This is a genomic window from Pseudomyxococcus flavus (assembly GCF_050038885.1).
Taxonomy (GTDB): Bacteria; Myxococcota; Myxococcia; order Myxococcales; family Myxococcaceae; genus Myxococcus; species Myxococcus flavus.
Window position 1 is genome coordinate 7,187,156 of the sequence record NZ_CP143624.1, and the last position, 57,671, is coordinate 7,244,826.

Sequence of the window (57,671 nt, forward strand, 5' to 3'; positions counted from 1 at the left end):
GAAGCGGTGGGCGTGCTCGTCCCTCGCGTGCAGCAACGCGCTCAGCGGCTGACACAGCCACAGCACGGCCAGCAGCGTCGCGGTGCAGCGGGCGAAGGTGTGGGCTCGCTGATTCATCGGGAGAGGGCGTCGACCGGCTGCTCTAATGACGCGGCACGGCCGGTGTCAAGGCACGGTATCACGCTCTGTTTCGCGCAGGTGGGGATGTGTCGGCGCCTCCGGCGCGTTGAGGATTCTCGAAGATGAACGGACACCTGGACGGCGGATTCATTCCTGTCGCGACGCTGGACGCACTCGACGCGCGAGGCCGCGCCGTCGTGCAGGTGGGTGGCGTCACGGTGGCCCTCTTCCAGGTGAATGGCGTGCTCCACGCGGTGGCGGACGCCTGCCCCCACCGGGGCGGCCCCCTGTCCGAGGGGGACCTGGTGGGATACGTGGTGCACTGCCCGTTGCACACCTGGCCGTTCGACGTCCGGACGGGGCTGTGCCCTCGGCACCCAGGGATACGGGTCCCCACCTATGAGGTGCGTGTGCAGGGACAGCACATCCTCGTGGCCGCATCAGGTAGCGTCCCGGCCCCCTGATTGCCGGCCCCTTCCAGGAGCGATTCCGCTGTGACCTCGTCCCGTGCCCGCCGCAAAGCGCCCACCGCCCCCGTCCCCGCCAGCGCCCCCGACACCTCGGCCATGGCGCGCGCGGTGGCGGACTTCCTGCGCGCCGCCGGCCTGAACCTCCAGGACGTCCACCTGGCGGACACGCCCACGCGCGTGGCCGAGGCCTGGACCTCCGAGTTCCTCGACGGCTATGGCCGCACGCCCGAGCAGGCGCTGGGGGAGACGTTCCCCGCGCCGCCAGGCTCGTCCGGCGAGCTGGTGGTGGTGACGGACCTGCGCTTCCACTCCATGTGTCCGCACCACCTGCTGCCGCTCACCGGCCGCGCCCATGTGGCCTACGTGCCAGGCAAGCGCGTGGTGGGCTTCGGCCGGCTGTCCGCGCTGGTGGACTGCTTCGCGCACCGGCTCATCCTCCAGGAGGACCTGGCGCGCGAGGTGGCGCGTGCCCTGGCCCAGGTGCTGGGCAGCCCCGCCACGGCCTGCATCATCGAGGCGGAGCAGGCGTGCTTGCGTCTCCGGGGCGACAAGCAGCGCGACGCCGTCACCCACGCGGAGGCCTATGAGGGCACCCTGCGCCGTGACGGGCCGCTGCGCCGCGAGCTGTGGGCCCGGCTGGGAGCCCGGCGATGAGCGGCTCGCCTCCGCGCTTCCCCCGCGTGGCGCCCGAGCGCGTGACGCGGGTGTGCGAGGCGCTGGCCGGCATGCTCGCACCGGACCAGATGCGCCGCGACGCGGCCACGCTCGCCGCCTACTCGAAGGATGAGTCGGACAGCGGGGTGTATGCGCCCGACGTCGTCGTGTTCCCGACGGATACCCGGCAGGTCTCCGAAATCTTCCGGGCGTGCGGCGCGCAGGGCGTGCCCTTCACGCCGTGCGGCGCGCGCAGCGGCAAGAGCGGCGGCTCGCTCCCCCTGCAGGGCGGCGTGGCGGTGAGCCTGGAGCGGATGAACCGCATCCTCGCCATCTCGCCAGAGGACCTCACGGCGGTGGTGCAGCCCGGCGTCATCACCGGTGAATTCATGAAGGCCGTGGAAGCGGTGGGCCTCTTCTATCCACCCGACCCGAACTCGTGGGAGTTCTGCACGCTGGGCGGCAACGTGGCGGAGAACGCGGGGGGGCCTCGCGCGCTCAAGTACGGGGTTACCCGCGACTATGTCATCGGGCTGGAATGGGTGTTGCCGGACGGCGAGGTGGTCCGCGTGGGCCGGCGCACCATCAAGGGCGTGGCGGGCTATGACCTGGTGGGCCTCTTCGTCGGCTCGGAGGGCACGCTGGGGGTCGCCACCGAAATCACCGTGCAGCTCATCCCGCTCCCGCGCGAGGTGCTCACGGCCCTGGTGGTGTTTCCGTCGGTGCTGCACGCCGCCCGCGGTGTGTCCGCCGTGCTCGCCGCGGGCATCCTGCCGCGCTGCCTGGAGCTCATCGACGATGTGGCCCTGCGAGCGGTGGGCGGCCGGGGCTTCCAGTTCCCGCCGGGCGCGGGCTCGGCCGTCATCGTCGAGGTGGACGGCAACGGACGTGAGGGCTTGCTGACGGAATTGTCCCAGTTGGGTGACATCTGTGCCCGGCAGGGCGCCACCGAGACGCTGGTGGCCCAGGACGCGTCCCAGCGCGAGAAGCTCTGGGCCGCGCGCCGGGTGATTTCCCCAGCCCTCCGGGCCCTCAAGCCTCACAAGATTTCCGAGGACATTGTCGTCCCGCGCTCACGCATTCCCGAGGTCATCGAGCGCTTGAAGGCCATGGGCCAGGAGCTGGGCCTCACCGTGGCCACATATGGCCATGCGGGCGACGGCAACCTGCATGCGAACATTCTCTATGAAGGTCCGCATCAACGGCCGCTCGTGGACGAGGCCTTGCGGCGCATGCTCGAGCTGACTGTGTCGCTGGGTGGCACCATCACAGGCGAGCATGGTGTGGGCCACGCGAAGCGGGAATATCTGTCGCTCGAGCAATCAGACGCGCTCATCGACTTGCAGCGCCGCCTCAAAGCCTTCTTCGATCCATCAGGGTTGCTCAATCCCGCGAAAATCTTCCCGGCGCCCAAGCGTTCTTGATTCGTGGCCGACGCGGGCTCTTTTTCGTCCCGGCGTCGAGCGGCTTACCGTCCAAGTCACGGGAAGGGCTGGGAATGCCGCTCGAAATGCTCATTCGGGACTGGAATGAGAAACCCTTTCGCTCGTTGCGCGTCTTAGTTCCAGGTGGACGCGAGGCGGCGGGGGGAGAGCGCGTCCGGCATCGAACGGAGGACGGGAAATCATGGCCAATACGACGAAGTACGCTGCGGAAGGCCTGTCGCACTACCTTCGGAATCTGGGCGGGCACCAGCAGCTGACGCGCGAGCAGGAGTACGAGCTTGCGCGCCGCGCCCGCAAGGGTGACGAGTCCGCGCGGCAGACGCTTGCCAGCTCCAATCTGGCCTTCGTTGTCGCTGTCGCGAAGAAGTTCGCCAATCGCGGCGCGCGCCTGGATGACCTCATCCAGGAAGGCAACGTGGGTCTCATGAAGGCGATCGAGCACTTCGACCCCAAGAAGAACGTGCGCTTCGCCACCTACGCGGTGTGGTGGATTCGCGCCTACATCACCCGGTATCTGAAGGACAACCGCAGCCAGGTGCGCGGCGGTGAGGCGGAGCGCGGCAGCATGGTGGACTTCTCACTGGACGCCACCATCGACGAGGACGGCGAGACGACGTTCCTCGACCGGCTCGAGGACACCAGCCCCTCGCCGCAGCAGGTGTTCCTGTCGCACGAGCAGGACGCCGAGATTCAGGAGGCGCTCGCCAAGGTGCGCAAGCGCATTGGCGACCTGGGCTGGGACATCCTCACGGAGCGCCTCACCCAGGACAAGCCGCTGACGCTGGAGGAGCTGGGCCAGCGCTGGGGCGTGTCGCGCGAGCGCGTGCGCCAGGTGGAGCTGAAGACGAAGAACTTCCTGGAGCGCTACCTCTCCGCGTTCAACGAGAACGAGGAGCACCTGGGCGACCACACGGCCGACGCCGCGTGAGCGCCCCACAGAGAGCCTCCCCACCTGGGACGGCGCGCCACCGAGGCGGGACGGTACGGGTTATCCCGGACCGCTCCCGCCTCTTGTCTTTTGGTGGATGTTTGGGGCCCGTTGGTTTGCTAGCGAGCAAACGTGCGTGCTAAGCCCCGCGCTTATGCGCCTGATTTCATTTGCTTTGTGCCTGCTCCTGAGCCTGCCTGCCTGGGGGGCGGAGCCGGCGCTGCTCACCCAGCTTGACGACCTCTACGCGAAGCGGGGCGAGCCGGGTGGGGAGAAGGCCTACGAGGCCGCGCTCAAGGCGGCGCTGGACGCGGCGCCGGAGGACTACGAGCTGGTGTGGCGCAAGGCGCGCATCCTCCAGTGGCAGGCGGACGGGGCGGGGAACGAGAAGCTCAAGAAGGTGCTGGGCCGGCAGACGTGGGACTGGGGTGACAAGGCGGTGAAGCTCGCGCCCGGCCGGGTCGAGGGCCACTACTACGCGGCCGCCGGCATCGGGGCGTACTCCCAGGCAGTGGGCGTCATGAAGGCGCTGGGGGAGGGGCTGGAGGGCAAGTTCAACGAGCGCCTCGACAAGGCCATCCAACTGGACCCGGACTATGACCGGGGCGCGCCGCTGCTGGCCAAGGGCCGCTACTACTACGAGCTGCCCTGGCCCAAGCGCGACCTGGGCAAGTCCGCGAGCCTCTACCAGAAGGCCGCCGCGAAGCATCCGCAGATGCTGCGCGCCTACTACTTCCTGGCCGAGACGCTCCTCAAGGACGGCAAGGCGGAGCAGGCGCGCGAGGCCATTCTCAAGGTGAAGCAAGGCAGCGTCGCGTACGACCCCGCGGAGGGGCGGCGCGTGAAGGAGTGGTCCAAGAAAGTCGAAGCCGACATCGAGAAGGAGCTCAGATGAGGGCAGAGAATCAGGTGGCGGCTTCCGCTACCGCGGGGGGAGCCCAGGAAGGGACGCTGGTACAGCTGCTCATCCAGCGCGCGAGGAACGCGTCGACGGTGGGCGCGTCTCACAAGAAGGACGGCCGCTGGCAGGACGTCACCTTCGCCCAGTTCCTGGAGGACGTGAAGGCGCTGTCCGCGGGCCTGGTGGCGCAAGGCGTGAAGCCCGGAGACCGGGTGGCCATCTTCGCCAACACCAGCCTGCAGTGGCTCGTCTGTGACGTGGCCATCAGCGCCGCGCAGGCCATCACCGTTCCCATCTACGCCTCCAACACGCCAGACGAGTGCCGGTACATCCTCAACCACTCCGAGACGACGCTCGTCTTCGTCGACAACGACGAGAAGGACGCCCGGCAGCCCGGCCGCCTCACGCGCCTGCGACAGACGCTCTCCGAGTGTCCCACCGTGAGCAGGGTCGTCGCCTTCGACGGCCCGGTCGCCGGCGGCGCCGAGCTGTCGCTCGCGGACCTCATGGCCCAGGGCCGCGAAGCGCACGCCGCCCGGCCGGAGGCCTTCGACGAGCGCGTGGCGAACGTGTCCATGGAGGACACCGCCTCGCTCATCTACACGTCCGGCACCACGGGGGACCCCAAGGGCGTCATCCTCACCCACCAGAACTGGGCCTATGAGGCGAGGGCCGCCCAGTCGGTGGGGATGATGGTGCCCGGCGACTCGGTGATGCTGTTCCTGCCGCTGGCGCACGTCTTCGCGCAGGTGGTGAAGGCCTCCTGGCTGAGCATGGGCTACCGGCTCATCGTCGCCGAGTCGGTGGACAAGCTGCTGGCCAACCTGGTGGAGACGCGCCCGACCGCGCTGCCGTCGGTGCCGCGCGTCTTCGAGAAGGTCTACAACAACGTGGTGGCCAACGGCTCGGCGGCCCCGGGCCTCAAGGGCCGGCTCTTCCGCTGGGCCTTCAAGCTCTTCGACGAGTACGTCGAGGCCCGCAGCCAGGGCCGCGAGTACAACTCGCTGGGCTTCGCGCTGGCGAAGAAGCTGGTGTTCTCCAAGGTGCACGCGGCCATCAGCGAGAAGCTGGGCGGCAATATGCGGGTGTTCATCTCCGGCGGGGCGCCCCTGTCCCCGAAGATTGGCTACTTCTTCGACCTGCTGGGCCTCAAGGTGCTGGAGGGCTACGGCCTGACGGAGACGGCCGCTGGCACCACCGTCAACCGCGAGCACAAAATCAAGATTGGCACCGTGGGCGCGCCCATGCCCGGCCTGGAGGTCAAGATTGCCTCCGACGGTGAAATCCTCGTCCGCGGGCTCTCGGTGATGAAGGGGTACTACAAGAATCCCCAGGCCACGGCGGACGCCATCGACGCGGAGGGCTGGTTCCACACCGGCGACATCGGCGAGCTGGACGCGGACAACTACCTGCGCATCACCGACCGCAAGAAGGACATCATCGTCACCGCGGGCGGAAAGAACGTGGCGCCGCAGAACCTGGAGAACGCCCTCAAGACGCACGCCATCGTCAGCCAGGCCATGGTGTTCGGCGACAAGCGGCCCTACCTGGTGGTGCTCATCACCGTGTCGGACGAGGCCGCGCGCAAGCTCCTCCAGGAGAAGGGCGCGCCCGTGGGCACCTACGCGGAGAACGCCCGGCACCCGGAGGTGCACGCGGCGGTGAAGGCCGCGGTGGATCAGGTCAACTCGCAGCAGCCGCCCTACGCCACGCTGAAGCGCTTCGCGGTGCTGGAGAACGACTTCAGCCAGGAGACGGGGGAGCTGACGCCCAAGCTGAGCGTCAAGCGCAAGGTCTGCAGCCAGAAGTACAAGGCCCAGCTCGACCGGCTGTACGAGGGAAGCGCCGTCGTCGACTGAACGCTCCGGGCCGGAAAGCGCGAACGCCCGGCCACTCCAGGTTCCTGGGGTGGTGCGGGCGTCGTGCATTCCAGGTCAGGGGAGGCCCCCTGACGGCGGCTCAGGCGTGGCCGCTGGGCGTCTGGCTCTTGGAGACGTTGTTCTCCACGCTGGTGCTGCTGGACAGCGTGGCGGCGGGCTTGTTGTCCCCCTGCGCGGGGGCCTCGTCGCCCTCGCCGCCGAAGCCGCGCTTGAAGTTACGGATCGCACTTCCCAGCGACGAGCCGAGCTGCGGCAGGCGCGACGCTCCGAACAGGAGCAGCAGCACCGCCATGATCAGCAGGATTTCCATTCCCTTCAAACCCATCACTCGGCTCCTTCGTGAAGACGCAGGGAGCATACCGATGGGCGCCCCCGACCGCCAGCAAGACCGGCGGACGACTCAAGCCTGCATGCTCGCTGGCGAACCGAGCGTCGCCGCGGGGGCTTGCGGGAGGGTGAGGAACAGGGTGCTACCGGCCCGGTCGGACTCCACGCCCACGCCGCCGCCGTGGGCCTCCACCTCCTGGCGGGCCAGGTAGACGCGCAGGGGGTCCTCCAGCTTCTTCTCCCGGAAGGCCCGCTCCTCGCGCTGGAACACGGCCGAGGCGTCCTCGTCCGTCAGGGGGGCGCCCTCCCGCCGGACCTCCACCCGGACCCGGGGCGAGAGGGCGCGGACGCGGAGGTGGATGACCTCGCCCGCCTGGGCGCGCGCCAGCTGGTACTGGATGAACGACTCCACGGCGTGCTGGATGCGGGCTCCGTCCACGATGACGTCCGGCGCCGCGTCCCCGGGGCCCAGGTCCAGGACGAGGGCGACCTGGGCCGCCGTGGCCGCGGCGCGCTGCCGCTCCACCGCGGCGTCCAGGATGGGGAGCAGGGACTGGCGCTCCGGATCGCAGGGCAGGGAGCCCAGGTCCGCCCGGCTGGCGTCGAAGAAGTCCTGGGAGAAGGCGAGCGAGCGGTCCGCGTTGCGGAGGATGGTCTCCAGCCCGCGCTGCACCTTGGGCTCCAGGGGCACCCGGCCGTTGAGCAGCAGGGCCGCGTAGGAGCGGACGTTGGCCAGCGAGCCGCGCAGGTCATGCGACGCCATGGACAGGTAGCGCACCCGACGGCGCACCTCCGCCTCGTCCCAGGCCAGGGGAGAGGTCCACAGCAGCAGGCCGCCGTCCTCCAGCCGCTCCTCGCCCGCCATCACCACCCGGCCGTCACGCTCCCACAGGCTGCCGCTGCCGGGGCGCCGCTGGAAGCCCGCCGCCTCCAGCAGCTCCGTCAGCGAGCCCACGCGCGGGGGGAGGGCATCCAGGCCCAGCTGCTCCAGCAAGGAGCGTCCGAGCAGACGGGGACCGCCCTCGCGGGGGAGCAGCAGAAGCCCGGGTGCCGCCATGCCGCCTGCCGTCAGCTCCCCCACGCTCGCCACGTTCCTCGCCTCCAGTCCATCAGGTCACGGAAAGGGTGGGCAGTGACTGTCGGTTTTGCAACGTGGGCCCATGGCCAGCGGCATGGGCGCATTTTCTTGCGTGGCCGTGTGGGAGGATGGTTGAAGAATCCCTGCGTCGCACCTCGGGAGACTGCTCTGACCTTGCACAATGCACAGCATGCGGGTGCCCCGGTCGTCCTGGTCGTCGATGACGACCCGGACATCCTGGAGGCCCTTTCAGAGATTCTGGAAGCCGAAGGCTTCGAGATCCGCCGGGCGCGGAATGGGAAGGAGGCGCTGGAGCGGCTCGAGCCCGAGCCGCCGAACCTCATCCTGCTCGACCTCATGATGCCGGTGATGGACGGCTGGGAGTTCGCCCAGCGCATGCGGCAGAAGCCGCCGGAGGTGGCGCGCATCCCCCTCATCGTCCTCAGCGCGGACCGGAACGTGGGGAGCAAGGCCGCCGACATTGGCGCGGTGGGCCACCTGGCCAAGCCCTTCGAGCTCAACGACTTGTTGGACATGGTTCGCCGCTCGCTGAACCCCGCCGCCGCGTCCACCAGCGCGTGACAGATGCCGCATCCGTGGCTTGACCTGCCAAGGGGGCGCCATTACGGTCCCCCTGTCTTTGATTTTCAAATCAACGATCAGGCCACAAGGAGTGTGTCATGAGCGCGAAGGACATCATCGAGAACCAGATTCCGGAGACCCTCAAGGCGAAGCCGGAGCTGGCGAAGGACATCAACGCGGTCATCGTGTTCGACGTCTCGGGTGAGGGCGGCGGCAAGTGGACGCTGGACACCACCAAGTCGGAGGGCTGGGTGACCGAGGGTGCCGCGGACAACGCGAAGATGACCATCAGCGTGAGCAACGACGACTTCGTGAAGATCCGCGAGAAGAAGCTCAACGCGCAGATGGCGGCCATGCAGGGCAAGCTGAAGTTCAAGCCCATGGACATGGGCCTCGCGATGAAGCTCGCGAAGCTGCTCTAATCCGGGCCGGGTCTTCCGACTCCCGCGGCGCGTCTCCTCTCCGGGGCCGCGCCGCTGTCGTTTCCACACCCCTGAATTTCTTCGTCGAGGAGTGCCCATGTCGTCGCTTCCGCTCACCGGTCTGCGCGTGCTGGACTTGTCGCGCCTGCTGCCGGGCCCCTACGCCACCCTGGTGCTGGCCGACCTGGGGGCCACCGTGGACAAGCTGGAGGAGCCGGAGGGCGGAGACTACGTCCGGCAGATGCCGCCCATCCGCGACGAGGTCAGCGGGTTGTTCTACGGCCTCAACCGGAACAAGCGCTCGCTGACGCTGAACCTGAAGCAGCCCGAGGGCCGCGAGGCCCTGAAGCGGCTGGTGCGCCACTACGACGTGCTGGTGGAGAGCTTTCGGCCCGGCGTGCTGGACAAGCTGGGCGTGGGGGAGGCCGTGCTGCGCGCGGAGAACCCGCGGCTCATCGTCTGCTCCATCTCCGGCTATGGCCAGACGGGGCCGGACCGGCTGAAGGCCGGACATGACCTGAACTACGTGGCCCGCGCCGGGCTGCTGGGCTACGGCGGCGAGCCGGGCGGCGCGCCCGCGTTTCCCGGCGTGCAGATGGCCGACATCGGCGGCGGCAGCCTCTTCGCGCTGGTGGGCATCCTCGCGGCGCTGCACGAGCGCGAGCGCACCGGGAAGGGGCGCTTCGTGGACGTGTCCATGACGGACGGAGCGCTGGCCTTCCTGCACATGCACCTGGCGTCGCGGCTCTTCCTGGGCGCGGAGGGGGCGCCGCTCCAGCGGGGGACCGAGGCGCTCAACGGCGGCTATGCGTGCTACGGCCTCTATCGCACGGCGGATGACCGGTGGCTGGCGGTGGGCGCGCTGGAGCCGAAGTTCTTCGCCGGCGTCTGCGAGCGCCTGGGGCGGCCGGACCTGATGGAGGACGCCTACGCCCCGGGCGAGGCGGGCGCGCGCGTGAAGGCGGAGCTGACGCGCCTGATTGCCGAGCACCCGCTGGCCTACTGGCAGGAGCGCTTCGCGGGCTCGGACCTGTGCATCGAGGCGGTGGCGGAGGGCGACGACGTGCTGAAGGACGCGCAGCTCCGGGCGCGGGGCCTCTTCGTGGAGGCGGAGGACGCGACGCTGGGCCGCCAGGTGACGCACCTGCTCACGCCGCTGCGCATGGGGGACACGCCGCTGCGGGCCCCACCCACGCTGGGGCAGCACTCGACGGAGATTCTCGAGGAGGCGGGCTTCAGCGCCGAGGAGCGGGCGCGGCTGGGGCACTGAGCCACAGGGCCTCGCCGCGCGCGGCGTGGCAGGTGTCGCCCACGAGGTCCAGCGCGAGCTGCGGCTGCCGTTTCGCCAGGGCCGGCACGTCGTCGAAGGCGCCCGCCGCGTCCAGCCGGCGCACCGTGCTTTCCAGCGCCGTGCGCGCGCGCTCCACGGTCCGCCGCTGGGCCTTCGTCGGCTGCCAGCCCGTGTCGTCGCGGTAGCGGCCGAGCGTCTCCAGCAGGTGGCCCTGGAACTTCAGCATCTGCACCAGCACGAGGAGCCGGTACTCGGGAGGGACGGAGGCCAGGGCCGCCTCGTACTGGCGTCCCTCCGAGTCCAGCCGGTACAGGAGCACGTCCCGCTGCGCGTCCAGCCGCTTGCGCCACGCCTTGCGCACGGTGGCGTGCCGGGCCCAGCCGGCCACGGCCTGGAAGTAGTGGAGCCCTCCGCACGGGTGGGCATAGATGCCCTGCTTGCGCTTGGGGACCTGGGCGAGCCCGGCCCGCATTCCGGCGGTGAGCTCGGCCTGGGCCGCCTCGAGGGTGGTGAGCGCCTCCTGCATCACCGCGTCGATGCGCACCGTGACGCCAGCGCCGTCCCGGAAGCTGTCGCCGGGTTCGTGCGCCAGGGACAGCGCGTCCAGGGCCCACGCACCTTCCGGGCTGGCGATGAGCGCCGGGCGGTAGTCCCGCTGCAACTGGTCCACGAGCGCCTGCACGGTGACGGGGCCCCAGGCCGCGTCGAAGCGGTGCGACAGGGGATGGCCGGAGCGCAGCAGCGTCTTCAGCTGGAGGGCGGGGTGGGGCTCCACCGGCGTGCCGTCGGCGGTCCGGGCCTCGAAGTAGAGCCGCTCGTGGGAGGCTCCGCTGTCGAGAGGAGTCGCCTCCACCTGGGGGGCCCGGACACTTCCCCCGGTCGAGGGCGTCCGTCTCAGGTATCGCGCGATGATGGCGTCCGCCGCGGGTTGGCCGTCACGGGTGCGGAAGCTCCGCCCGTCGAGCACCATGCCATGCGCCAGGGCCCAGGGATTGTCGGGCGCTGACGCCCACTGCCTGCACCGGCTGGCCAGCAGCGAAGCCATGTCGCCTGTCCCCATCGTCCGGGAGGCGGTACGCGAGGGCTCGACCGGGAAGCGCGGTGGGCTGGAGAGCCGCTGGGCCGGCGGCGACGCAACATGCCTCGGATGCGGCGCATCCGACGCCGCGCGCGAGGCGTCGGCCGTAGAGGGCGGGGCGCTGGAGGTCGGCTGTGCCGGGGAGGCGGCGCGGAGGGCCGCGGGCGTCTCGGCGACATCCGCCCTCGCGGGGAGCGACGGAGCCCCCAGGCTCAGGGCGAATCCAATCTGGAGCAAGGCGGTCGTCTTCATGCGCGGCGCGCCCGCCAGTGTCGCAGCTGGAGGCCGTGCCTGCACGCCGCCGCTCAAATACGAATGCGCGCCGGCCCGGGAACGGACCGACGCGCATCGTGGGGGAACCGCAGCGTCAGCTGGCCTGCGTATCGCCGCTGGTGGACGCCGCCTCGGCCGTGAGGCGAGCCAGCATGCGCTCCAGGATTCCGAACACGGCGTCCCGGTCCTCGGGGCTCATCAGGTCCAGGACGCGGCGCAGGCTCTCGTCCAGGCCCCGGTCGATGCGGGCGAAGACGCGACTGCCTTCCTCGGTGAGGCGCACGACGACGGCGCGCCGGTCCTCCACGTCCCGCGTCCGCTCCACCAGGCCCATGCTCTCCAGCCGATCGACGACCCCGGTGATGGTCTTCCGGGTGATGCCGACGCGCAGCGCCAGGACGCCCACCTGCACCGGACCGTCGTTCCCCAGCCACGACAACGCATGCATCTGCGTCGGCGTGAGCTGGAGGTCCTCGCAGATGCCCGCCAGCGGGTTCTTCAGCGAGCGGTAGCGACTGAACTCGATCAACAGCTCGTGGAGGCGCCGCGACTCGGGCGTGGAGGCTTCGACCTCGTGCTCCAGACCGTGGCTCTCGTCGGGGCCACCGTCTTCGTTGAGGTCATGTCCCTCCGCGCCCGTGTCGCCTCGCGGGTTCGCGACGACGGCCGGTTTATGATCCGGCCGCCGCATCAGGCCGTCTCCACCCGGGCCGCGGCGGCCACGGAAGGAGACTCGTCGCCGTGCTTCGGACCCACCGCGTGGGGCGTGCCCGAGGTCGCGTCCGGGCCCTTGCGCCGCTTGAACTTCTCGGTGAGCTGGTCCATCAGCGAGTACACCACCGGCACCACGCCCAGCGTGAGGAACGTGGACGTCACCAGGCCACCGATGATGGTGATGGCCATGGGCGCGCGCGTCTCCGCGCCGTCGCCCTTGGCGACCGCCACCGGAACCATGCCGGCGATCATCGCGATGGTCGTCATCAGGATGGGACGCAGACGCACGGGGGCCGCCTGGAGCAGGGCCTCGGTGGCCGTCTTGCCTTCCTCACGCAGCTGCAGCGTGAAGTCCACCAGGAGGATGCCGTTCTTCACCACCAGACCCATGAGCATGATGATGCCGATGAGGGCGAACATCGACATGGCCTGACCGGTGATGAGCAGACCGCCAATGGCGCCGATGAGGGCGAAGGGCAGCGACATCATGATGGTGAACGGGTGGATGAGGCTCTCGAACTGCGCCGCGAGAATCATGTAGATGAGGACGATGCCCAGCAGCAGGGCGGAGCCGAACGCAGCCACCGACTTGCCCATCTCCTTCGCGTTACCCTCGAAGTCGTAGATGATGCTCTTGGGCAGGTTCTTCGCCGCGTAGTCGTTGAGGAAGTTCATACCGTCGCTCAGCGCGTAGTTGCTGGCGAGGTTGGCGAGCAGGGTGATCTGCCGCTTCTGCGCCTCGCGGTCGATCTGCACCGGGCCATCCGCCGGGGTGATGGCCGCGATGTTGCGCAGCTCCACCAGCTGTCCCGTCGTGCTGCGCACGGTCAGCTTGCCCAGCGCGTCGGCGGACGCCAGCGTCGCCGGCGGGAGCGCCAGCTTGATCTCATACGTCTCGCCGCCCTCGCGGTAGTCGCCGAACTTGTCCTTGCCCAGGAAGGCGCGCAGCGTGGTGCCCAGGGACGCGGCCGGCACGCCCAGGGCGGCCGCGCGCTCGCGGTCCACCTTCACGTCGTACTGGGGCTTGCCGGAGCGGAACGTCATGTCCACGTCCACCAGGCCCGGGTTCTTCCGCATCTCGGCCTGGACCTTCTCCGCCGCCGCGATCAGCTCCTCCCAGTTGTCACCGCGCAGGTTGAACTGGATCTGCTGCGTGCGGGCGCCGCTGCCGCCGCCCACGGGCGAGATGTCCTGCACCGTGACGATGACGCCGGCGCGGGGCTTGATGGCGCTGCGCAGGTACGTCTTCAGCTCGCCCTGGTTGAAGGCGCGCTCCTTCAGCGGCACCAGGTTGATGAGGAGCTCGCCCTTGTGCACTTCCTCCTGCACGCCGCCACCGGCGGTGGCGAAGGTGGAGTCGATGCCCGGCAGGGCGCGAACCTGCGCGTCCAGCGCGTCCAGCTCCGCCTGCGTCTCCTGCAGCGTGGAGCCGATGGGCAGCTCCACCGCCAGCTTGATGTTGCCGTTGTCCTGCTCCGGGATGAACGTGAACTTCAGGAAGCCGGCCATGAAGAAGGTGAGGAAGAGCACGCCCACGGCGACCACCAGGGTGATGGCCCGGTGCCGCAGGATGCTCGCCAGGATGTTCCGGTAGCCCGTCTCCGTCGCGACCAGCACCTTCTCCACCGCCGCGGAGAGGCCCTTGGGGCTGCCATGGTGGCTCAGCATGCGCGACGACAGCATGGGCGTGAGCGTCATGGACACGGCGTAGGAGATGAGCACGGCCACGGCCACTGTGACGCCGAACTGGTAGAAGAACATGCCCATCGTTCCGTCCATGAAGGCCACGGGGATGAACACGGCGACGATGGCCAGCGTCACGGCGAACACCGCGAGCGCGATCTGCCCGGCGCCCTCGAGCGCCGCCTGCATGGGCGTCTTTCCCTCTTCCAGGTGACGGACGATGTTCTCGATGACCACGATGGCGTCGTCGATGAGCAGACCGATGGACAGCGTCAGCGCCAGCATCGTGACGACGTTGAACGTGAAGTCCAGGGCCGCCATGACGGCGAAGGTACCGACGACGGACACGGGCAGCGCGATGGCGGCCACCAGCGTGGAGTTCAGGTTGCGCAGGAACACCAGCACGATGAGCACGGCCAGGATGCCACCGAGCACCAGGTCGAACTGCACCGCGGCGATGGACGAGCGGATGAACCGCGAGTTGTCCGTCACCATCTCCGTGCGCACGCCCTCGGGCAGCAGGCTGTTCACCTCGCCCAGGGACTCCTTGATGGACTCGGCCACCTGCACCGTGTTGGAGCCGGACTGCTTGCGCACCACCAGCGCCACGGCGCTGCGGTCACCGCTCTTGGCGCTCGAGCGCGCCTCCTCCGGACCGTCCACCACGTCGGCCACGTCACGCACGCGCACCGGCGCGCCGTTGGGGCTGGCGATGATGATGTTGCGCACCTCGTCCACGCTCTTCGCCTCGGACGTCAGGCGGACCACGCGCTCACGGCCGTTGTCCATGGTGCGGCCGCCCGGGACGTCCAGGTTCTGCGCCTGCACCGCCTGGCTCACGTCGCTGACGGCCAGCCCGAAGCCCCGCATCCGCTCCGGGTCCACGACAATCTGGATCTCACGCTCGCGGCCACCGACCACGTCGATGCTGCCCACGCCCGGCTGACGCTGGAGCGCCGGCTTCACCACGTCCTCGGCGACGCGCGTCATCTCCTCGATGGGGAGCGCGCCGGCCAGTGACAGCGTCATGATGGGCGCCGCGCCGATGTCGAACTTCTCCACCACCGGCGTCTCGATTTCTTCCGGCAGCTTGCTCAGGGTGGCCTGGACGCGGTCACGCACGTCCTGGGACGCCACGTCCACCTGGGTGTCCAGGGTGAAGCGGACGATGATCTGCGACACGCTCTCCAGGTTGACCGAGCGCAGCTGCTCCACGCCGTTGAGGGTGTTGAGCGCCTCCTCCAGCGGGTCGCTGATGTTCTTCTCGACCGACTCGGGGTCCGCGCCGGGCAGCACCGTGGTCACGGTGACGACGGGGAACTCGACGTCGGGGAACTGGTCCACGCCGATGCGTGGGTAGGCATTGATGCCAAACACGACCACCGCGAGCATCAGCATCGCGGTGAAGACGGGGCGGGAAATGAATGTCTTGAGCATTCAGGGACTCCGAACTTGAAAGGGGAGGGCAGGCGTCACTGCACCACGCGGACGGCCGTGCCCTCCTTCACGTCCAGGGAGGAGTCGGCGAGCACGCGCTCGTCGGCACCCAGACCCTGGAGGACACGGACGTAACCAGGCAGCACTCGCTCGACGCGCACATCCCGCTTGCGCACCGTGCCGTCCTGCACCACCCACACGAAGCCCTCCTGACCCCGGGCGCTGACGGCCTGGGAGGGGAGGAAGAGGCCCTTGTCGTCGGTCTCTCCCGTGCTCGAGAAATCCACTTCCACCAGGGCGCCCGGGCGCAGCGCCGAGGAAGGCTCACCCACCACGTCCGCCAGCACCTCCACCGTCCGGTTGGTGGTGTCCACCACCGCGCCCACGACGGCCACCTGCACGTCGAAGCGCGCGCCGCTGGGGCTCACGGTGCCCTGCGTCTTGGCGCCCACGCGGACCTTGTCCACCACGGACTCGGGGACCTGCGCGCGGACCTCCAGGCTGGCGGTGTCGACGATGGTGAAGATGGGCGTGGAGGGCGTCATCGCCACCGAGTCACCGACGTTCTTCGTCCGCGAGGTGATGATGCCGTCGAAGGGGGCGACGATGGAGTGGTCGCGCAGGTTCTCCTCCGCCAGGCGCAGCGCGGCGGCGGCCTGGGCGGCCTGGGCGGCGGCCTGCTTCTGGCCAATCACGGCCTGGTCCAGGCCCGCGGCGGCCACGCCACCGGACTCGGCCACCTTGCGGGTGCGCTCCAGGGTGGACGTGGCCAGCTCCAGCGCCGCGTCCGCCGCCTGCTTCACCGCCCGCGCCTGCTCCACGCCGATGACGACGTTCGAGGCGTCCAGCGTGGCCAGGACCTGGCCCTTCTTCACCTTGTCACCCACCCGCACGTTCATCTTGGCGATGGTGCCGGTGGCCTGGGGGCCGAGGACCGCCTCGTGCTTCGAGCGGATCTGCCCCGTCACGCGGGTGACGTCCGCGCTCAGCTCCGTGGAAGGCGTGATGGCCCGCACGCCCATTGCCGCGGGCCCCGTCTCCGCGGGAAGCGCCGGCTTGTCGCCCGCCTTGCCACAGCCCGTCGTCACCACCGCTGCCATTGCCGCGGCCATCCACATGCGTCGAATCACGGTCGTCCTGCTCCTGCCGGTCACGGGGTGCTTGTCCCCTGGGAGACACTTCCGGGCCGGCTTCTACATGGAAAATCTGCGCCCCGGAAACTACAGACTCTGAACTGTCTGTCAAGGGGATACTCCGCAATGCGGATTATCTCCTGTCCGGGACGTTTAACGCCTGGCCGCTGAGCGGGCAGGGAAAAAATGACACAGCGCGTGTTGGGCGTCCCTTGGTCCCTGGACGGGGGCGGGTGTGCCACGGAGGCTCTGCTTGTGGCACCTAGAGGCCCCTGTTATTGACTCCAGAATCAATCCTTTCGCGTCGAGGACACCCCATGCCCCACCCGTTCACCGAGGAACACGAGGCCTTTCGCAACACGGTCCGCAGCTTCGTGGAGAAGGAGATGACGCCCCACAGCCTCGAGTGGGACCGGGCGGGCATCTTCCCCAAGGAGCTCTTCCGCAAGGCGGGTGAGCTGGGCTTCCTGGGCATCAACCACGACCCGAAGTACGGTGGCAGCGGGCTGGACTACTGGTACGTCACCGTCTTCGCGGAGGAGCTGAGCCGCAGCCTCAACGCGGGCGTGAACATGGCGTTGCTGGTGCAGAGCCAGATGGCCACGCCCATCATCAACGAGATTGGGACGGACGAGCAGAAGCGCGAGTTCCTCGAGCCGGCGCTCAAGGGCGAGAAGATCGCCGCGCTGGGGGTGAGCGAGCCGGGCTGCGGCTCGGACGTGGCGAGCATCAAGACGACGGCGCGCCGTGACGGGGACGACTACGTCATCAACGGCTCGAAGATGTGGATCACCAACGGCACGCGGGCGGACTTCATCACGCTGGCGGTGCGCACGGGCGGCGAGGGCTACTCGGGCATCTCCCTGGTGACCTTCCCCACGGACGTGAAGGGCTTCGGCGTCTCCAAGAAGCTGGACAAGGTGGGCAACCTGTCCTCGGACACGGCCGTCCTCTACTTCGAGGATTGCCGCATCCCCGCGCGCTACGTGCTGGGCGAGGAAAACCAGGGCTTCTACCACATCATGACCAACTTCCAGGGTGAGCGCCTGGTGGGCGCCATCACCACGGTGGCGGGCATGGAGCGGATGGTGGAGGACTCCATCCGCTACGGCAACGAGCGCGAGGCCTTCGGCCGGCCGCTGATGAAGTTCCAGGTGTGGCGCCACAAGTTCGTGGAGCACCTGACGGCCATCGAGGCGGCCAAGCGGCTGACGTACCACGCGGTGGACCTCTTCGACCGGAAGGAGAACCCGGTGAAGGAGATCTCCATGGCGAAGCTGTTCGCGGGCGACCTGGCCCAGCGCGTGGCCTACGACTGCCAGCAGTTCTACGGCGGCATGGGCTACGTCGAGGAGACGGCCATCGCCCGCATGTGGCGCGACGTGCGCCTCATCACCATCGGCGGCGGCACCTCCGAGGTGATGAAGGAGATCATCTCCAAGCTGTCCGGCTTCTGAGCCGCGCTCAGGTGCCGTGGCCCAGGTGCACTCCCTCGAGCGGCTTGGGCCCGCTGGCCAGCTCGGCGTGCATGACGTCGTCGTCGCGCACGCCTTCCCACTTGGAGACCACCAACGTCGCCACGGCGTTGCCGATGACGTTGGTGATGGCGCGGGCCTCGGACATGAAGCGGTCCACGCCCAGCAGCAGGGCCACGCCCTCCACCGGCACCTTGCCGTTGAGCGCCGCCAGGGTGGCCATCAGGGTGATGAAGCCGGAGCCCGTGACGCCCGCCGCGCCCTTCGACGTCAGCAGGAGCACGCCCAGCAGGGTGAGCTCCTCGCCCAGCGTCAGGTCCACGTTCACCGCCTGGGCGATGAAGATGGCGGCCATCGTCAGGTAGATGCACGTCCCATCCAGGTTGAACGAGTACCCCGTGGGCAGCACCAGGCCCACCGCGCCCCGGTCACACCCCAGCGTCTCCAAGCGCTTGAGCAGCCGCGGCAGCGCGGACTCGGACGAGGACGTGCCCAGCACGAGCAGCAGCTCGCTGCGCATGTAGCGCAAGAGCTTCCAGAGCGAGAAGCCGGACAGCCGCGCCACCAACCCCAGCACCAGGAACACGAACAGGCCGCAGGTGACGTAGACGGCGATGAGCAGGCGGCCCAGCGAGCTGAGCGACTCGACGCCGAACTTGCCCACGGTGAAGGCCATGGCGCCGAAGGCGCCCACCGGGGCGAGCTTCATGATCATCCCGACGATGCCGAAGAAGACCTGGGCCAGGTCGTCCGACAGGTCCAGCACGCGCTGTCCCATGGGCCCCAGGCGCGTGAGCGCCACGCCCGTCAGCACCGCGACGAGGAGCACCTGGAGCAGCTTCCCCTCGGTGAAGGCGGACAGGAAGTCATGCGGGATGATGTCCAGCAGGAAGGGGATGGTGCCCTGCTGGGACGCGGACTCGCGGTACTGGGTGATGCCGGAGGTGTCGATCTGCGACGGGTCGATGTTCATCCCCGTGCCGGGCTCGAGCGAGTTCACCACGACCAGGCCGACGACGAGCGCCAGCGTCGTCAGCACCTCGAAGTAGATGAGCGCCTTGAGGCCGATGCGGCCCACGTGCTTGAGGTCGCCCATCTTCGCGATGCCCGCGACGATGGTGAGGAAGATGACCGGGGCGATGATCATCTTCACCAGCTTGATGAAGCCGTCGCCCAGGGGCTTCATCGACGCGCCCAGGTCCGGCCGCAGCCAGCCGAGGATGACGCCCACGGCGATGGCGAGCAGCACCTGGACGTAGAGATTCTTCAACCACCGCATCCGCACCCCTCTCTGGAAGGCCGCGGACTATAGCGCGCCACGTTCCGGTGCTCCTGGGGGGCACGGACCTGGGGCGGGCGAGGGCCTCGCGTGGTGGGGCGGCCTCGGGCTGGTGGGGCGGGCTGGCTCCGCGTCACTTCTTCCGGAACAGCGCCTCCGCGGCGCTCAGCAGGGCGTCGCGGCTCTCCTTTGCGTGGAGGCCGCCCTCTCCAATCTGGAACAGCTCGCAGAAGTTGGCGCCGTCCTTGTCCTTGGGCACCTCGGCGAAGGGCTCCTTGCACTCCTTCGCCACACCCGGGTCGAAGTGGCGGCAGTTGCGGCACGAGCGGATGTCCTCGCCGCAGTGCGGGCAGGCGTCACGCCGTCCCACCTGGTTCGCGATGATGTCGAGGCTGTGTCCACAGTGCGCGCAGCCGGGCATGGCCTCCTCCAATCCGACGGGGGCCTTCATTGTGCCAGCGTGCCGCCGCGCGCGGCGAGCGTTCAGCGCAGGGGGCTGGGCGCCAGGGCCTGGACGTGCTCCGAGGGAGCGGGCTCCCGCTCCGCGTGTGCGTCCGCGTGGCTGCCCGTGGCGTCGAGCAGCTGGTCATTCAGCCGCTTGAGCAGGAACAGCAGGTACGCGCACACTGCGGCTAGCGCGGAGGCCAGCACGCCCAGCAGCATGCCGCGCTGCCACACGTGGGCCTTCTCCAGCACGGCGCGGCGCTCGGCGAACGTCTTGAGCTGGGCGTCCGCCGCGGTGCCATCGAGCCGCTCCGCGTAGTCCTCCGCTTGGGCGGTGCCGCGCTCCATCAGCCACTGGCCCTGGACCTGGAGGGCGTCGGCTCGGACGTAGCAGTAGGCCGCGCCTCCCGCCGTCAGCAGGGAGATGCAAAGCGCCGTCATCACGCTCCGGGTGGTGCCCATCCAACGTCCTCCGGACTGGCCGTTGCACGGGTCGTGACACCCGTGACTGCTCCGGCTTCCCGAAGACAGTAGCGGATGCTAGGGAGCCCCCCTGACATGGGCAAGCCCTACCGTCCTAAAGACCACTATTTCCAGAAGGCCAAGCAAGAGGGCCTGCGGGCACGCTCGGCCTTCAAGGTCGACGAGCTCATCAAGCGTTTCCCCATGGTGAAGAAGGGGCACGTCGTGCTCGACCTGGGCGCCGCGCCGGGTGGCTTCCTCCAGATCCTGGCCGACGCCGTGGGTCCGAAGGGGCGCGTCATCGGCGTGGACATCGTCCCCATCCGTCCCTTCAGCCAGCCCTTCGTGCAGACGACGGTGCTGGACGTGCTCGCGGATGACTTCGACGCGAAGCTGGCCGCGATGTACGACGGGCCCTTCGACGCGGTCATCTCCGACATGGCGCCCAAGACGAGCGGCATCAAGGCCACCGACGAGGCGCGCAGCCTGCGGCTGGCGGGCAAGGCGCTGGAGGTGGCCGTGGCACGGGGCCGGCCCGGCTCGTCCTTCGTGGCCAAGGTCTTCATGGGCGGCGACTTCGAGGACTTCCGCAACCAGGTGCGCACCCACTTCGAGGAGGTGAAGGTGGTCCGCCCGGAAGCAACGCGCGGCGCCAGCATGGAGGTCTACCTGGTGGGTCTCCGCCGCCGCGCGCCAGAGGCCTCCGGGGAAAGCTGACGTTCATTGTGGAACGTTCGCGGGACCGGCTGTGTCTAGAGTGCCACCATGCACCGGACCTCCTGGACCCGCGCGCCTTTCGTTCGTTTCTGGCTGTTGTCCCTCCTCCTCCTGGCCTCGCCCGTATTGGGGCAGGGCAAGGCACCGCCGTCGTGGAAGGCCATCGAGGCGATGGTCGACGAGCAGAAGGTGGAGGCCGCCGCCCAGGCCGCGGAGGCCCGCCTGACGCAGGCGAAGGTCCAGGGCGACGAGGCCGAGTGGACGCGCGCCCTGGTGCGCACGGTGCAGTTGCGCACCGCGTTGCATGGCTACGAGACGGCGGTGCGCTTCCTGCGCGAAGCGCCCTGGCCCAAGGGCGTGCTGCCCCGCGCGACGCTGAACCTCTTCTACGCGAATGCGCTCGTCACGTATGCGCAGGCCTACGGCTGGGAGGTGCGCCAGCGCGAGTCCGTGGCGTCCTCCGGGTCGGTGGACCTCAAGCTGTGGACGTACGAGGAGATCCTCACCGAGGCGCAGCGGGCCTATGAGGACGTGTGGAAGCAGCGGCAGCAGCTCGGCGGCGAGCCGCTGAAGGCGCTGGCCGAGTACGTGAAGCCCAACACCTACCCGGTGGGGCTTCGCTCCACGCTGCGGGATGCCGTGTCCTATCTGCGCGCGGACCTGCTGGCGGACAGCTCGCACTGGCGGCCGGAGCAGGCCAATGAGGTGTACCGCCTGGACCTGGGAGCGCTCCTGGAGGGGACGCCCAAGGCGGCGCTGACGGACCCCGGCGTCCATCCGCTGGTGAAGGTCGCCGCGGTGCTGGGGGACCTGGAGGCGTGGCACCAGGGCGCGGGGCGGCGCGAGTCGGCGCTGGAGGCCCGGCTGCAGCGCTACGCGGTGCTGCACCGGCACTTCACGGACGCGTCGGACCGGACCCGCATCCGCCAGCACCTGGCCGCCTTCCTGCCCGCGTTCCGCGACCTGTCCTGGTCGACCATGGGGCAGGCCCAGCTCGCGGAGATGGAGAACGCGGCGGACCACGCGGTGCGTGCCCATGCGCTGGCGAAGGCGTGCTCGGCCACGTTCCCCGAGTCCAAGGGCGCGCAGCGTTGCCGGGCGCTCCTGAGCGCCATCGAGGCGCCCGAGTTCAGCATGGGCTCCCAGTTTTCGGACGGGCCGCGGCGCCGCTCTGTGCAGGTCACCCACCGCAACGTCTCCATGCTGCACTTCCGCGCGTATTCCATCGACCTGGAGAAGCGGCTGGCCCAGGCGGATGACTACATCCTCATGCCGGAAGGCGCGGCGCTGAAAGCCCTGGTGAAGAGCCAGCGCCCGGTGGCCACGTGGAGCGTGCCGCTGCCGAAGACGGAGGACTTCCGGGAGCACCGCACCTTCGTCACGCCGCCGCTCACGGCCCGGGGGACGTACGTCATCACGGCTTCCGCCCATGAGGACTTCCGCGAGAAGAACAACCGCATCGTCGCGGTGAACCTGACGGTGACGCCCTGGGTGCTCGTCACGCGCAACGTGGGCGGGAAGGTCCTGGAGGTGCGCGTGGTGGACGGCGACACCGGCGAGCCCGTGCCGAAGGTGCCCCTGCGCCTCATCCAGATGGACTACCGCCGCGGCTTCCGCGAGGTGTCGCGCGCCACCTCGGACGCGGACGGCGCGGCCACCTTCGAGGCGGCCCCAGGCGAGGGCTACCGCAGCTTCGTCCTGGTGGCCGGCCGCGGGCGGGACGCCCTGCTGCACCCGGGCCATCACCCGTTCTACACGCGGCATGAGCGAGGCGAGGTCCATTCCTCGCTCGTCTTCACCGACCGCGCGGTGTACCGGCCCCAGCAGAAGGTGCAGTGGAAGGCCGTGGCCTACAGCGGCCAGGGAGCGCAGGCGCGTTACCAGACGCTGGCGAACCATCCGCTCCAGGTGGCGCTGGTCGACCCGAACCATCAGGTGGTGGAGTCGCGGGAGGTCCGCACCAACGACTTCGGCTCCGCCGCGGGCGAATTCACCATTCCCACCGGCCGCATGCTGGGCGCGTGGTCCGTGCGTGTGAGCGCGGGCGGCAGCGCGGCGATTCGCGTGGAGGAGTACAAGCGGCCCACCTTCGAGGTGACGCTGAAGGACGCGAAGGCGCCGCTGCGCCTCAACCGGCCCGCGACGTTCCAAGGCGAGGCCCGCTACTACTTCGGCATGCCGGTGACGTCCGGCACCGTGCGGTGGCGTGCGTTCCGCGAGCCCGTGCTCCCCTGGTGGTGGTGGGGCGGCTCGCGGCCCGGGGCCAGGGAGCGCCAGGTGGTAGCGACGGGGACGTCGTCGCTGGGCGCGGATGGTGGCTTCACCATCGGCTTCACGCCCGAGGCGGATGAGCGGTCCGCGGCCACGCCGGGGCTGACGTGGAGCTACCGCATCGAGGCGGACGCGACGGACGAGGGCGGGGAGACGCGCTCGGCCAGCCGGTCCTTCCGGCTGGGCTTCGTCGCCGTGGAGACGCGCGTGGACCTGGACACGGGGTTCATCCCGGAAGGTACCGCGGCTGAGGTCCGGCTGACGCGCGCCACGTTGGACGGCGCGCCACAGCCGGGCCCGGGCAAGTGGCGGCTGGTGTCGCTGAATCAGCCCGCGCAGCCCCTCCTGCCCGCCGAGGAGCCCTACGACCTGCCGGAGTACAAGGACCCCGAGGCGGTCTTCACCCCCACGCCTGGAGATGCGCAGCGTCCCCGGTGGTTCGAGTCGTATTCGCCGGACGCCACCATCCGACGCTGGGCGGATGGGGCCGAGCAGGCGGCGGGCGCGGTGGCGCACGACGCGCAAGGGCTGGCCGTGCTGAAGCTGCCGCCGCTCAAGGCAGGGGCGTATCGCCTGCACTACGAGACGACGGACGCGTTCGGTCAGACGTACACCGTGGGGCGCGACCTGCTGGTGGCCGGGAAGACGACGCCCGTCGCGGTGCCCGCGGCGCTGGTGGCCGAGAAGGAGACGGTGCGGGTGGGAGAGGTGGCGCGGCTGATGGCCGTCTCCGGGTTCAAGGGGCAGCCGCTGGTGCTCGACATCTACCAGGGAGAGCGGCGCGTCTCCCGGCGCAAGCTCACCGCGGGCCAGTCTTCCGGCGTGGTGGAGGTGCCGGTGACGGCGGAGCTGCGCGGCGGCTTCACCGTGGTGCTGTCCACGGTGCGGGACTACCAGTACCTGAGCTTCTCGAAGGCCCTCTTCGTGCCCTGGGACGACAAGGAGCTGCAGCTGGAGTTCGCCACGTTCCGCGACACGCTGCGCCCGGGCGGGAAGGAGACGTGGCGGGTGACGGTGCGTGGCCCGAAGGGCGCGAAGGTGGAGGCGGGCACGGCCGAGCTGCTCGCGTACATGTATGACCAGTCCCTGGACCTGTTCGCGAAGCAGACGCCTCCCAGCGTGGCGTCACTGTACCCCCAGCGGCATGCCTACATGGACATGCAGCCGTCGGTGGGCCTGAGTGACACACAGTGGTTGGTGAACGACCGTTATGGCGAGGTGGCGAGCTGGTCCCAGCCCGAGCCGGACGCCCTGCGTTTCGAGGAGGGCGCGGGGCTGGGAGGCCCGGGGCGGCGGCGGATCCGGCCGATGATGCGCGGGGGCAGGCAGGAGTCAATGCCGCAGGCCGCCATGGCCCTGGCCGCGGCCCCGGCTCCTGGCGCGCCGCCGCCCCCGCCGGCCTCCAAGGCGCCTGCCCGCGCGGAGGCGAAGATGGCGGCGGACACGGAAGCTGGCTTTGGCAGCGGAAGTCCGAGCGCGGAGGCTCCGCAGTCCCTGCGCTCCAACTTCGCGGAGACGGCGTTCTGGTTGCCCCAGGTGCTCACCGGAGCGGATGGCTCGGCGACGCTGGAGTTCACCGTGCCTGATTCGGTGACGGCGTGGAGCGTCTGGGTCCATGCCCTCACCCGGGACTTGAAGGGCGGCGCGTTGCAGCGGACCTCCCGCAGCGTGAAGGAGCTGATGGTGCGCCCCTACGTGCCGCGCTTCCTGCGGGAAGGGGACCGCGCGGTGCTGGAGGTGATGGTGAACAACGCGGCGTCGCGCCCGATGCAGGGCACGCTCACGCTGGACATCCTGGACGTGGAGACGCAGCAGAGCGTGCTGCCGGACTTCGGCGTCCGGAAGGCCTCACAGGCCTTCACCGTGGCGGCGGGGAAGGGGACACGCCTCCGATTCCCGCTCACCACGCCCACGCGGGTGGGGAGCGTGGCGTTCCGCGTGGAGGCCCGCGCGGAGAATCACAGCGATGGGGAGCTGCGCCCGCTGCCGCTGCTGCCGGGCCGGATGCACCTGGCGCAGTCGCGCTTCGTGACGCTGAAGGGCAAGGACGCCAAGACGATGCGGTTCGAGGACCTGCGCGCGGGCGGCGACCCGACGCGGGTGAACGAGCAGCTGGTCGTCACCGTGGATACGCAGCTGTTCTACTCGGCGCTCCAGGCGCTGCCGTACCTGGTGAACTATCCCTACGAGTGCACGGAGCAGACGCTCAACCGCTTCGTGTCCACGGGCATCCTGGCCAGCCTGTACGGGCAGTACCCGTCGGTGGCGCGGATGGCCAAGCAATTGAGCGAGCGCCCCAGCCAGCTGGAGACGTGGGACGCGGTGGACCCCAACCGGAAGATGGCGCTGGAGGAGACGCCCTGGCTGGAGCTGGCGAAGGGCGGCGCGGGGCCGGAGGCCGGGCTGGTGAAGGTGTTGGACCCGAAGGTCGCGGCCGCCGAGCGCACGGCCGCGCTGGCGAAGCTCCGCAAGGCGCAGACGTCCAGCGGCGGCTTCCCCTGGTGGCCAGGCGGTCCGCCGTCGCCGTACATGACGCTCTACATCGTGCATGGCCTCTCCCGCGCGATGGAGTTCGGCGTGGAAGTCCCGCCGGAAATCACCCGCGGCGCCTGGGGCTACCTGGCGAGGCACTTCCGCGAGGAGTACGCGACGAAGCTGATGAAGGAGGACCGAGGTTGGGAGTTCCTCACCTTCCTCAACTACACGGCCTCCGCGTATCCGAACGAGCGGTACACCGGGGAGGCCCTCACCGCGGCGGAGCGCGAGCGCATGCTCGCGTTCAGCTACAAGCACTGGAAGCAGCACTCGCCCTACCTCAAGGGCTACCTGGCGCTGACGCTGAAGCGCGCGGGGCGCGGCGCGGACGCAAGCCGTGTCTGGGAGAGCGTCATGGACTCGGCGAAGACGAGCCCCGAGCTGGGCACCTACTGGGCGCAGGAGGACCGGAGCTGGCTCTGGTACAACGACACCACGGAGACGCATGCCTTCGCGCTGCGCACGCTGACGGAGCTGAGTCCGAAGGACGCCCGCCGCGAGGGCCTGGTCCAGTGGCTGCTGCTGGACAAGAAGCTCAACCACTGGAAGTCCACCCGCGCGACGGCGGAGGCGCTCTACGCGCTGGTGAAGTACCTCCAGGCGGAAGGCGCGCTGGGCGTGCGCGAGGACGCGCAGGTGACGGTGGGGCCACGCGTGGTGCGCATGTCCTTCGCGCCGGACGAGTACACGGGCAAGAAGAACCAGGTCGTCGTGCCCGGGCCGGAGCTGAACCCGGAGACGATGAGCTCGGTGGTGGTGGAGAAGACGACGCCGGGCTTCGCCTTCGCGTCCGCGACGTGGCACTTCTCCACGGAGAAGCTGCCGGACAGCGAGCGCGGCGACTTCTTCCAGGTGTCGCGGCGCTACTTCCTGCGCGAGCGCCAGGGCCGCGAGGCGCTGCTGGTCCCGCTGGCCGAGGGCGCCGTCGTGCTGCCCGGTGACGAGGTGGAGGTGCAGCTGTCCCTGCGCGCGAAGCACGCGGCGGAGTACGTGCACTTGAGGGACCCGCGCGCCGCGGGCCTGGAGCCGGAGAACGTGCAGTCCCGCCACCGGTGGGACTTGGGCATCGCCTGGTACGAGGAGACGCGGGACTCCGGCACCAACTTCTTCTTCGAGCACCTGCCCGCCGGTGAGTACACCTTCAAGTACCGGCTGCGCGCCAACATGGCCGGCCAGTTCAAGGTGGGCCCCGCCACCGTGCAGTCCATGTACGCGCCGGAGTTCACCGCGTACTCGAGCGGGGCGGTGCTCACGGTGGGCGCGGCGCAGTAGCGCGGTCCACCGAGGGGAGTGGGCGCTTCAGCCCGGGCTCACTCCCCGCACGTGGCCTTGTCGTCCGTGGGGTGGAGGGTGGCGATGCCGTAGGTGCCATTGCGCGTGCCGCACCAGATGCGCCAGTTCGTCCCGCCCAGGTCCGGCGCCGAGTACACGCCGCCTTCCTTCTTCGCGCCGCCGCGCGCACAGCACCGGGCGAATGCCCGTGTGCCGATGGACACCAGGCCCACCGCGTCTGGCGAGCGCGAGAATCCGCCGATGCGCTTCTCGCCACAGGACCAGGGCGCCACGCCCTTGAACCGGATGAGGTACGCGTCGCCCTTCAAGGCCGCTTTGCCGCGCGCCGGGCCCTGGTAGCAGATGCGGCCCTCTGCCTCGAGCTGGGCGTAGCGCGGGAGGAAGTGCAGCCCGCCAATGGGGCCTCGCTGCCAGTCGTCGCCACAGAAGACGTGGGTGAAGGCGTTGCGTGGCCCGGTGCTCACCCACAGGCCCGTGAGCCAGTCGATGTTGGCCTGCCGCGCGCCGGGCCGGCCCGCCACGGACAGTGCCCGCTGGAGGCGCGGGTCGTCATAGTGGCGGGTGATGAAGCGGCGGACGTCGCCTTCGCTCACGCTGACATCCGGGCGCGCGGGGCACAGGTCCAGCACCTCGCGGTCCATGGCCGACAGGGGCGGCGGCTTCGCGAACAACGGCGCGCTGTCACACGTCGTCGCGCAGCCGGTGGCGGGCTTCCAGCTCACGGCCCGTGCGCTCGCCGGGCCCGCCTGCTCCTCGTCCAGGTCATGGCGCGACCGGTCCGCGGCCACCAGCGCCGCCGCGCTCGGAGCGGCGGGAGCGGTGGACTCCGGCGCGCCTTCACACAGCACCCAGCCTTCGGCGGACGCACCCTGCAGCTTGCACCAGGCGCGGTTGGGACCGCCCTTCTTCAGCAGGGGGTAGGGCCTCCCGGGCTCCACGTTGAAGACGACCTTGCGGGACTCGGGCTGCTCGACGGCGTCCACCGCGACGTCGGACATGAAGACGCCACGGGCCGCAAGGGCCGGGAGCGAAACGCTCAGCAGCAGGGCAAGACAGGGGAGGGGAAGACGCATGGCGCACGGGAGTCTACAGCAGTCCCCGCCGTGCCCCTCCGAGGAGGGGCAGGGGGGCTCGTCCTGCGCCTGCGACGGCCGTCACCGGCCCGGGATTCAACCGAGCTTCACGCGGGCCGCCTTCAGCTTGCCCACCTGCACCGTGTACTCACCGGCGCCCAGCTCCGCCTTGGCGTCCATCACCTTCTCGCCGTTGACGCGCACGCCGCCCTGCGCCATCAGCTTGCGCGCCTCGGTGGCGGACGCCACCAGCTTCGTCTCCGGCAGCAGCTTCGTCACCGGCAGCTTCTCCCCGCCCCCCAGCGACACCTCCACCAGGGGGAGCTCGTCCGCGGACAGCTCCTTCTTCGCGAAGCGCTTCTCGAAGTCCTCGGCGGCCTTCTTCCCGGCCTCCTCGCCATGGAAGCGCGTGGTCATCTCCTGCGCGAAGGCGACCTTCGCGGCCTTGGGGTGCAGCGCACCGGACTCCACCTGGGCGCGCATCTCCGCCAGCTCCTTGCGCGTCTTCGCGGAGAGCAGCTCGTAGTACCGCCACATCAGGTCGTCCGTGATGCTCATCAACTTGCCGAAGATGATGTTCGCCGGCTCGTCGATGCCCACGTAGTTGTCCAGGCTCTTGGACATCTTCGCGCCGGAGATCTTCCCCTCCACCAGCTTCGCGTCGAGGCCCTCGAGGATGGGGCCGGTCATGATGACCTGGGGCGCCATGCCCTCTTCCTTCATGAGCTGGCGGCCCACCAGCAGGTTGAAGAGCTGATCCGTGGCGCCCAGCTCCACGTCCGCCTTGAGCACCACCGAGTCGTAGCCCTGCAGGAGCGGGTAGAGGAACTCGTGGATGGAGATGGAGACCTCACTGCGGAAGCGCTTCTTGAAGTCGTCGCGCTCCAGCATGCGCTGCACCGAGTAGCGCGAGGCCAGGCGGATCATCCCCTCCGTCCCCAGCGTGTCCAGCCAGGTGGAGTTGAAGCGCACCTGCGTCTTCGCCTCGTCCAACACCTTGAAGACCTGCTTCTTGTAGGTCTCCGCGTTGGCCTTCACCTCGTCGCGCGTCAGCGCCGGGCGCGTGGCGTTGCGGCCCGTCGGGTCGCCAATCAACCCCGTGAAGTCGCCGATGAGGAACACCACCGTGTGGCCGAACTCCTGGAAGCGCCGCATGCGCGTGAGCAGCAGCGAGTGGCCCAGGTGCAGGTCCGGACGGCTTGGATCGAAGCCCGCCTTGATGATGAGCGGCTTGCCCGTGTCATACGAGTGCCGGAGCTTCTTCTTCAGGTCCTCGGGCGAGTGGAGGTCCACCGTGCCACGGGTCACTTCGTCGAACTGTTCCTCGGGGGTCGCCTTGCGCAGCGCGTCCGGATTCATGACGCCGCAAGCTACCCGAAGTGCGCCAGCCGTGGACGCACTTCCTCCACCGGGTTTCAGGTGCCTGGCAGGTGCGCACGCACGCGCTGGATGCTCCGCGCCCGGCCCGTGGTGTCATCGATGTCCACCACCACCCCCTGGAGGTACACCAGCCGCTCCGCCACCTCGTAGGGCGCCGTCTTGCCCAGGAAGCGTGCCAGGGAGGACTCCTTCTTCATCCCGATGACCGAGTCCAGCGGTCCGCACATGCCCACGTCGGTGATGAAGGCCGTCCCGCCGGGGAGCACGCGCTCGTCCGCCGTCTGCACGTGCGTGTGCGTGCCCACCACCACCGAGACACGGCCGTCCAGGTGGACGCCCATGGCGTTCTTCTCGCTGGAGGCCTCGCAGTGCATGTCCACCAGGATGCAGGGCGTCTGCTGGCGCAGCTCCTCCACCAGTCCCTCCACCACCTCGAAGGGGCTGGCCTCGGTGCGCATGAAGACGCGCCCCTCCAGGTTGATGACGCCCAGCGCGCGGCCGTCCGGCAGCTTCACCACGCCGTGGCCCTTGCCCGGCGTACCCTTGGGGTAGTTGGCCGGACGCAGCAGCAGGTCCGGATGCTCCTTCACCCAGGGGAGGATGGCCTTCTTGGAGTAGAAATGATTACCGCTCGTCAGCAGCTGGACGCCGCTGTCGAGCAGGTAGTGGGCCGTCTCTGAGGTGATGCCCGAGCCCTGGTCGCTGTTCTCCGCGTTGGCGACCACCACGTCCACGCCGTGCTCGGCGCGGACCCTCGGGAGGAGCGTGCGGACCGCCTGGAGTCCCGGGCGGCCCACCACGTCTCCCATGAAGAGGACTTTCACGTATCGAGGAAGTCCCAGTCGCGGTACAGGCCGCGCAGGGACTCGGACTCCGTTACGACCAGGTCCATGTCGACGTCATCCCCAGTCGTGGGCAGCACCGGGACGACCTGGTCATTGAAGGCCAGGCCCACCCGACGACTGCGCTGGCTGGCCGCGCGGAGGGTGGCGTCGTAGTAACCGCCCCCGCGCCCCAGCCGCTTGCCATCCCGGGTGAAGCCCAGGCCCGGCACCACGAAGAGGTCAATCTGATCCACCGCGATGAGGTCCGAGGAGTTGCTGGGCTCCCGAACCCCCAGCCGCCCCGGCTCCAGCTCGCTTTCCGACTTGATGGCCCGGAACGAGAGTATCCGCCCGTGAACATGTGAGAGCGGGTAGCAGACAATCTTGCCGTCTTGCAGCGCCGCAATCAGGATATCCCGGGTTGGCACCTCTCCCCGAATGGGAGCGTAGAGCGCCACCGTCCGCGCCTTCTGATAGTAGGGCGCCGCCAGGAACCGAGACTGAACCTTGAGACCCCGCGTATCGATGAGGTCCGGCGTCATCGCCTTCCGGCGCGCCGTGAGTTCCTCGCGAAGGGTCTGCTTCCTCGCCGCCGCCTCTTCCACCACCGTCTCGCTCACCGACGCCGCTCCGCAAAAAAAGTCCCCCGCAGCATGGCCGTGTGCCCGGCGTCCATTGAACCCTCTAAAAGCCAGGTGGGGACCGAAGTCATGTCTCCGCAGGCTTCCCTCATCCCCCGTGAGAGGGGAGGGCTTGCACATGGAGACCGAAACGGACCCCGGAATGGACGTATCGGTTCGAATTTCTGCCGGGCATCACGCGCCCCGCAGGGGACAGCCCTTGAACAAAGCTACAGTGCTACCAAGTCCTCGAATCTATTGGGAAATCCCGCCAGAGTCTTTGGAAATGATAAGGATGGGGGGCGGCGGGGTCAAGGCATCCTCGCGCGTTTACAAGGCAGGCACGGGACCTCTATGATGGAAAGAGCCCGAATCCACCCACATATGCCGCCCTCGCTATTGAACAAGGGTCTCGCGACGGTTCTTTCCGTTGCCTCCGGCCTCGCGTGGGCGGGACCCCCCACGGTGTCAAGCTCCTATCAAGGGGACTTCTATGGCGCCGTGTCCATGCGAATGCAGGGAGACCGGCTGGTTGGTACCGCGACCGGTGGTCCCTGCGCCTTCGAACCGGATACGGAAGTGCTCTCTGGCGAGTTCCAGGACAACGTCCTGGTGGGCCAGGTGTTGCTCTGCCAAACGGGGCCGCATTGTGAGCCGCAGGTCCGTCAGCCAGCGCTCGTCGTGTTCAACCCGGAAGACGGGGTGATGACGGCGCTCTTCCGGTTGAAGGAGGGGTGCCGGTCGCCGGTGTTGAAGAACGACACATTGCTGCTCCTGCGGCCCCTGTCCCGTGAGGCGGAGGCCCTGGAGCCGGCGCGCCCCGCGGCGGCCACGGCCGTGGCCTCCTCGGATGGCGCGGGCTCCTCGGCGGCGCTGGTGGCGGCGGGACTGGGGCGGCAGGCGGAGGTCTCGTCCCTGGAGGAGGGGCAGCGGCAGCTCCTGGCGGGGAACGCGGCGGTGGCGCTGCGGCACTTCGAGCTGGCGCTGCAGAAGGACCCGCGCAATGCCTCCGCGGTGGTGGGGCTGGGCGCCAGCCAGCTCGCGCTGAATGACGTGGCCCGGGCGGTGAAGACGCTGGAGGCGGGCCGCGCGCTGGGCCGCGCGGACGTCCACCTGTGGCTGGCCTACGCGTACCAGCGCGAGGGCAGCCGCGCGCGCTCCCGCGAGGCGTTGCGCAAGGCGTTCGAGATGGGGTGGACGCCGGCGGGCCGCACGTCGGAGGCCGTGGCGGAGCAGGCGCTGCGGGAGGAACTGAAGGACATCGAGGCGCTCATCCAGCAGCAGCGGGCCCGGAAGCGGGGGCCGGTTCGCGCCCCGGCGGGGGCCGGAAACACCACGCCGTGAGTCAGTCGCCTCCGCCGCAGAAGGCCACCCGGGTCTTCGGCAACTATGAAGTCCTGTCCGTGCTCGGCAAAGGCGGCATGGCGGAGGTGTATCGGGCGCGCGTGCTGTCCGGCCCGCGCGAGGGTTGGACGGTGGCGCTCAAGCGGCTGCTGCCCGCGCTGACGCGAGACCCGGAGTCGGTGGCGCTCTTCGCCCGCGAGGCGCAGCTGTCCAAGCAGCTCCACCACCCGAACATCGTCACGGTGCTCGATGCCGGCGCGCTGGAGGGCATCTACTTCATCGTGATGGAGCTGGTGGACGGCCGCGACCTGGGGCAGATCCTCCGGCGCTGCAAGGTGCGCGGGATTCCGCTGCCGCTCGACTTCGCGGTGTACCTGGGCAAGGTGCTGCTGGAGGCGCTCGCCTACGCGCACTCGGCCACGGGGCCTCAGGGGGAACGGCTGGGCATCGTCCACTGCGACGTGTCGCCGTCCAACCTCTTCATCTCCCGGGTGGGCGAAATCAAGCTGGGCGACTTCGGCGTGTCCCGCGTACTGGTGGACGGCAAGCTCCAGGGCGGGGACGTGCTGGGAAAGCCGTACTACCTGTCCCCGGAGTCGTTGCTCGGCGAGGTGAGCCCGGAGGCCGACCTGTGGGCGGCCACCGTGGTCCTCTACGAGCTGCTGACGCTGGAGCGGCCCTTCACCGGCGCCACGCCGGATGCCGTCTTCGGCGCCATCCGCGCCCGGCAGTACCGGCCCCTGCGCGAGCTGCGGCCCGACGTCCCGGAGGCGCTGGAGGCGGTGGTGGCGCGGGCCTTCGCGGAGCGACCCGAGGACCGGTTCCCATCGGCCGAGGCCTTCGCCCAGGCGCTGACGCCGCACTATGACGAGCGCGTGGGGACCCCGCTGGCGATTGCCGCCGTGGTGCGCGGGCTCTTCGGTGCCAGCGACGAGACGCCCACCGTGTCCCCGGCGAATGGCGCCCCGCCGACGCCGGGCTCGCGCGCGGGGTAGGGGAGCGAGCGCGGCACCGCCCCATCTGTCGCGCCCTGCCCGCGGGCCATCGCGATGACGACCTTTCCTTCCGACGCGCGCCGTCGCGCGGGGGAGGAATGCAGATGGCGACCGAGCCCAAGCAACCGAAGACAGAGAAGGACGCGTCCGAGCGCACGGGAGAGGCGTCCGAGCGCAAGCGGATGTCCAAGGCCGAAGAGGCCCGGGAGGATGGGATGCCCGGCTACGGCCAGCCGGATGAGGATGTGCGCGAGCAGTCGCTGCCCGAGCAGGAGTGGTGAGCCAGCGGCGCGCACCGCGCGCTCCTTCACGGCCGACAGGAAATCGAGAGTGTCCTGTACCCGCGAACGCCCATCGCGCGGGGCGCCGCTGATGCGAGCGACTGGTCAGCCGCGAGGAGCTGACGGCTCGGTGCGCTTCCACGCATCGAGTGCCTGCACGCGTTCGCGCCAGGCCTGGATGTTGGCGTAGCCACCGAGCGGCAGGCGCGCCGGGCCAGCAAGAGCGAACGCCGCGGCCAGGGAAAAGTCCGCGAGGGTCAGACGCTCCTGGGCGACCCAGGTCCTGCTCGCAAGGTGCGCGTCCAGCAGCGGCGCATGCTGCGCGAAGAGTGCCTCCCCCCGCGCGACTTCGGCGGCGTCCGTCTGGCCGCCCGTCAGTGGCTTTACGAAGTTCTCGAAGACGATGATGGATGCCGCCGGGGCCATGTGCATGGCGCACCAGAAGAGCCAACGGTTCACATCCGCGCGGCCTTGGGCGTCCGTGGGAAGCAGGGTCTGCCCCGGCGTCTTGTCGGCCAGGTACGCCATGATGGCGCGCGACTCCCACAGGATGAAGCCGTCGTCATCGAGGACCGGGACCTTCCCATTGGGGTTGCGGCCCAGGTGCGCCTCCCCGCGCTGCTCGCCCCGGGGCAGATCGACGAGGACGCGCTCGAGGGGCACGTCGAGGTGGGTGGCCACGAGCAGCACGCGGCGCGAGTTTCCAGACATGGGATGGAAGTAGAGCTTCATGAAAGTCCTCCTGGACCGGCTCGGGTAGACAGGAGGACCCTGCACGTCCGCCGTGACAGCGGACTGTCAGGAATCGTCAGAGCGCGCGCACGTTCGGCACATGCTCGCGGAGCGCGGAGACCACGCGCTCCACGTCCGCCTCCGTCGTGCCGGGCCCCAGGCTGAAGCGCAGGCTGCCACGGGCCTCGGCCGCGGTGAGGCCCATGGCCCGCAGCACGTGTGAGGGCGTCAGCGTTCCCGACGCGCACGCGGCGCCGGACGACACGCAGATACCGTCCAGGTCCAGCGCGATGAGCAGCGCCTCACCCTCGACGCCTTCGAAGCGCAGGTTGCTGGTGTTGGGCACGCGCGGCGCGCCGTCGCCATTCACGTGCACGCCCGGCAGGGCGCTGCGCACCTCACGCTCGAAGGCGTCTCGCAGCGCCGTCAGCCGCGCCGCCGTCTCCGGCTGCTCGGCCGTTGCCAGCTCCAGGGCCAGGGCCAGGGCCTCCGCGAAGGGCACGTTCTGCGTCCCGCCACGGCGGCCACCTTCCTGGTGCCCTGGCGTCAGCGCGCGCACGTCCACGCTCTTGCGCACCACCAGCAGGCCCACGCCCGGAGGCCCGCCGAACTTGTGCGCGGCGAGCGATAGGAGGTCGGCGTCCACCTCGCGCAACGACAGGGGCACCTTGCCCGCCGCCTGCACCGCGTCCGTGTGGAACAGCACGCCGCGCTGCCGGCAGGCGCGCGCGATGTCCCTCGCGGGTTGCAGCACGCCCGTCTCGTTGTTGGCCCACATCAACGAGCACAGCGCCGTGTCTGGCGTCAGGGCCTCGAGCACGTCCGCCTCGCGCACGCGTCCATCCGGGCCCGGCGCCACGCGCACGACGTCCGCGCCGTCGCGCTCCAGCTGCGCCGCCGCGGCCAGCAGGGCGGGGTGCTCGATGGCGGACGTCACCACGCGCCGCCGCTCGGGATGCGGCCGTGCATGCCAGGCGCCCATCAGCGCCAGCGCGTTCGCCTCGCTGCCGGAGCCGGTGAAGCTGACCTCCTTGGGCTCGCAGCCGAGCAGCCGGGCCACCTTCGCTCGCGCCGCGTCCAGCCGCGCCCGGGCCGCGCGGCCCTCCTGGTGCACGCTGGAGGCATTGCCGAAGCCGCCCGAGGCGAAGGCCCGCGCCAGCAGCGACGCCACCTCCGGGCGCACCGGCGCGGTCGCGTTGTAGTCCCAGTACGTCACGAGTCCTGGGCGTACAGCAGCGACACCGGACGCTCGTCCTCGACGCCGAAGGCCTCGAGGAACTTCGACACCAGCTCGCGCTTGAGCGCCTTGCGCTGCGCCAGCTTGCCCGACAGGGGGAGCCGCGCGCCGGCCATGCTGCCGTGGCCACCGGACGAGCCGCCGTAGCCCTCGCAGATTTCGCGGATGAGGCGCCCCGCGTTCATCCGCCGGTCCTTCACCCGCAGGCTGAGGAAGAGCTGGTTGCGGTAGGTGCCGAAGGCCAGCGACCACTTCATGCCCTCGAGGAACATCAGCCGCTCGGCCACCTCCGCCACCATGTCCGGGGAGTAGACCTCCTCCAGGTCGGTGACGATGGCGGTGCCGTACACCTTCGCCCGCTCGTAGGCCGTGTGGTACAGCTGGAAGTACCGCGCCGGCAGCTCGGGGTGTTCAATCTGCGCCAGCAGCGTCTTGTCCATGCGCGGGAACAGCCACAGGTAGCTGTCCACGTCGACGGGCGTCGTCTCGCGGCCCAGGTCGCGGGTGTCCGCCTTGATGCCGTAGAAGAGGGCGGTGGCCACCTCCACCGAGGGCTCCATCCGCGCGGCGCGCAGGTACTCCACCAGCATGGTGGACGTGGCGCCGAAGTCGCCGCCCACGTCCGCGAAGGGGGCCTCCAGGCTCTCCTGTCGCAGCGGGTGGTGGTCCACCACCAGGTGCGCCTCCAGCCGCGCGGGCAGCGAGTGGTTGCCTACCTTGGGCTGCGTGTCCACGAGCCCGAAGAGGTCGTACTCGTCGAAGTCGAGCTCCGACACGTGGGAGATGGGCAGGCGCAGCACCCTCACGAAGGCGATGTTCTCCGCCCGGCCGATGATGCCGCCGTAGCCGACGTGCGCCTCCACGCCCGCCTTCCGCTCGAGCAGGTGGGCGAGCGCCACCGCCGCCGCCAGCGAGTCCGGATCCGGGTTGTCGTGCGTGAGGATGAGGGCCTTCTCATGGCCACCCGCCACACGCAGGAGCCGGTCCAGCTTGTCGCGCGCAGGCAGATGCGCCAGTCGCGCTGGCGGGGGCTCCGTCAGCTCGCCTCCCGAGTTTCCGGTTCCGCGGCGGCTGTTGAAGGACTGTGTCACGGGCATGGGTATTCTTCTTACTTCCTCCCGTCGTGGGATTCGAGAATCCGGGGTCTGTTGCCAACACATCAATGGTGTCGACGGACCCTGCATCCTTCACGAGGTACGGGAGGGGCGTGAGCCCGCGTGCTCCCTCGCCGGGCCAGCACGGGCGCACAGGGGGTTACGGGACGCCGCGCATGCCCACGCACGCACGGCCCCCGCGAAGGGGGCGCCATGCATGGGCCGGAGGCATGCCGGTGGGACCTAGCCGTTCAGGGCCTTGTACTTGCGGCCCAGGTCCCGGAAGTACTTCACGCCGTTGTCGAGCGAGTTCTCCATCGCGTCCATCAGCACCGTGCGGAACGCGGACGCCGGGCCCCGGAAGGACTCGTAGTAGCGCTGCCGGTCGATGGAGTGGATGACGGCGGGCATGTAGCCGTTGCGCAGCAGGATGAGGTTGCTGCACATGCGCCCCACCTTCCCGCTGTGCTCGGTGAAGGGGAAGATCTGCACGAACTTGTGCTGGACCGTGGCCGCCTGCTTGATGGGATGGAACTCGCGGAACTCGGCGCTGGCCGTGTAGTCCACGAGCTTCTCCAGCTCCGCCTGGATCTTCGACGGCTGGGCGATGTCGTGGAAGTACGTGCGGTGCAGCGGCATGTCCTTGCGCAGGCCGGACCGCTCGCGCTCCTTGGCCAGCTCCTTCTCGGTGCGCTCGCGGCGCTCCATGCGCGCGCGCTCCGACTGGGCCTCGGGCGTGTTGCCCAGGAAGAGGTCGTGCATCCGCTTGATGGTGGTCAGCGTGATCTGCGCCTGCTTCTTGGCGCCCGCCGCCTCCTCGCGGATGTAGTCGCAGACGGCCTTGTGATTCCGGATCTCGAGGACCACGGGAATCATCGAGGCCTCCGCGCTGGTCTTATGCGGGAAGAGCGCCGCCATCAGCTCCTGATGGGTGTAGACGACTCCTTCCAGCGCGGCATCGTGGTAGATCCACGACATCTCGAGCTTGTCGACGAACTCGCGCCCGTCTGGCTTGTCCTTGTAGATGTCGAGGTACCCGCGCAGCGTCTCGTTCTTCTCGTCGATGTCCTGGTAGCGTTCCTTCACGGACTGCGGCTCCTTCTCGCTGCGGGTCCGCCGCGGGCGGTACTCGAAGCATGCGGCCGAGCGGTACAACGGCGCGTGGATTCTAGAAATTCCGCGCAGTTGTAACAACGAAATCATCACAGATTGACGAGGAACACCTCGCACGCCTGGTCGAGCAGGTCCTTGGAGAGCGCCGGAGGTATCTGCCGGTAGCGGGCGGCGTCCCGGATGAGGCTCACCAGGTCCCGGGGGTGGCACGAGCGCAGCTCCATGCTTCGGGGCTTGTAGTAGTGCTCGATGAGGTACGTCACGGCCTGGTCAACGTACGGGATTCCCGCTGCCTCGCAGACGCGGCTGAAGATTTCCCGGTAAGCCTCTTCGTCGGGATTTCCGACCTCAATCTTGTACTTGATGCGGCGCAGGAAGGCCTCGTCCACCAGCTCCTTGGGGTCCAGGTTGGTGGAGAAGACGAGGAGCTGGTCGAAGGGGATTTCGAACTTCTTGCCGGTGTGGAGGGTGAGGAAGTCCACCCGCTTCTCCAGGGGGACGATCCACCGGTTGAGCAGGTCCGTGGGGTGGACCTTCTGGCGGCCGAAGTCGTCGATGAGGAGCATGCCGCCGTTGGCCTTCACCTGGAACGGGGCCTCGTAGAAGCGGGTGCTCTCCGAGTAGATGAGGTCCAGCATGGCCAGCGTCAGCTCGCCGCCCACGACGACGGAGGGCCGGCGGCAGAGCATCCACCGGTTGTCCATCTCGAAGGTCTGCCGTCGCCCGGTGGCGTCGCGGCCGACCTCCAGGGCCACCGGGGTGTGGATGAGCCGGTCGTAGACCTGGATGATCTGGTTGCCAATCTCCAGGCAGTGGGGGACGAACACCTCGCCGCCGAACATGTTCGACACCGCCTCGGCCAGGCTCGTCTTGCCGTTGCCGGGGGCGCCATAGAGGAACAGGGAGCGGCCGGAGTTCACCGCGGGGCCCAGCTTGTCCATCAGCTCGGCGGGGACGGTGAGGTGGCTGAGCGCCATCACCAGCTCCTCCTGGCTGACGACGGGCGTCTCCTCCGTCTGGCTGGTGATGAGGGCGTTGTACTGCTCGATGGGCACCGGGGCGGGGCCTACGTACGTGTTGCGGCTGAGCGCGTCGCGCGCGTACTCGCGGCCCTTCTCCGACAGGATGAACTCCACCGACGCGCGGCCGAAGCCCTTGCCGCCGCGCAGGTCCACGAGCTTCTCGGTGGCGATGAAGTCCACCACGTGCTCGATGACGCCCGGCCAGGGCAGGCGCATCTCGTCCGCGATGCCCATGCCCGTGCCCGTCCCCGTGTAATAGAGGTACTTCAGGGCGATGTCGGACAGGATGCCCATCTTGAGCCCCGTGTCCTCCACGGACTTCGGCTCCGGCGGAGCGATGTCGAGGATGGATGGGTTCTCGAGCTTGAACGGATTGTCGTCGTAGGCGTAGCCAGCGGGAGGAGCCATCAAGCCCCGTTCTAGCCCATCCAGCGGTGGGCAGGGCACGGGACGTGGCGTCTTCTGCGGGCGGCCCGGGGGGCGGGCGGGAGACCACCCGGGCCGGGCCCCCCTCCCACGAGGCGGAAGAGGGGGGCGGACGGCGGCTCAGACGTAGGTGAGCCACTCCGCGTAGCGCGGCTCCTGGCCGCGCACGATGCGGAAGTACATGTCCTGCACGTACCGGGTGATGGGGCCGGGCTTGCCGTCGCCCACCTGGCGGTTGTCCACCTCGCGCACGGGGGTGATTTCCGCCGCCGTGCCGCAGAAGAAGACCTCGTTGGTGATGTAGAGCGCGTCGCGGGTGAAGGTGACCTCCTCCACGGCGCGGCCGCTGTCGCGGAGGATGCGCAGCACCGTGTCGCGGGTGATGCCGTCCAGGATGGGGCAGGACAGCGGGGGCGTCTTGATGATGCCCTTCTTGTTCACCTGGAAGATGTTCTCGCCGGAGGCCTCGGCGACGAAGCCGCTGATGTCCAGGAGGATGGCCTCGTCGTAGCCCGCCAGCACCGCCTCCCGCTTGGCGAGGATGGAGTTGACGTACTGGCCGGTAATCTTGCCGCGCACCATGTTCACGTTCACGTGCATGCGCGTGTACGAGCTGACCTTGGCGCGGATGCCTTCCTTGATGCCCTTGTCACCCAGGTACGCGCCCCAGTCCCAGGCCGTCACGGCCGTGCGGGTGGGGTTCACCGCGCCCAGGCCCATGGCGCCGTCGCCCATGAAGGCCACGGGCCGCAGGTACGCGCCGTTGGCGAACAGGTCCTTCTGCGCGCGGAGCAGATTCACGCACGCGTCGAAGAGCTCGTCCTCGGTGTACGGAATCTTCAGCATGATGATGTGGGCCGAGTCGAGCAGCCGGCGGATGTGCTCGCGCAGCCGGAAGATGGCCAGACGTCCGTCATGCGTCTTGTACGCGCGGATGCCCTCGAAGACGCCGAGACCGTAGTGCAGCGCGTGCGTCATCAGATGCACGTGGCCCTCGTCCCACTTCATCAGTCGGCCGTCGAGCCAGATTTGCTCGGCGCGCACTCCATTACTCGAGGTCGAGCTCATTCGATGTTCCTTCGCCTGGATGGTTGAGGTGTGGGACAGCCCGGGCCTTCTATCCACCGAACCCTATGAGGTCAAAGCGTGTTTCTCGCTCCGGCCACCGGGTCACAGCACCGATGGCAGGGGGGCGAGCATCCTGCGCAGGAAGGGGATGTCCTCTGCCAGGGCCTTTCTTCCAAAGTGTAGCGCCTTCGAAGCCAGTTCCACTGAAGGGACGACCTCGAGCGGCGACAATGTTCGGGGGAAGCGTTTGACGTGGTGCGTATAGGGGAGGTTGGGCGCCACCGTCATCGCGGCCAGCCGCTGGAGGGGGAGCCAGAAGGGCGTGGTCAGCTTGGGGGCGAAGCCGTCGAGCGCGAGGATGAAGGCGTTGCGCGTGCCGATGCGGCCGCGGGCCACCGCCTTCCACGCCGCCTTCGCGGGCAGGTTGTCCACCAGGCCTCCGTCGATGAGTCGCGCCACGCCGTGCTGGGCCATCAGTCCTTCCACCAGGGTGTGCATGCCCGGGTCGTCGCGCAGCACGTCGTAGTGGATGACGCCGGGCAGCGCGGACGAGAAGCCCGCGGCGTCGAGCGCGTCGAAGTCACCGCTGGCATCGTCGGCTCCCAGGTAGAGGCGGGCGGTGATTTCGGGGCGGGTGAACAGCTCGGCCATGGCGCCCATGGCGGCCTGGATGCGGCGCGCCACGCCGGCGGGGTTGAGCAGCCCCAGCGGGCTGGTGCCCAGCAGGCGCTCGTAATACTCCAGCGGGCGGGGAAGCATGCCGCGGCGGATGCCGCCCACGGCGATGAGGGTGGGCACCGGCAGGTCCTTCAGCCGCATGCCGCTGCTCTCCGGCCCCGCGCCGAAGAAGCGTCCCAGCCCCGCGCGCAGGAAGAGCCGCAGCGCGGCGGGCAGGCCGTAGCGGCTCTCCGTGGAGATGAAGCGGAAGAGCTTCCGGAAGGACAGGCCCCGGACGATGTTGATCATGTCCGTGGGGTCGAAGCGCGCCAGGCGCGAGCGCATGAGGGTGAGGATGGCGCCCATGGACGTCCCGGCGAGCAGGCGCGGCTCCAGGCCGTGCTCGTCCAGCAGGCTCATCACCCCCAGGTAAACATACGCCGTGCCGCCGCCACCGCCGGCGACGAGCACCAGCGCCTTCTGGCGAATCTCCAGGTCCAGCGCCTCCAGCGGAACGCGCCCGCGCAGCCGCTGCGCCACCGCGTCGCGGGCCTTCGCCGCGTGCTGGCGCAGGTCCTTCACGTGCGGCATCAGCCGGTCCCGCGTGGGCGGGTGGGGGCCGCGGAGGACGGGGCCCAGGCGTCGCTCCACCTCTTCCCGGAAGGGGGTGAGCAGCGCGCCCACGCCGACGTCGAGCCCGCCGTGCTGCACCTTGTACAGGCGCGCCAGGGACAGGGCGGTGCGCAGGATGGCTTCCTCCCGCGCGTCCACCAGCGCGGGGTTGGCCATGGCCGCGCGCACGAGGACGAGCTCCATCTCCTCGAGCGGGCGGGTGATTTGAAAGCGTTCCTTCAGTAGCACGGACTTCGTAGGCCCGTCAGGCCTGGGCGATCTGCGAGAGGTTCGCCTTCGCCTTCTCGATGTCGCCTTCGTATTTGAGGACCAGGTTGAGCGTGGAGGCCACCACGTCCGCGGTGAGCTGCTCCGCGTTCAGCAGCGCCAGGCTCTGCGCCCAGTCCAGTGTCTCGCTGATGGAGGGCGCCTTCTTCAGGTCGAGCGAGCGGATGGCGGCCACCGCCTCCACCACCTGTTCGGCCAGCACCTGGGGGACCTCGGGCAGGCGCGCGCGGACGATGCGCAGCTCGCGCTCGCGGTCCGGGAAGTCGATGTGCAGGTGCAGGCAGCGGCGCTTGAGCGCGTCGGACAGCTCGCGGGCGGCGTTGGAGGTGAGCAGCACGCGGGGGATGTGCTTCGCGCGGAAGGTGCCCAGCTCGGGGATGGTGACGGCGTTGTCGGACAGCACCTCCAGCAGGAAGGCCTCGAACTCCGGGTCCGCCTTGTCGATTTCGTCCACCAGCAGCAGGGCAGGGCGCTCGGAGAGCTGGGCGCGCAGCACCGGGCGCGGCAGCAGGAAGCGCTCGGAGAAGAACACCGCGTCGCTGGAGGCCAGCCGGTCCGCCGCCTGCGCCAGCGTGGTGGTGCCCTGCACCATGTCCCCGATCTTGTCCTTGAGGAGCTGGGTGTAGAGCAGCTGCTTGGCGTACTCCCACTCGTAGAGGGCCTTCGCCTCGTCCAGGCCCTCGTAGCACTGGAGCCGGATGAACTCGCGGCCCAGGGCCTGGGCCAGCGCCTTGGCCAGCTCCGTCTTGCCGACGCCGGCCGGGCCCTCCACCAGGATGGGCTTGTTCATCCGGTCCGCCAGGAAGGCGGCCGTGGCGATTTCCGGCGAGGACAGGTAGCCCACCTGCTCCAGGCGCTGCTCCGCGTCCTCCACGCTGGTGAAGGCGTGGCTCTCAACCGTCGAAGGGGTGCTCACCCTGTGAACTTAACCGACGGCCTCCGGGCGACTGCGGCAAAAATGCCAGGGTTCCGGCGTCGCCATCGTGGCCAGTCCGCCTCGCTGCCGGGCAACCCTGCGTAACTCCAGTGGGAAATATTCTGCGCATCGTGGGCATGCACCGTGCATCTCTTGTCCGCAACTCAAGGACTCAGTGAGGTCAGCGGTCATGGTGTGGGCGTGGTTGAGGATGGTGATGATGGTGGCGGTCGTCCTGCTTCCGGGCGGGTTCCCGCTGCTGTTGGCCTATGTCTCCCTGCGAACGCTCCGCAACAGCTGGCGCCGTGCCCAGGCCGAGGCCCTCAATGGCGGCCGCGACGTGTCCTTCCGGGACGTCGTCTCCACGCTCCACTTCAAGGAGCTGGTTCGCGAGGCGCGCGCCGCGCTCTGAGCGCGGCAGGTTCCGTCAAAATCATGACGTGAAGGCACCCGCCGCGGGCCTGACACGCGTGCCCTGCTAGGGCGCGGATGTCAGGGGTCCTCGCGCGGGTCGCGTGCTTTTTGAGGCAGGGGACCGCCGGGATTCCGGCGGGGATGCCGGAATCCCGGTCGCAGGCGCCGGAGCTCGCCCGGCGCATGGACTTGGCTACTTGTCCAGCTCGTCCACCAGGGCCGTCCAGTCGTCGTCTTCCTTGGCCGTGGGGAGCTGGATGAGCAGGGTCCGGTCGGTGGGCTCGGAGTCCTCCCCCAGCGCGGCGGTTGGGGCGGGCGCCGGGGCTGGCGCAGGAGCCTTCTTCGCGGCGGGGGCGGCGGCCTTGGCCGCGGGCTTCTTCGCCGCGGCCGCTGGCGCCTGGGCCGCCGCCGGCGGGATGACCTGATTGAGCTGGGTCCTCACGGCCAGGTCGTCCTCCTCGGCCGGGGCGGGTTTGGGCGCCGCGGCCTTGGCGGACGCGGCGGGCGCGGTGGCGGACTTGCTCTTGTAGCGCGCCAGCTCCAGCTCGGCGACCTTGAGGGCCTTGCTCTTCTCCTGCACCGACTGCTGGAGGCGGGCGACCTCCTGGGCCTTGATGGCGTCGCGGCGCTCCAGCTCCGCCTTCTGCTTGGCGACCAGGTCCTCCTGCTCCTTGAGGTGCCGCGCCTCCAGGTCCTTGCGCTCCTTCTGCGCGGCGGCCAGGCGGGTGGCGGCCTCGTGGGCCTTGCTCTCGGCGGCGGTCACCTTCGCGTTGAGCTCCTTCTCCGCCCGGGCCTTGGCGCCCTGCGCGTTCTCCAGCGCCAGCTCCAGGTCCTGGATCTTCTTCGCCCGCGCGCTCAGCTGACCCTGCAGCTCCTTGGACCTGGCGTCGGCCTCGGCGGCGTGGGTCTGGGCCTCCTGGGTGAGCTGGGCGATGCGCTGCTCGGCCTTGGCCAGCTTCGCCGCCAGCTCGTCCGCGGCGCGCTTGGCGTCGGCGCGCTCCTGCGAGGCCTGCTGGGCCTGCTGCTGGAGCCGGGCCTCGGCCTGCTGGAGCTGGCCGGCGAGTCCGTCCCGCTCGGCGGTGAGCTTCTGCTGCGCGGTGCCCGCGGCACGGAGCTGCTCCTCGCGCCCGGCCAGTGCCTTGCGGCCCTGCTCAAGCTGCTCGTTGAGGCCGGCAATCTGCTGGCCCAGGCCGTCGGCCTGGCGCCGGGCCTCGTCGGCCTGGGCGTGGAGCTTGGCCTCCATGGCCTTGAGCTGCTCGGTGCGGTTGGCCACCTCGCGGTTGAGCACCTCGGCCTGACGCATCTTCTCCTGCGTCACGTGGGTGAGCTTGCGGAGCGTGTCCGACAGCTCCGTGCCCTTCTGCGTCAGGTCGTTCTGGAGGAGCTCCTCGCGCCGCTGCGACTCCACGGTGAGGGTGTGCAGCCGCTCCTCCAGGCTGGCCCGGGCGTTCTCCGTCTGCGCCAGCGTGGCGGTGAGCTGCGTCACCTCGGCGACGCGCGTGCCCAGCTCGTGCTTGGTGAGGGTGAGGTGCTCGCCCAGGTCCTCGCCATGGGCCCGCGCCTCGGCGAGCTGTCCTTCCAGCGCGGCCTGGGCGTTGGCGGCGGCCTGGCGGCTTTCCTGGTGCGCGTGCTGCTCGCGTGCCAGGGCCTCGCGGGTGGCCGTGAGCTGGCTCTGCGTCTGCCCCAGCGTCGCGCTGGTGGCCTCCAGCTCGGAGCGCAGTCCATCGCGCTCGCTGGTGAGGTCACCAATGTGCGCGCTCGTCTCGGCGGCCAGCTTCTCGTGCGCGGCGCGCTCCGCCTCGTAGTTCCCCTGCGTCTCGGACAGCTCGCTGCGGAGCTGGCCAATCTGGCCGGTGAGCTCCTGCTCCAGCGCGTCCTTCGCCGCGCCCAGGTCCGCCAGCTCCGCGATGCGCTGGTCGCGCTCGTGGGTCGTCTGGGCCAGCGCGGCCTCGGTATCCGCGAGGCGCACCTGCGTATCCGACAGCGTCTGGCTGGTGGCTTCCAGCTCGCCGCGCGTCTCCGCCAGCGTGCCCTCGGTGCGGGTGAGGGTGTTCTGCGTGTCCGCGAGCTGCTGCTCCGTCTGCGCCAACGCCTGCTGCGTCTGGGTCAGCGTCTGGCTGGTGGCGTCGAGCTCGCCGCGCGTCTGCGCCAGCGTGTCCTCGGTCTGCGCCAGGGCCTGCTGCGTCTGCGCCAGCGTCTGGCTGGTGGCGTCGAGCTCCCCTCGCGTCTCCGCCAGCGTGCCCTCGGTGCTGGCGAGGGTGTTCTGCGTATCGGCGAGCTGCTGCTCGGTCTGGGACAGGGTCTGCTGCGTCTGCGTCAGCGTCTGGCTGGTGGCCTCCAGCTCGCCGCGCGTCTGCGCCAGCGTGTCCTCGGTCTGGGCCAGCGTCTGCTGCGTCTGCGCCAGCGTCTGGCTGGTGGCCTCCAGCTCGCCCCGCGTCTCCGCCAGCGTCCCCTCGGTGCTGGCGAGGGTGTTCTGGGTGTCGGCGAGCTGCTGCTCGGTTTGCGCCAGCGTCTGCTGCGTCTGCGCCAGCGTCTGGGTGGTGGCCTCCAGGTCACCGCTCAGCTCGGAGATGCGCTGGTCGCGCGCGGCCACGTCCCCTTGCAGGGACTCGATGGTGGCGTCGCGCTGGGTGACGGTGTCCTCCAGCATCGCGACGCGCGCGGAGAGCTGCTCGCCGGTCCGCTGCGAGTCGTCGAGCTGCCGCTGCGTCTCCTCAAGCTGCGAGGTGAGTGCCTGGATCTGCCCGGTGAGGTCCGCTTCCAGCTCGGCCTTGGCGGCGCGCAGCTCCTCCAACTGGCGGCTGAGGTCCGCCTCCAGCGCATCCTTCGCCTGGGAGAGCGCCTGGAGCCGGTCGTTGAGGTCCGTCTCCAGCTCGTCCTTGGCCTGACCGAGCGCCTGGAGCTCCGCGGTCAGCTCTGCCTCGCGGTCCTCCAGGTGCGTCTTGACGGCCTCGACCTCGCCCTCGAGCTCACCGATGCGCTCCAACTGCTGCTGGATGTTGGCGTTGAGCTCCGCCTCGGTGTGCTCGTTCCGGGCGATGGTCTCCGCCAGCTCCCGCTCGAGCGTGCCAATCTTCGCGTCGCGCTCCTCGACGCGCTGGGTGAGCTCGGCCTCCTGGGCGTCCTTGTCCAGGCGGAGCTGGTCGCGCTCGCCCGTGGTGCGCGCGAGGTCGGTCTCCAGGTCCGAAATCTGCTGACTGAGCTTCGCCTCCAGGGCGTCGCGCTCGGCGTTCAGCCGGTGGATCTCCGCGTCCGCATGGGCGCCGTGCTGCTCGGCGCGGGTGGCGCGGGCCTCCAGGCCCCGCACGGTGGCGTCGCGCTCCTGCTCCGTCTGCTGCAGCCGCTCCTGGAGCGCCTGGATTTCACCGTCCAACTCGGCGAAGCGCTGGTCGCGCTCGCTGATGGTGCGGCTCAGCTCGGCCTCGAAGTCGTCGCCGCGCTTCGTCAGCCGGGCGATTTCTCCCTCGTTCGCGAGGAGGGTGTCCTGGAGCTTCTGCTCCTTGACCTCGAACTCGAGCGTGACGACGCCGAGGTGCTTCTCCAGCTTGTCGTACTCGTTGCGGCCGTGCTCCAGCTCGGCGGCGCGGCGGGCCAGCTCCTCCTCGGCGCGGGAGACTTCCCGGCGCAGGAGGTTGATGTCCTTCTCCTTGGAGGCGACGACCTCGATGAGGTCCTTCTCCGCGGAGAACTTCTGGAGCAGCAGGTCATCGACGGTGGCGCCGTGCTCGCGCTCCTTCTGGATGGTGGCCTGCTGGGCCTCGTTGAAGCGGCGGAGCAGGTCGTCCACCTGCATCTTCAGGCCCTGGAGCTCCACGTCCTTCTCGTGGAGTCGGTCCTCGCCGGAGAGCAGCTCGCGCTCGCGCACGCTCCAGATTTCGGAGAGGCGGGCGAGCTGGGCCTCGCGCGTCTTCAGCTCGTCGCGGAGGATTTGAATCTTGCCCTCGGGCGTGCCCATCAGCTCGCGCCGCGGGGGCGGGCGCTTGAGCTGACGGGACTCGGCGAGCAGCTCCGCCTTGCGGTCCGCGATGGACTGGAAGGTGCGGTCGAGGAACGCGCGGTCCTCTTCCGTCATCGCGCTGCGGCGCTCGCGCTTGGGCAGCTTCGGCGGCCCACCGGCGGCGGCCTTGGGCGACACGGGCATGGGCGGCGGTGCCTCGCGCGGACCACTGGCCGCATCGGCCGGCGCACCTGCGTCCTCCGTGCCGGGCGGAACGATGCCGTGGCTCATGGCGGCCAGCTCGCCCATTTCGAAGGGAATGACGAGGTAGCCGTCCGCGGCCTGTGGCGACTGGCGATGCTGCGCCAGGCCATCCACGCCGCTTTCGGAGGAAAGCAGGAGCACCTTGAGGTTCTGGCCCCACTTGCCCTTCTTGATGTTGCCGCAGAGCACGAAACCGGACTGATCCTTCAGCTCGGCGCGGAGGACGACCAGGTCTGGCCGTCGCTTCTCCAACTCACGCTGCGCGTCAGCGGCCGTCTCAGCCAAGGCCGTCTGGTAGCCCGCGCCCTTCAGCACGGTGGCCATGCTGAGCGCTAAATCATGCTCGCTTTCGACGATGAGGACCCGACGCTCCATGAAGCCCTTTGTCCCGGAAAAAGTGCTGTGAAAACCGGAACATCCTATCGGGCGCCTGCGACCCTTGGAAAGTTTCCAGGATCAGCTCGGTTGGTTGCCTCACGAGCTCTTGCCGCGGGCGACGACTTCCGAACGGACCGAGGGGCTCGGGTGGGAGGGGTTCGTCGTTTCGTCCCGGCCCGGGAAGGTCGTGGGGGGCGTGTGACGGTCGAAGCGGATGCCGTCGGGGGGACAGTAGCCGTGGGCGAGCTGGGCAAACCACGGATTCAGCGTCGAAGGGACGGGCTCCGGGGCGGGACCTTCGTCCTCGGGCTCCGGGGCGGATTCGGCCTCGGCGTCCTCGATGGCGTCATCCGCGTCGATGAGCTGCGCTGCACCCGTGGCGGAAATCTCCGCCTCCTCTACCTCGTCGCTGCTGATTTCGTCCGGCTCTTCAGGCTGGGGCCGGGCGCGCGACGGGGTGTCGTTGTCGGCGTCGTCGATGGACTCGGCCTCGTCCTCGGAGATCTCCTCGGGCTCGTCGTCGTGGCCGCTGGGCGTGGTCGCTGAGGCCTTGAGGGCCGGTGGGCCCACGGGCTCGAGGCGAGGAGGGCCGTCCACGGACTGGAGCCTGGGCGGACGCTGTCGCGGCACCGGCGGCGGTGTCGCCGCTCGCGGCGGGAGGGCCGGTGGGCGTTCGGTGTCCGAAGTCGTGGAGCTCGGACGGAGCGTGGGCGGCGTGCGCTCCCGCTCCGAGGACGACGCAGCCATTCCTCCCCGGATGGGCGGAAGCCGGTCTGCCTCCGACGCGCCGGTGCTGGGCCGGAGGACCGGCGGGGGACGCTCGGCGTCGGAGGCAGACGAGGTCCGCGCCTGCGTGGGCAGGGACGCGATGCGCCCCACGGGCGTCTCCATGCGTGACGAGATGCTCCGGCTCGCGAGCGGCGAGGGAGCGGGCACGATGGGGGTGGGAGTGGGGAACTCCTCCGGGCGGCTCGGGGTGCTGGCGCCGCGGCTGCTGGAGGAGCGCGTGGGGAGCAGCTCCCGCAGCAGCTCCGTCGGCACGCGGATGATGGGCGTTGGCGCGGGGGGCTCGGGCGTCTCGTCGGTGTCCAGGGCACGTTCGCGCGTGCTGGTCCGGCTCGATGGCGAGGGAGCCTTGACGACGGGCGTGGGCGCGGGCGGCTCGTCGGCATCGTCGCCAAGGGACCGGGTCGACAGCGCCGGTGCCTTCACGATGGGCGTTGCGGACGAGGCGTCGCTCGCGTCGGCGCTCGAAGCCGAGTTGCCTCGGTCCAATGACGCGGGCGCCTTGACGATGGGCGTTGCAGACGAGGCGTCGCTGGAATCCGAGCCCGACGTCGAGGTCCCCCGATTCAGTGATGCAGGGGCCTTGACGATGGGCGTTGTCGACGAGGCGTCACTCGCGTCCGTACTCGATGCCGAGGCGCCCCGGTGTAGTGGGGCGGGTGCCTTGACGACCGGCGTCGTGGACGAGGCGTCATCCAGGTCCACGCTTGCTTCGGATGCGCTTCGGCTCAGCACCGTGGACGCTTTGACGACAGGCGTCGACGACGCGTCGCTTGCGTCCGTGCTCGACGTCGCCGGATTCCGGCCCGGAGGAGGCGGCACCCGGACCACGGGCATGGAGGAGGCGGCATTGCTTGCGTCCGCTCCCGTCACCGGCGCGTTCCGGCCCGGAGGCGGGGGAACCCGGACCACGGGCGTCGGTAACGGAGCCTCCTCGGGCTCGACCTCCGTCGCCTGGACGATGGGGAGCGACGCCTCGCCGTCCTCGTCGGTGGTTTCTGGCTCGGCTGTCGACGATGTCTCTGCGTCCTTCCGTCCATCCCAAGCGAAAGCCTCGCGCTCAGGGGCGGACCCGGCGCCAGAGGTGGCCGCCGAAGGCGCCTCCCGCAGCGGCGCGCCCATCACCACCGGAGGTCCAATGGGATTCGACTCCAGCTCCGTCTTGACGAGCCGCGTGTCGATTCCCTCGTCGAGCACCTGCCCCATGACCAGCGGCAGCTCCTCACGCGACGGCGCCTTGGGCCCGGCCTCCTTCTTCGCCTCCGTTCCCTTCGCCTTGGACACGGGCGCCGCCGTGGGCGCGGGCTCGGGAGGGAGCAGCGCCGCCAGGCGATTCGTGGGCGTCCCCGTCACCGTGGTCGGCATGGGGAGGTCGTCCTCGCTCGTGGTCGAGACCGGCTCCGACCGCTTCTCCAGGAGCGAGTCGTACAGGTCCAGGAGCTTGCCGCGGATGAGCCCCGCATCGAGGACGTCCTCCGCATGGGCCCGGGCCGCGCGACCCAGCGCCAGGCGGCGCGGAACGTTGCGCGCCAGCTCGATGATTCGGTCCGCCAGCACCTCACTGTTTCCGGGCGGGAAGAACACCGCGGCGCTTTCGGGGACCAGCTCGCGCGTCACCGGCAGGTCCGCCGCGATGATGGGGCGCCCGGCGGCGCAGTATTCGGACACCTTCGCCAGGGGGCCCCCCTGGACGCGATTGCGCTCCACGTCATCCAGCGGGAGCACGCCCACGTCCGCGAGCGCGAGGACCTTGGCCAGGTCGTCATGGAGCACGGGGGGCTGGAACTCGACCCGGTCTCCCAGTCCCAGCTCCTTCACCAGGTCATCCAGGTGCGGCTGCCAGTCCGGGTGCCGCGCGCCCACCACCGTGAGGCGCACTTCCTCCTGCCGGGCCGCCAGCGCCACGGCGCGCAGCAGCGTGGACAGGCCCTGCCATCCCACCTGGCTTCCCAGGTACATCATCCGCAAGGGCTCGCCATCGGGAACGCCGAGCACGTCGGGCGTGTAGGGCGCGAGGTCCACCGGCGCCGGGAACACCCGGACCTGGTCCTCGCTCGCGCCGAGCGACTGGATGTACGCTCGCGTCGTCTGCGAACCGGTGACGACGAGGTCCGCGTTCATCAGGCAGAAGAGCTCCTGCCGGCGGATCTTGGCCAGGAAGCGCCGGTCCCCCTCCGTCTGGGGATGCGTGTAGCGCAGCTCTTGTGAAGGGAAGGTCTGGGCCTCATAGATGAGGCGATACCCGTAGTCGCCCTTCAGCTCACACAGTGCGTAGCCGCCGAAGGGGTCCGTGAAGTGGGCGAGCGCGTAGTCCTCGCTCTCGAGCTGCCGCCGCACGGCCCGCTCGAAGGCCTGGATGCGGGAGGCCAGGTCACCCGAGCCTACCGGGACGCGCAGCAGCCGAGCGCCCTGGTACTTCTCGATATGGGAGTGGTCAGGCGTCTTCGCCGACAGCACCACCACGGAGAAGCGGTCCGGCAACGCCTTCAGGTATTCGGACAGACGTCGGGAGGAACCCGACGGACCGGGGATGACGTCGAAACTGCACAGGAGCAGTCTGGGCAGGTCGCTCAAGCGTGGGCAGGATACCTAGCCGCCCCCGGAGTGTCATCGGGTGATGGAAGAGAAGCGGGGTCGGGCGAAGAACACATGAAATGCTGGCACGTTGACCCTCTACGACCAGCGACCTAAAGGCCTGCTTGCCTATGGAAGACCTCAAGAGCGTGACGGTCGGCTACCTCAGGGAGTTGGCCCGGAAGCACCTGGGGACCGGCTACAGCCGGATGAAGAAGGAGGAGCTGCTCGCCGCCCTGGCCGCCTACGTCCCCGCCCTGGCGAAGCTCGCCCGGCTCGCGGGCATCCGAGTGGCTCGCAAGCGCCCTTCCGCGAAGCCTGCATCCGCATCGGCCAAGGGGGCCACTTCCAAGGCACCCCGCGCGGGGCGCGCTGCTCCCGCGAAGACCGTGAAGCCGCCCAAGGACGCGGCCGCCAGCAAGGCGAGCGAGGCAGGTGCGACAGGGAAGGGGCGGGTGTCCGCGCCCAAGCGGGTGGCCGCCAAGCGTGCGTCCGAGAAGGCTGGAAGCAAGCCCTCCTCCAGGCCGGCGACGGTGGTGACCTTCCCTCCGAAGCCCCGTGTGGAGCGCGCGAGAGAGCCGGTGACCCCGGTGGTCTCCTCCTACACGAGCCCCGCCCCTCGGAAGCCCGTGAGCGAAGCGGCGCCCGCCGCGCTGCCCACGCCGGCTCAGCAGCCCGCGGAGCCCGTGGTGGAGGGCTTCTTCGTCGCCCGCGTGGCTGGCGAGGAGGAGGCGAGGCACCACCACCTGGTGGAGCGTCCGCCCGCGCCAGAGCAGCCCCCCGCGGTCGACGACGCCGAGCACCTCGGTGCGCTGCCGGCTGGCTATGGGGACGACACGGTGCTGCTGTTGCCGCGAGACCCCTACACGCTCTTCGTGTCGTGGGATTTCAGCCTGGGCGCCCGTCTTCGGGCGGAGGAGGGCCTGGAGGCACCACGGCCCGTGCTGCGCGTGTTCGATGGTGAACAGGTCGTGCGGGAGCTGGGCTTCGTGCTGGAGGCGAACGGCTTCTACCTCCAGGGGATGGCACCGGGCCGGACGTATCGCGTCGAGGCCCATTTCGTTGGGCGCGACGGGCGGAGCCGCCGCATCGGCGCATCGAGCAACCGCGTGGCATTGCCGCCGGCAGGCGTCTCCACGGACCTGACGGTGCGATTCCTGCGGGTGCCGCCGGTCGAGCTGCCGTCCCCCATTGCCGATGTACACGCGATGCCGGACGAGGAGCGTGAGTACATCTCCTGGCGCCGGGTGAACCTGCCAGGGAGCGGAGGCGCGTTCGACGTGCCCGAGGTCCACCGCAAGCGCAGGGGTGGCGGGACGGCCGAACCTCATCTGGAGGGTGTCGAGCGCGCTCCGGGGGCGTCGGACCAGCGCTATGTCGCAGGAGCGGCGCGCGCGCCTGGGGCCTCCGACCAGCGCTATGTGGAAGCGGCGGAGCGCATGCGTGGCGCGTCGGACGAGCGGTACCTGTCGGGGGCGGCTCCGTGGAGCGCGCGCGTGGCGCACGGGCCCGGAGCGGCTCAGGTCCCACGTTACCTGGAGACGCTGAGCCGGGCTCCGGGGGCGTCCGACCAGCGGTACACGGGAGTTGGCGTGCGCTCGGTGGGGAGTGGCGACTCGGCGCGTGCGTACCTGGACGTGCGCGGCATGCCGGGCGCGTCGGACCTCCGCTACGCCGAAGGCCCCGCGCATCCCAGTGGGAGCGGCTCCGCGTCTCGCGTGTACCTGGACGTGCGCGGCGTGCCGGGCGCGTCGGACCTCCGCTACACCGAAGGTGCTGCACGCCCCGGCGGGAGTGGCTCCGCGTCGCGCGTGTACCTGGACGTCCGCGGCATGCCCGGTGCCTCGGACCTCCGCTATGCGGAAGGTGCCACGCGTGCCGGGGGGAGTGCTCCGTCGTCGCATGCGTACCTGGACGTGCGTGGCGTGCCCGGCGCGTCCGACCTCCGTTACATGGAAGGTGGCGCGCGGCCGGCTGGGGCAGCCCCGTCGTCACATGCGTACCTGGACGTGCGTGGTGTGCCCGGTGCGTCCGACCTCCGTTACATGGAAGGTGGCGCGAGGCCGGCTGGGGCAGCCCCGTCGTCGCATGCGTACCTGGACGTGCGTGGCATCCCGGGCGCCTCGGACCTGCGCTACCTCTCGGAGCCGCCGCGCGCGACAGGGACTGCGGATTCGCACTACCTGGGGCCCGTGCCGCGCGCACCGGGCGCGTCGGAGCAGCGCTACCTCGACGTGCCGGCAGGGGCATCCGACCTGCGTTACCTGCAGAAGCATGGACACGCGCCGGGCGCCTCGGAGCCGCGCTCCCCGGAGTCGGCCACAGAGGCCGTCGCCCGCCCGACACACGGAGGGAGCGCTTCGCCCCACGGTCAACACGACCCTCGAGCGCAGGGGCTCGACACACCGGCTTCGAGGCATGCTGAAGCGCCACGCCAGCCCGCAGGCTCCGAGCCGCAACAGCGGTCCTTCGAGTCCTCCGCACCTCCTTACGGCGCGGTCGCCCCGACGCCTGCGAGCGCGCCGCCAGAGGTCCCGGAGCCCGTGGAGAACCACCGCTATTTCGAAGTGCCAACACGTCCGCAAGGCGGCGCCGCTCCACCGTCCACGGGAGCCCCGGCCCACGCCACCGATGACGTGGAGAATCATCGGTACTTCGAGGCGCCTTCGGCCGCGTCTCTTCCCCGGAAGCCGCCTTCGGGCGACGGCCGTTCATGAACCCGCACGGAGACTTAGAACGACCATGAGCCTGGGCTCCCTCGCGTTGGTTCTCCACGCGCATCTCCCCTTCGTTCGGCACCCGGAGCACGAGGATTTCCTCGAGGAGGACTGGCTCTATGAAGCCATCTCCGAGACGTACCTCCCGCTGCTCCAGGTCTTCGACGGGCTGGCGGAGGACGGCGTCCCGTTCCGCCTGTCGATGACGCTGTCCCCGACGCTCGTCTCCATGCTGCGCGACGAGCTGCTGATGAGCCGTTACGCGCGGCGCCTGGACCTGCTCTGTGAGCTGGGCGCGCGAGAGGTGCACCGAACGCGTCACGACGCCACCTTCGGGCCCATTGCCCACTTCTACCGGGACCACTTCGAGTCGCTGCGTCACGTGTTCCACGAGCGCTACCGGCGCGACCTGGTCTCCGCGTTCCGACGTCTCCAGGACGCCGGCTACCTGGACATCCTCACGTGCAACGCCACGCACGGCTTCCTGCCGTTGATGCAGCCGGTGCCCGAGGCCGTCAGGGCCCAGGTGACGGTGGCGGCCAACCACTACCGCCAGCACTTCGGCAGGGACCCCGCGGGCATCTGGCTCGCCGAATGCGGCTACTACCCGGGCCTGGAGCGACTGCTGGCCAACGAGCGCATCCGCTACTTCTTCGTGGACACGCACGGCTTGACGGACGCCGTCCCCCGGCCGCTGCACGGGCCCTATGCGCCCGTCTTCACCGAGAAGGGCGTGGCCGCGTACGCGCGCGACCCGGAGAGCAGTCAGCAGGTCTGGAGCACCGAGTACGGCTACCCGGGCGACCCGGACTACCGTGAGTTCTACCGGGACATCGGCTGGGACCTGGACCTGGACTACATCCGCCCGTTCATCCAGCCCACCGGCGAGCGCAAGAACACCGGCTTCAAGTACTACCGCATCACCGGGAAGACGAACGAGAAGCGCCCCTATGACCCGCGGGCCGCACGCGAGCGCGCCGCGGTGCATGCGGGCAACTTCATGTTCAACCGCGAGCGGCAGATTGAGGACCTCGCCGCGCGGCTGGGAGGGCGGTCGCCCGTGGTGGTCGCGCCCTACGACGCGGAGCTCTTCGGCCACTGGTGGTTCGAAGGGCCCCAGTTCCTCGACTTCTTCATCCGCAAGGCCGCGTACGACCAGAAGACGTTCCGGCTGGTGACGCCATCCGATGACCTGCGGGAGAACCCGGAGAACCAGGTGGCGACGCCGCCGCTGTCCTCGTGGGGCGCGGGGGGCTACGCGGGCATGTGGCTCGACGGGAGCAACGACTGGATCTACCGCCACCTCAACCACTGCGCGAAGCAGATGGTGGCGCTGGCGCGGGATTTCCCGGACGCGGGGGTGTTGCAACGCCGCGCGCTCAACCAGGCCGCGAGGGAGTTGATGCTCGCGCAGTCCTCCGACTGGGCCTTCATCATGAAGACGGGCACCATGGTGGAGTACGCCCAGCGCCGCACGCGCGAGCACATCCTCCGTTTCCAGCGCCTGCACGAGCAGCTGCGTGGGGGCGGCGTGGACGAGGAGTGGCTGTCCCACGTCGAGGCGCGCGACAACATCTATCCGGAGCTGGACTACCGCCTCTATCTGCCCGCCTGAGGGCGCTGGGAAGGAGGGTGGGGCGGTGTGTCTTCTTGCCGCCACGAGAGGCGGTTGGGCTTGCGGGGCGGGTTTTCATATCTAGCTTGGAGTGCATATGAACCGTTCGTCCGTGTCCTTCCGGAAGGCGCTCGTCGCCGCGCTTCTGGTCGCGTTGCCCTCCGCCGCCCAGGCGCCCGCGTCGAAGCCGGCGCCCGCGGCCAACCCTCAAGGCGCGGGCAACGTCCTCCAGCCCGCGACGCGCGAGGCCCAGGCGCTCCCGTCCCTGGCGCCGCTTGTGGAGTCGGTGAAGTCCGCCGTGGTCAACGTGGACGTGCAGGCACGAGCCGGTGGCGGGATGCCGCGCGGGATGGAGGGCAACCCGCTCTTCGACCGGTTCTTCGGTGGGGGCCGGGAAGGGGGAAGCTCGCGCCGCGAGCCGCTCCGTCAGGGCGCGGGCTCTGGCTTCATCATCGACCCCAAGGGCCTGATTCTCACCAACAACCACGTCGTGGAGGACGCGGTCAGCATCACCATCCGCCTGGATGACGGCCGCACCTTCAGCGGCGACGTGGTGGGGCGCGACCCGCTCACCGACGTGGCGCTCGTGCGCCTGAAGGAGAAGGTGGACGGACTGCCCACGGTGAAGCTGGGCGACTCGGACGCGCTGCGCGTGGGCGACTGGGTGGTGGCCATTGGCAACCCGTTCGGGCTGGCGTCCAGCGTCAGCCTGGGCATCGTCTCCGCGCGGGCGCGCGAGATTGGCGCCAGCCAGTACGACGAGTTCCTCCAGACGGACGCGGCCATCAACCCCGGCAACTCCGGTGGCCCGCTCTTCAACATGCGGGGCGAGGTGGTGGGCATCAACACCGCCATCGTGGGTGGAGGCTCAGGCATCGGCTTCGCCGTACCCAGCACCCTCGTCAGCTCCCTGCTGCCGCAGCTGCAGAAGGAGGGCGCCGTCACGCGCGCATGGCTGGGCGTGGGCATCCAGGACCTCACGCGGGACCTGGCGAGCGCGCTCAAGCTCCCGGTGAACGAGGGCGCCATCCTCACGCAGATCATGCCGTCCTCCCCGGCGGCCAAGGCGGGGCTGAAGCAGGACGACGTCGTCGTCGCCATCGACGGGCGGACCGTCACCTCCAGCGGTGAGCTGACGCGCACGGTGGCGCTCAAGCGCCCGGGCAGCACGTCCACGCTGACGCTCTACCGCGACGGCAAGAAGCAGGACGTGAAGGTGGCGCTGGGCACGCGGCCGGACCTGGAGGGCGTGGCCTCGGCGAAGCAGAAGCCCGAGGACCAGCAGGAGAGCTCGCGGCGCGTGGGCGTCAGCCTCCAGAACCTGGATGCACGCACGGCGCAGCAGGCCGGCTTCACGGACAGCAGCGGCGCGCTCATCACCGACGTGGTGCCCGGCTCTCCGGCCGACCGCGCGCAGCTGGAGCCCGGCATGGTCGTCATCGAGGCCAACCGCAAGAAGGTGGAGAGCGCGGATGCCCTGGCCCGCATCATCAAGGGCGCCGCTTCCGGAAGCACCTTGCTGCTGCGCGTGACGGCACCAGGGGGCGCTCGCAACCTGCGCGCCCTGCGCGTGCCGTGAGCGGCGGAGAGGGGCGCGGCGGATGAGCGTGGACTACGTCGCGCTCGGAGACAGCACGGCCGTGGGCGTGGGCGCATCGCGAGGGGGCGGGTATCCCGACCGCCTCGCCTCCCGCCTCCGCGCCGACGGCCTCCCCGTGGGGCTCACCAACCTGGGGCAGAGCGGCGCGCGCATCCGGGACGTCCTCACCGGACAGGTGAAGCGCGCCGTGGCCGCACAGCCCACGCTGGTGACGCTGGGCATCGGCACCAACGACGTCTGGCGCGGCACGCCGCTGGAGGACTTCCAGGACGACCTGGATCGCATCGCCCGCCGGCTGAAGCAGACGGGAGCGCCGCTGGTGGTGGTGAACCTGGTGGACCTGGCGCTCGCGCCGGTGGCGAAGCTCGTGCCCGCCGCGCTGTACGAAGGCCGCATCGAGCCCTTCAACACCGCCATCGCCGAGGTGGCCCGAGCGCACGGCATGCACCTGGTGGACCTCTTCTCCGCGAGCAAGGTGATGATTCCGCACAGCCCGCATTTCTTCTCGGGCGACGGCTTCCATCCCTCGGACGAGGGCTACGCGGAGTGGGCGGAGCTGATGCTGCCCCTGGTGAAGTCGCTGGTGCGGCGCTGAGCGAGTGAGGGCTACGCCTTGGCCACGCCGCCCGGCGGCTTGGGGACGGCCACGCTGGGGGGTTCGGTGGGGGGCGCGTGACGTCCGCGCTCGCGGCCGGGGTGCAGCTCCATGCCGGCCTCGTACTGCGTGGTGCGGTTGCGGCCGGTGCGCTTGCTGGAGTAGAGCGCCGCGTCCGCGCAGTCCACCAGCTCTTCCTGGGCCGTGGCGTCGGTGG

General features: G+C 69.8%; 45 protein-coding genes and 1 other RNA gene (2 of these 46 running past the window's edge). 20 read left to right on the forward strand and 26 right to left on the reverse strand.

Annotated features, from left to right (window positions below; translation table 11 throughout):
- Positions 1 to 117: the 5' portion of a hypothetical protein gene (locus VZL07_RS29855; RefSeq protein ID WP_426751283.1), read on the reverse strand. 309 nt of this gene lie to the left of the window's left edge; the window shows 117 of its 426 coding nt (coding positions 1-117); its start codon is at positions 115 to 117; its stop codon lies off the left edge, out of view.
- Between the two features lie 125 nt (positions 118 to 242).
- Here VZL07_RS29855 and VZL07_RS29860 point away from each other — a divergent pair, with 125 nt between their 5' ends.
- The 6 genes from VZL07_RS29860 to VZL07_RS29885 all read left to right on the forward strand — a co-directional run bounded on the left by VZL07_RS29860 (position 243) and on the right by VZL07_RS29885 (position 6,377).
- Entirely contained in the window at positions 243 to 584 is a 342-nt protein-coding gene (locus tag VZL07_RS29860; protein ID WP_426751284.1) for a Rieske (2Fe-2S) protein, read from the forward strand.
- Between the two features lie 102 nt (positions 585 to 686).
- Positions 687 to 1,244 (forward strand): GTP cyclohydrolase I, encoded by a 558-nt coding sequence (gene folE / locus VZL07_RS29865; protein WP_426757405.1) that lies wholly within the window; start codon positions 687 to 689, stop codon positions 1,242 to 1,244.
- Positions 1,241 to 2,668, forward strand: a complete 1,428-nt coding sequence (locus tag VZL07_RS29870; protein WP_426751285.1) for an FAD-binding oxidoreductase — start codon at positions 1,241 to 1,243, stop codon at positions 2,666 to 2,668. Before folE ends, VZL07_RS29870 begins: the two co-directional genes overlap by 4 nt.
- 202 nt (positions 2,669 to 2,870) lie before the next feature.
- Positions 2,871 to 3,617: a sigma-70 family RNA polymerase sigma factor gene (locus VZL07_RS29875; RefSeq protein WP_426751286.1), complete on the forward strand. Its 747-nt coding sequence runs from the start codon at positions 2,871 to 2,873 to the stop codon at positions 3,615 to 3,617.
- Between the two features lie 154 nt (positions 3,618 to 3,771).
- Positions 3,772 to 4,512: a tetratricopeptide repeat protein gene (locus VZL07_RS29880; RefSeq protein ID WP_426751288.1), complete on the forward strand. Its 741-nt coding sequence runs from the start codon at positions 3,772 to 3,774 to the stop codon at positions 4,510 to 4,512.
- Entirely contained in the window at positions 4,509 to 6,377 is a 1,869-nt protein-coding gene (locus VZL07_RS29885) for an AMP-dependent synthetase/ligase (protein ID WP_426751289.1), read from the forward strand. Before VZL07_RS29880 ends, VZL07_RS29885 begins: the two co-directional genes overlap by 4 nt.
- 100 nt (positions 6,378 to 6,477) lie before the next feature.
- On the opposite strand, the gene tatA is transcribed toward VZL07_RS29885, so the two are convergent.
- Positions 6,478 to 6,723 carry a twin-arginine translocase TatA/TatE family subunit gene (gene tatA / locus VZL07_RS29890; RefSeq protein WP_426751290.1) on the reverse strand — a complete coding sequence of 82 codons (246 nt, stop codon included), beginning with the start codon at positions 6,721 to 6,723 and terminating at the stop codon, positions 6,478 to 6,480.
- A 75-nt stretch (positions 6,724 to 6,798) separates the two neighbouring features.
- Complete coding sequence (locus VZL07_RS29895; protein ID WP_426757406.1) at positions 6,799 to 7,782, reverse strand: sensor histidine kinase; 984 nt, start codon at positions 7,780 to 7,782, stop codon at positions 6,799 to 6,801.
- A gap of 195 nt (positions 7,783 to 7,977) precedes the next feature.
- On the opposite strand from VZL07_RS29895, the gene VZL07_RS29900 reads away from it, so the two are divergent.
- The 3 genes from VZL07_RS29900 to VZL07_RS29910 all read left to right on the forward strand — a co-directional run bounded on the left by VZL07_RS29900 (position 7,978) and on the right by VZL07_RS29910 (position 10,077).
- Positions 7,978 to 8,385 (forward strand): response regulator, encoded by a 408-nt coding sequence (locus tag VZL07_RS29900; protein ID WP_426751292.1) that lies wholly within the window; start codon positions 7,978 to 7,980, stop codon positions 8,383 to 8,385.
- A gap of 98 nt (positions 8,386 to 8,483) precedes the next feature.
- Positions 8,484 to 8,807 (forward strand): SCP2 sterol-binding domain-containing protein, encoded by a 324-nt coding sequence (locus VZL07_RS29905; RefSeq protein WP_426751293.1) that lies wholly within the window; start codon positions 8,484 to 8,486, stop codon positions 8,805 to 8,807.
- Positions 8,808 to 8,904: 97 nt separating this feature from the next.
- The gene (locus tag VZL07_RS29910) at positions 8,905 to 10,077 is read left to right on the forward strand and encodes a CaiB/BaiF CoA transferase family protein (RefSeq protein ID WP_426751295.1); all 1,173 of its coding nucleotides are present in this window, start codon (positions 8,905 to 8,907) and stop codon (positions 10,075 to 10,077) included.
- Here the strand turns inward: VZL07_RS29910 and VZL07_RS29915 are convergent.
- The 4 genes from VZL07_RS29915 to VZL07_RS29930 all read right to left on the reverse strand — a co-directional run bounded on the left by VZL07_RS29915 (position 10,043) and on the right by VZL07_RS29930 (position 16,383).
- On the reverse strand, positions 10,043 to 11,428 hold the full coding sequence (locus VZL07_RS29915; protein ID WP_426751297.1) for a hypothetical protein: 1,386 nt from the start codon (positions 11,426 to 11,428) through the stop codon (positions 10,043 to 10,045). The genes VZL07_RS29910 and VZL07_RS29915 overlap by 35 nt on opposite strands.
- A 115-nt stretch (positions 11,429 to 11,543) precedes the next feature.
- On the reverse strand, positions 11,544 to 12,140 hold the full coding sequence (locus VZL07_RS29920) for a MarR family winged helix-turn-helix transcriptional regulator (protein WP_426751299.1): 597 nt from the start codon (positions 12,138 to 12,140) through the stop codon (positions 11,544 to 11,546).
- Positions 12,140 to 15,283 carry an efflux RND transporter permease subunit gene (locus VZL07_RS29925; protein ID WP_426751301.1) on the reverse strand — a complete coding sequence of 1,048 codons (3,144 nt, stop codon included), beginning with the start codon at positions 15,281 to 15,283 and terminating at the stop codon, positions 12,140 to 12,142. Before VZL07_RS29925 ends, VZL07_RS29920 begins: the two co-directional genes overlap by 1 nt.
- Before the next feature lie 35 nt (positions 15,284 to 15,318).
- Positions 15,319 to 16,383, reverse strand: coding sequence for an efflux RND transporter periplasmic adaptor subunit (locus tag VZL07_RS29930; protein ID WP_426757407.1), 1,065 nt, complete (start codon positions 16,381 to 16,383; stop codon positions 15,319 to 15,321).
- A 350-nt stretch (positions 16,384 to 16,733) separates the two neighbouring features.
- Between VZL07_RS29930 and VZL07_RS29935 the strand changes: the two genes are divergently transcribed.
- A complete protein-coding gene (locus tag VZL07_RS29935; protein WP_426751303.1) occupies positions 16,734 to 17,873 on the forward strand; it encodes an acyl-CoA dehydrogenase family protein in 1,140 nt (379 codons plus the stop codon).
- A gap of 7 nt (positions 17,874 to 17,880) precedes the next feature.
- Here VZL07_RS29935 and dctA read toward each other — a convergent pair whose 3' ends face one another.
- From dctA to VZL07_RS29950, 3 genes are all read right to left on the reverse strand, one after another.
- Positions 17,881 to 19,170, reverse strand: coding sequence for a C4-dicarboxylate transporter DctA (gene dctA / locus VZL07_RS29940; RefSeq protein ID WP_426751304.1), 1,290 nt, complete (start codon positions 19,168 to 19,170; stop codon positions 17,881 to 17,883).
- Between the two features lie 133 nt (positions 19,171 to 19,303).
- Positions 19,304 to 19,591, reverse strand: coding sequence for a hypothetical protein (locus VZL07_RS29945; protein WP_426751306.1), 288 nt, complete (start codon positions 19,589 to 19,591; stop codon positions 19,304 to 19,306).
- Positions 19,592 to 19,653: 62 nt separating this feature from the next.
- Positions 19,654 to 20,076, reverse strand: a complete 423-nt coding sequence (locus VZL07_RS29950) for a hypothetical protein (RefSeq protein ID WP_426751307.1) — start codon at positions 20,074 to 20,076, stop codon at positions 19,654 to 19,656.
- 75 nt (positions 20,077 to 20,151) lie between these two features.
- On the opposite strand from VZL07_RS29950, the gene VZL07_RS29955 reads away from it, so the two are divergent.
- Positions 20,152 to 20,793, forward strand: a complete 642-nt coding sequence (locus VZL07_RS29955; RefSeq protein WP_426751308.1) for an SAM-dependent methyltransferase — start codon at positions 20,152 to 20,154, stop codon at positions 20,791 to 20,793.
- Positions 20,794 to 20,841: 48 nt separating this feature from the next.
- Positions 20,842 to 26,871 (forward strand): alpha-2-macroglobulin family protein, encoded by a 6,030-nt coding sequence (locus tag VZL07_RS29960; protein ID WP_426751309.1) that lies wholly within the window; start codon positions 20,842 to 20,844, stop codon positions 26,869 to 26,871.
- A gap of 38 nt (positions 26,872 to 26,909) precedes the next feature.
- On the opposite strand, the gene VZL07_RS29965 is transcribed toward VZL07_RS29960, so the two are convergent.
- The 5 genes from VZL07_RS29965 to ssrS all read right to left on the reverse strand — a co-directional run bounded on the left by VZL07_RS29965 (position 26,910) and on the right by ssrS (position 31,005).
- Complete coding sequence (locus VZL07_RS29965) at positions 26,910 to 27,965, reverse strand: hypothetical protein (RefSeq protein ID WP_426751311.1); 1,056 nt, start codon at positions 27,963 to 27,965, stop codon at positions 26,910 to 26,912.
- 96 nt (positions 27,966 to 28,061) lie between these two features.
- Positions 28,062 to 29,324 (reverse strand): tyrosine--tRNA ligase, encoded by a 1,263-nt coding sequence (gene tyrS, locus VZL07_RS29970; protein ID WP_426751313.1) that lies wholly within the window; start codon positions 29,322 to 29,324, stop codon positions 28,062 to 28,064.
- 56 nt (positions 29,325 to 29,380) lie between these two features.
- On the reverse strand, positions 29,381 to 30,169 hold the full coding sequence (locus VZL07_RS29975; RefSeq protein ID WP_426751315.1) for a TIGR00282 family metallophosphoesterase: 789 nt from the start codon (positions 30,167 to 30,169) through the stop codon (positions 29,381 to 29,383).
- The gene (locus tag VZL07_RS29980; RefSeq protein WP_426751317.1) at positions 30,166 to 30,789 is read right to left on the reverse strand and encodes a 5-formyltetrahydrofolate cyclo-ligase; all 624 of its coding nucleotides are present in this window, start codon (positions 30,787 to 30,789) and stop codon (positions 30,166 to 30,168) included. Before VZL07_RS29980 ends, VZL07_RS29975 begins: the two co-directional genes overlap by 4 nt.
- A gap of 19 nt (positions 30,790 to 30,808) precedes the next feature.
- A non-coding RNA gene (gene ssrS / locus VZL07_RS29985) (6S RNA) lies at positions 30,809 to 31,005 on the reverse strand.
- A gap of 291 nt (positions 31,006 to 31,296) precedes the next feature.
- Between ssrS and VZL07_RS29990 the strand changes: the two genes are divergently transcribed.
- From VZL07_RS29990 to VZL07_RS30000, 3 genes are all read left to right on the forward strand, one after another.
- Entirely contained in the window at positions 31,297 to 32,133 is an 837-nt protein-coding gene (locus VZL07_RS29990) for a tetratricopeptide repeat protein (protein WP_426751318.1), read from the forward strand.
- Positions 32,130 to 33,128: a serine/threonine-protein kinase gene (locus tag VZL07_RS29995; RefSeq protein WP_426751320.1), complete on the forward strand. Its 999-nt coding sequence runs from the start codon at positions 32,130 to 32,132 to the stop codon at positions 33,126 to 33,128. Before VZL07_RS29990 ends, VZL07_RS29995 begins: the two co-directional genes overlap by 4 nt.
- A 104-nt stretch (positions 33,129 to 33,232) precedes the next feature.
- On the forward strand, positions 33,233 to 33,409 hold the full coding sequence (locus VZL07_RS30000; protein WP_426751322.1) for a hypothetical protein: 177 nt from the start codon (positions 33,233 to 33,235) through the stop codon (positions 33,407 to 33,409).
- 105 nt (positions 33,410 to 33,514) lie between these two features.
- Here VZL07_RS30000 and VZL07_RS30005 read toward each other — a convergent pair whose 3' ends face one another.
- From VZL07_RS30005 to VZL07_RS30040, 8 genes are all read right to left on the reverse strand, one after another.
- Entirely contained in the window at positions 33,515 to 34,141 is a 627-nt protein-coding gene (locus tag VZL07_RS30005; RefSeq protein WP_426751324.1) for a glutathione S-transferase family protein, read from the reverse strand.
- 76 nt (positions 34,142 to 34,217) lie between these two features.
- On the reverse strand, positions 34,218 to 35,357 hold the full coding sequence (locus VZL07_RS30010; protein WP_426751326.1) for a cysteine desulfurase family protein: 1,140 nt from the start codon (positions 35,355 to 35,357) through the stop codon (positions 34,218 to 34,220).
- Complete coding sequence (locus VZL07_RS30015) at positions 35,354 to 36,475, reverse strand: DHH family phosphoesterase (RefSeq protein ID WP_426751327.1); 1,122 nt, start codon at positions 36,473 to 36,475, stop codon at positions 35,354 to 35,356. The genes VZL07_RS30010 and VZL07_RS30015 overlap by 4 nt, the downstream gene beginning before the upstream one ends.
- A gap of 240 nt (positions 36,476 to 36,715) precedes the next feature.
- Complete coding sequence (locus VZL07_RS30020; RefSeq protein ID WP_426751329.1) at positions 36,716 to 37,558, reverse strand: Fic family protein; 843 nt, start codon at positions 37,556 to 37,558, stop codon at positions 36,716 to 36,718.
- A 116-nt stretch (positions 37,559 to 37,674) separates the two neighbouring features.
- On the reverse strand, positions 37,675 to 39,015 hold the full coding sequence (locus tag VZL07_RS30025) for an AAA family ATPase (protein ID WP_426751331.1): 1,341 nt from the start codon (positions 39,013 to 39,015) through the stop codon (positions 37,675 to 37,677).
- A gap of 138 nt (positions 39,016 to 39,153) precedes the next feature.
- Positions 39,154 to 40,101: a branched-chain amino acid transaminase gene (locus tag VZL07_RS30030; protein WP_426751333.1), complete on the reverse strand. Its 948-nt coding sequence runs from the start codon at positions 40,099 to 40,101 to the stop codon at positions 39,154 to 39,156.
- Between the two features lie 102 nt (positions 40,102 to 40,203).
- A complete protein-coding gene (locus VZL07_RS30035; RefSeq protein WP_426751335.1) occupies positions 40,204 to 41,619 on the reverse strand; it encodes a patatin-like phospholipase family protein in 1,416 nt (471 codons plus the stop codon).
- A 16-nt stretch (positions 41,620 to 41,635) separates the two neighbouring features.
- Positions 41,636 to 42,574, reverse strand: coding sequence for an AAA family ATPase (locus tag VZL07_RS30040; RefSeq protein WP_426751336.1), 939 nt, complete (start codon positions 42,572 to 42,574; stop codon positions 41,636 to 41,638).
- Between the two features lie 190 nt (positions 42,575 to 42,764).
- Between VZL07_RS30040 and VZL07_RS30045 the strand changes: the two genes are divergently transcribed.
- Positions 42,765 to 42,986: a hypothetical protein gene (locus VZL07_RS30045; RefSeq protein ID WP_426751338.1), complete on the forward strand. Its 222-nt coding sequence runs from the start codon at positions 42,765 to 42,767 to the stop codon at positions 42,984 to 42,986.
- A gap of 195 nt (positions 42,987 to 43,181) precedes the next feature.
- Here VZL07_RS30045 and VZL07_RS30050 read toward each other — a convergent pair whose 3' ends face one another.
- Positions 43,182 to 47,564 (reverse strand): response regulator, encoded by a 4,383-nt coding sequence (locus VZL07_RS30050; RefSeq protein ID WP_426751339.1) that lies wholly within the window; start codon positions 47,562 to 47,564, stop codon positions 43,182 to 43,184.
- Positions 47,565 to 47,663: 99 nt separating this feature from the next.
- A complete protein-coding gene (locus VZL07_RS30055) occupies positions 47,664 to 50,927 on the reverse strand; it encodes a glycosyltransferase (RefSeq protein WP_426751341.1) in 3,264 nt (1,087 codons plus the stop codon).
- 131 nt (positions 50,928 to 51,058) lie between these two features.
- Between VZL07_RS30055 and VZL07_RS30060 the strand changes: the two genes are divergently transcribed.
- From VZL07_RS30060 to VZL07_RS30075, 4 genes are all read left to right on the forward strand, one after another.
- On the forward strand, positions 51,059 to 53,644 hold the full coding sequence (locus VZL07_RS30060; RefSeq protein ID WP_426751343.1) for a DUF4912 domain-containing protein: 2,586 nt from the start codon (positions 51,059 to 51,061) through the stop codon (positions 53,642 to 53,644).
- A gap of 25 nt (positions 53,645 to 53,669) precedes the next feature.
- Positions 53,670 to 55,259 carry a glycoside hydrolase family 57 protein gene (locus tag VZL07_RS30065; protein ID WP_426751344.1) on the forward strand — a complete coding sequence of 530 codons (1,590 nt, stop codon included), beginning with the start codon at positions 53,670 to 53,672 and terminating at the stop codon, positions 55,257 to 55,259.
- Between the two features lie 97 nt (positions 55,260 to 55,356).
- On the forward strand, positions 55,357 to 56,838 hold the full coding sequence (locus tag VZL07_RS30070) for a trypsin-like peptidase domain-containing protein (protein WP_426751346.1): 1,482 nt from the start codon (positions 55,357 to 55,359) through the stop codon (positions 56,836 to 56,838).
- Positions 56,839 to 56,860: 22 nt separating this feature from the next.
- The gene (locus tag VZL07_RS30075) at positions 56,861 to 57,454 is read left to right on the forward strand and encodes an SGNH/GDSL hydrolase family protein (protein ID WP_426751348.1); all 594 of its coding nucleotides are present in this window, start codon (positions 56,861 to 56,863) and stop codon (positions 57,452 to 57,454) included.
- Positions 57,455 to 57,465: 11 nt separating this feature from the next.
- Here the strand turns inward: VZL07_RS30075 and VZL07_RS30080 are convergent, their stop codons facing one another.
- Positions 57,466 to 57,671: the final stretch of a diguanylate cyclase gene (locus VZL07_RS30080; RefSeq protein ID WP_426751349.1), read on the reverse strand. The gene runs 1,729 nt beyond the window's last position; the window shows 206 of its 1,935 coding nt (coding positions 1,730-1,935); its start codon lies beyond the right edge, outside the window — the gene reads right to left on this strand; it ends in the stop codon at positions 57,466 to 57,468.

Coding starts and splice junctions, on each gene's coding strand:
- VZL07_RS29860 (WP_426751284.1), top strand. CDS start 243: ATGAACGGACACCTGGACGGCGGATTCATTCCTGTCGCGACGCTGGAC.
- folE (WP_426757405.1), top strand. CDS start 687: ATGGCGCGCGCGGTGGCGGACTTCCTGCGCGCCGCCGGCCTGAACCTC.
- VZL07_RS29870 (WP_426751285.1), top strand. CDS start 1,241: ATGAGCGGCTCGCCTCCGCGCTTCCCCCGCGTGGCGCCCGAGCGCGTG.
- VZL07_RS29875 (WP_426751286.1), top strand. CDS start 2,871: ATGGCCAATACGACGAAGTACGCTGCGGAAGGCCTGTCGCACTACCTT.
- VZL07_RS29880 (WP_426751288.1), top strand. CDS start 3,772: ATGCGCCTGATTTCATTTGCTTTGTGCCTGCTCCTGAGCCTGCCTGCC.
- VZL07_RS29885 (WP_426751289.1), top strand. CDS start 4,509: ATGAGGGCAGAGAATCAGGTGGCGGCTTCCGCTACCGCGGGGGGAGCC.
- tatA (WP_426751290.1), bottom strand. CDS start 6,723: ATGGGTTTGAAGGGAATGGAAATCCTGCTGATCATGGCGGTGCTGCTG.
- VZL07_RS29895 (WP_426757406.1), bottom strand. CDS start 7,782: ATGGCGGCACCCGGGCTTCTGCTGCTCCCCCGCGAGGGCGGTCCCCGT.
- VZL07_RS29905 (WP_426751293.1), top strand. CDS start 8,484: ATGAGCGCGAAGGACATCATCGAGAACCAGATTCCGGAGACCCTCAAG.
- VZL07_RS29910 (WP_426751295.1), top strand. CDS start 8,905: ATGTCGTCGCTTCCGCTCACCGGTCTGCGCGTGCTGGACTTGTCGCGC.
- VZL07_RS29915 (WP_426751297.1), bottom strand. CDS start 11,428: ATGAAGACGACCGCCTTGCTCCAGATTGGATTCGCCCTGAGCCTGGGG.
- VZL07_RS29920 (WP_426751299.1), bottom strand. CDS start 12,140: ATGCGGCGGCCGGATCATAAACCGGCCGTCGTCGCGAACCCGCGAGGC.
- VZL07_RS29925 (WP_426751301.1), bottom strand. CDS start 15,283: ATGCTCAAGACATTCATTTCCCGCCCCGTCTTCACCGCGATGCTGATG.
- VZL07_RS29930 (WP_426757407.1), bottom strand. CDS start 16,383: ATGGCAGCGGTGGTGACGACGGGCTGTGGCAAGGCGGGCGACAAGCCG.
- VZL07_RS29935 (WP_426751303.1), top strand. CDS start 16,734: ATGCCCCACCCGTTCACCGAGGAACACGAGGCCTTTCGCAACACGGTC.
- dctA (WP_426751304.1), bottom strand. CDS start 19,170: ATGCGGTGGTTGAAGAATCTCTACGTCCAGGTGCTGCTCGCCATCGCC.
- VZL07_RS29945 (WP_426751306.1), bottom strand. CDS start 19,591: ATGCCCGGCTGCGCGCACTGTGGACACAGCCTCGACATCATCGCGAAC.
- VZL07_RS29950 (WP_426751307.1), bottom strand. CDS start 20,076: ATGGGCACCACCCGGAGCGTGATGACGGCGCTTTGCATCTCCCTGCTG.
- VZL07_RS29955 (WP_426751308.1), top strand. CDS start 20,152: ATGCTAGGGAGCCCCCCTGACATGGGCAAGCCCTACCGTCCTAAAGAC.
- VZL07_RS29960 (WP_426751309.1), top strand. CDS start 20,842: ATGCACCGGACCTCCTGGACCCGCGCGCCTTTCGTTCGTTTCTGGCTG.
- VZL07_RS29965 (WP_426751311.1), bottom strand. CDS start 27,965: ATGCGTCTTCCCCTCCCCTGTCTTGCCCTGCTGCTGAGCGTTTCGCTC.
- tyrS (WP_426751313.1), bottom strand. CDS start 29,324: ATGAATCCGGACGCGCTGCGCAAGGCGACCCCCGAGGAACAGTTCGAC.
- VZL07_RS29990 (WP_426751318.1), top strand. CDS start 31,297: ATGCGAATGCAGGGAGACCGGCTGGTTGGTACCGCGACCGGTGGTCCC.
- VZL07_RS30000 (WP_426751322.1), top strand. CDS start 33,233: ATGGCGACCGAGCCCAAGCAACCGAAGACAGAGAAGGACGCGTCCGAG.
- VZL07_RS30005 (WP_426751324.1), bottom strand. CDS start 34,141: ATGAAGCTCTACTTCCATCCCATGTCTGGAAACTCGCGCCGCGTGCTG.
- VZL07_RS30015 (WP_426751327.1), bottom strand. CDS start 36,475: ATGCCCGTGACACAGTCCTTCAACAGCCGCCGCGGAACCGGAAACTCG.
- VZL07_RS30025 (WP_426751331.1), bottom strand. CDS start 39,015: ATGGCTCCTCCCGCTGGCTACGCCTACGACGACAATCCGTTCAAGCTC.
- VZL07_RS30030 (WP_426751333.1), bottom strand. CDS start 40,101: ATGAGCTCGACCTCGAGTAATGGAGTGCGCGCCGAGCAAATCTGGCTC.
- VZL07_RS30045 (WP_426751338.1), top strand. CDS start 42,765: ATGGTGTGGGCGTGGTTGAGGATGGTGATGATGGTGGCGGTCGTCCTG.
- VZL07_RS30050 (WP_426751339.1), bottom strand. CDS start 47,564: ATGGAGCGTCGGGTCCTCATCGTCGAAAGCGAGCATGATTTAGCGCTC.
- VZL07_RS30060 (WP_426751343.1), top strand. CDS start 51,059: ATGGAAGACCTCAAGAGCGTGACGGTCGGCTACCTCAGGGAGTTGGCC.
- VZL07_RS30065 (WP_426751344.1), top strand. CDS start 53,670: ATGAGCCTGGGCTCCCTCGCGTTGGTTCTCCACGCGCATCTCCCCTTC.
- VZL07_RS30070 (WP_426751346.1), top strand. CDS start 55,357: ATGAACCGTTCGTCCGTGTCCTTCCGGAAGGCGCTCGTCGCCGCGCTT.
- VZL07_RS30075 (WP_426751348.1), top strand. CDS start 56,861: ATGAGCGTGGACTACGTCGCGCTCGGAGACAGCACGGCCGTGGGCGTG.